This window comes from Streptococcus devriesei DSM 19639 (assembly GCF_000423725.1).
Lineage (GTDB): Bacteria > Bacillota > Bacilli > Lactobacillales > Streptococcaceae > Streptococcus > Streptococcus devriesei.
On sequence record NZ_AUIN01000004.1, the window covers coordinates 1 to 48506 of the forward strand.

General features: G+C 42.9%; 50 protein-coding genes, 1 tRNA gene and 3 pseudogenes. 45 read left to right on the forward strand and 9 right to left on the reverse strand.

Features of this window, described 5'->3' with window-relative positions; all coding sequences use genetic code 11:
• On the forward strand, positions 1 to 302 hold a 302-nt coding region (locus tag G573_RS0100885), incomplete at its 5' end, for a transposase (protein ID WP_027974965.1).
• A gap of 676 nt (positions 303 to 978) precedes the next feature.
• Here the strand turns inward: G573_RS0100885 and G573_RS0100890 are convergent.
• Entirely contained in the window at positions 979 to 1419 is a 441-nt protein-coding gene (locus G573_RS0100890; protein WP_027974966.1) for a MarR family winged helix-turn-helix transcriptional regulator, read from the reverse strand.
• Positions 1420 to 1537: 118 nt separating this feature from the next.
• On the opposite strand from G573_RS0100890, the pseudogene G573_RS11750 reads away from it, so the two are divergent.
• Positions 1538 to 1639 (forward strand): annotated as a pseudogene (locus tag G573_RS11750) (hypothetical protein); the annotation flags it as partial.
• A 133-nt stretch (positions 1640 to 1772) separates the two neighbouring features.
• Here the strand turns inward: G573_RS11750 and G573_RS0100895 are convergent.
• A complete protein-coding gene (locus G573_RS0100895; RefSeq protein ID WP_027974967.1) occupies positions 1773 to 4061 on the reverse strand; it encodes a Xaa-Pro dipeptidyl-peptidase in 2289 nt (762 codons plus the stop codon).
• A gap of 113 nt (positions 4062 to 4174) precedes the next feature.
• On the opposite strand from G573_RS0100895, the gene gla reads away from it, so the two are divergent.
• From gla to G573_RS11365, 4 genes are all read left to right on the forward strand, one after another.
• Entirely contained in the window at positions 4175 to 5044 is an 870-nt protein-coding gene (gla, locus tag G573_RS0100900) for an aquaglyceroporin Gla (RefSeq protein ID WP_027974968.1), read from the forward strand.
• Positions 5045 to 5341: 297 nt separating this feature from the next.
• On the forward strand, positions 5342 to 6100 hold the full coding sequence (locus G573_RS0100905; protein WP_027974969.1) for a CppA family protein: 759 nt from the start codon (positions 5342 to 5344) through the stop codon (positions 6098 to 6100).
• A complete protein-coding gene (locus G573_RS0100910) occupies positions 6097 to 7029 on the forward strand; it encodes a serine hydrolase domain-containing protein (protein ID WP_027974970.1) in 933 nt (310 codons plus the stop codon). The genes G573_RS0100905 and G573_RS0100910 overlap by 4 nt, the downstream gene beginning before the upstream one ends.
• Before the next feature lie 48 nt (positions 7030 to 7077).
• Positions 7078 to 7170: a DUF1697 domain-containing protein gene (locus G573_RS11365; RefSeq protein ID WP_156888779.1), complete on the forward strand. Its 93-nt coding sequence runs from the start codon at positions 7078 to 7080 to the stop codon at positions 7168 to 7170.
• A 113-nt stretch (positions 7171 to 7283) separates the two neighbouring features.
• On the opposite strand, the gene G573_RS0100920 is transcribed toward G573_RS11365, so the two are convergent.
• Positions 7284 to 7721 (reverse strand): GNAT family N-acetyltransferase, encoded by a 438-nt coding sequence (locus G573_RS0100920; RefSeq protein ID WP_027974971.1) that lies wholly within the window; start codon positions 7719 to 7721, stop codon positions 7284 to 7286.
• A 118-nt stretch (positions 7722 to 7839) separates the two neighbouring features.
• The gene (gene pflB, locus G573_RS0100925; protein WP_027974972.1) at positions 7840 to 10173 is read right to left on the reverse strand and encodes a formate C-acetyltransferase; all 2334 of its coding nucleotides are present in this window, start codon (positions 10171 to 10173) and stop codon (positions 7840 to 7842) included.
• 220 nt (positions 10174 to 10393) lie between these two features.
• Here pflB and G573_RS0100930 point away from each other — a divergent pair, with 220 nt between their 5' ends.
• Positions 10394 to 11053, forward strand: coding sequence for a hypothetical protein (locus tag G573_RS0100930; protein ID WP_027974973.1), 660 nt, complete (start codon positions 10394 to 10396; stop codon positions 11051 to 11053).
• Positions 11054 to 11073: 20 nt separating this feature from the next.
• Entirely contained in the window at positions 11074 to 12180 is a 1107-nt protein-coding gene (dinB, locus tag G573_RS0100935; RefSeq protein WP_027974974.1) for a DNA polymerase IV, read from the forward strand.
• Positions 12181 to 12352: 172 nt separating this feature from the next.
• Here dinB and G573_RS0100940 read toward each other — a convergent pair whose 3' ends face one another.
• Complete coding sequence (locus tag G573_RS0100940) at positions 12353 to 13165, reverse strand: Cof-type HAD-IIB family hydrolase (RefSeq protein ID WP_027974975.1); 813 nt, start codon at positions 13163 to 13165, stop codon at positions 12353 to 12355.
• A gap of 108 nt (positions 13166 to 13273) precedes the next feature.
• On the opposite strand from G573_RS0100940, the gene G573_RS0100945 reads away from it, so the two are divergent.
• From G573_RS0100945 to lytR, 5 genes are all read left to right on the forward strand, one after another.
• A complete protein-coding gene (locus G573_RS0100945) occupies positions 13274 to 13873 on the forward strand; it encodes a DUF1361 domain-containing protein (protein ID WP_027974976.1) in 600 nt (199 codons plus the stop codon).
• 72 nt (positions 13874 to 13945) lie between these two features.
• Entirely contained in the window at positions 13946 to 15376 is a 1431-nt protein-coding gene (locus tag G573_RS0100950; protein WP_027974977.1) for an NCS2 family permease, read from the forward strand.
• Between the two features lie 185 nt (positions 15377 to 15561).
• Positions 15562 to 16005, forward strand: a complete 444-nt coding sequence (gene tsaE, locus G573_RS0100955) for a tRNA (adenosine(37)-N6)-threonylcarbamoyltransferase complex ATPase subunit type 1 TsaE (RefSeq protein WP_027974978.1) — start codon at positions 15562 to 15564, stop codon at positions 16003 to 16005.
• A complete protein-coding gene (locus tag G573_RS0100960) occupies positions 15998 to 16519 on the forward strand; it encodes a GNAT family N-acetyltransferase (RefSeq protein ID WP_027974979.1) in 522 nt (173 codons plus the stop codon). Before tsaE ends, G573_RS0100960 begins: the two co-directional genes overlap by 8 nt.
• Positions 16520 to 16529: 10 nt before the next feature.
• Positions 16530 to 17786, forward strand: coding sequence for a glycopolymer--peptidoglycan transferase LytR (gene lytR, locus G573_RS0100965; RefSeq protein WP_027974980.1), 1257 nt, complete (start codon positions 16530 to 16532; stop codon positions 17784 to 17786).
• A gap of 63 nt (positions 17787 to 17849) precedes the next feature.
• On the opposite strand, the gene G573_RS0100970 is transcribed toward lytR, so the two are convergent.
• Both G573_RS0100970 and G573_RS0100975 read right to left on the reverse strand, forming a co-directional pair.
• Positions 17850 to 18143 (reverse strand): hypothetical protein, encoded by a 294-nt coding sequence (locus G573_RS0100970; protein WP_027974981.1) that lies wholly within the window; start codon positions 18141 to 18143, stop codon positions 17850 to 17852.
• Positions 18140 to 18559, reverse strand: a complete 420-nt coding sequence (locus tag G573_RS0100975; protein WP_027974982.1) for an HIT family protein — start codon at positions 18557 to 18559, stop codon at positions 18140 to 18142. The genes G573_RS0100970 and G573_RS0100975 overlap by 4 nt, the downstream gene beginning before the upstream one ends.
• Before the next feature lie 64 nt (positions 18560 to 18623).
• On the opposite strand from G573_RS0100975, the gene G573_RS0100980 reads away from it, so the two are divergent.
• The 16 genes from G573_RS0100980 (at position 18624) to G573_RS0101055 (ending at position 32494) form a co-directional block, all read left to right on the forward strand.
• Complete coding sequence (locus G573_RS0100980; RefSeq protein ID WP_027974983.1) at positions 18624 to 19349, forward strand: ABC transporter ATP-binding protein; 726 nt, start codon at positions 18624 to 18626, stop codon at positions 19347 to 19349.
• Positions 19350 to 19352: 3 nt separating this feature from the next.
• A complete protein-coding gene (locus G573_RS0100985; protein ID WP_027974984.1) occupies positions 19353 to 20387 on the forward strand; it encodes an ABC transporter permease in 1035 nt (344 codons plus the stop codon).
• A gap of 58 nt (positions 20388 to 20445) precedes the next feature.
• Positions 20446 to 21228 carry a cell cycle regulator CcrZ gene (gene ccrZ, locus G573_RS0100990; RefSeq protein WP_027974985.1) on the forward strand — a complete coding sequence of 261 codons (783 nt, stop codon included), beginning with the start codon at positions 20446 to 20448 and terminating at the stop codon, positions 21226 to 21228.
• Between the two features lie 9 nt (positions 21229 to 21237).
• Entirely contained in the window at positions 21238 to 21873 is a 636-nt protein-coding gene (trmB, locus tag G573_RS0100995; protein WP_027974986.1) for a tRNA (guanosine(46)-N7)-methyltransferase TrmB, read from the forward strand.
• A gap of 13 nt (positions 21874 to 21886) precedes the next feature.
• Positions 21887 to 21973 (forward strand) — tRNA-Ser (locus tag G573_RS0101000).
• Between the two features lie 172 nt (positions 21974 to 22145).
• Positions 22146 to 22637, forward strand: a complete 492-nt coding sequence (gene rimP, locus G573_RS0101005) for a ribosome maturation factor RimP (protein ID WP_027974987.1) — start codon at positions 22146 to 22148, stop codon at positions 22635 to 22637.
• Between the two features lie 34 nt (positions 22638 to 22671).
• Positions 22672 to 23874 carry a transcription termination factor NusA gene (nusA, locus tag G573_RS0101010; protein ID WP_027974988.1) on the forward strand — a complete coding sequence of 401 codons (1203 nt, stop codon included), beginning with the start codon at positions 22672 to 22674 and terminating at the stop codon, positions 23872 to 23874.
• 17 nt (positions 23875 to 23891) lie between these two features.
• On the forward strand, positions 23892 to 24188 hold the full coding sequence (rnpM, locus tag G573_RS0101015; RefSeq protein ID WP_027974989.1) for an RNase P modulator RnpM: 297 nt from the start codon (positions 23892 to 23894) through the stop codon (positions 24186 to 24188).
• On the forward strand, positions 24181 to 24483 hold the full coding sequence (locus G573_RS0101020; protein ID WP_027974990.1) for a YlxQ-related RNA-binding protein: 303 nt from the start codon (positions 24181 to 24183) through the stop codon (positions 24481 to 24483). The genes rnpM and G573_RS0101020 overlap by 8 nt, the downstream gene beginning before the upstream one ends.
• 19 nt (positions 24484 to 24502) lie before the next feature.
• Complete coding sequence (gene infB, locus G573_RS0101025; RefSeq protein WP_027974991.1) at positions 24503 to 27250, forward strand: translation initiation factor IF-2; 2748 nt, start codon at positions 24503 to 24505, stop codon at positions 27248 to 27250.
• A 252-nt stretch (positions 27251 to 27502) separates the two neighbouring features.
• On the forward strand, positions 27503 to 27853 hold the full coding sequence (rbfA, locus tag G573_RS0101030) for a 30S ribosome-binding factor RbfA (RefSeq protein WP_027974992.1): 351 nt from the start codon (positions 27503 to 27505) through the stop codon (positions 27851 to 27853).
• A gap of 72 nt (positions 27854 to 27925) precedes the next feature.
• The gene (locus G573_RS0101035) at positions 27926 to 28462 is read left to right on the forward strand and encodes an LOG family protein (protein WP_027974993.1); all 537 of its coding nucleotides are present in this window, start codon (positions 27926 to 27928) and stop codon (positions 28460 to 28462) included.
• A gap of 135 nt (positions 28463 to 28597) precedes the next feature.
• Positions 28598 to 29041 carry a CopY/TcrY family copper transport repressor gene (locus G573_RS0101040; protein ID WP_027974994.1) on the forward strand — a complete coding sequence of 148 codons (444 nt, stop codon included), beginning with the start codon at positions 28598 to 28600 and terminating at the stop codon, positions 29039 to 29041.
• Positions 29038 to 31266: a heavy metal translocating P-type ATPase gene (locus G573_RS0101045; protein WP_027974995.1), complete on the forward strand. Its 2229-nt coding sequence runs from the start codon at positions 29038 to 29040 to the stop codon at positions 31264 to 31266. The genes G573_RS0101040 and G573_RS0101045 overlap by 4 nt, the downstream gene beginning before the upstream one ends.
• Before the next feature lie 14 nt (positions 31267 to 31280).
• Complete coding sequence (gene copZ, locus G573_RS0101050; RefSeq protein ID WP_027974996.1) at positions 31281 to 31484, forward strand: copper chaperone CopZ; 204 nt, start codon at positions 31281 to 31283, stop codon at positions 31482 to 31484.
• A 182-nt stretch (positions 31485 to 31666) separates the two neighbouring features.
• On the forward strand, positions 31667 to 32494 hold the full coding sequence (locus tag G573_RS0101055) for a Cof-type HAD-IIB family hydrolase (RefSeq protein WP_037586657.1): 828 nt from the start codon (positions 31667 to 31669) through the stop codon (positions 32492 to 32494).
• A 228-nt stretch (positions 32495 to 32722) separates the two neighbouring features.
• Here G573_RS0101055 and G573_RS0101060 read toward each other — a convergent pair whose 3' ends face one another.
• Entirely contained in the window at positions 32723 to 33229 is a 507-nt protein-coding gene (locus G573_RS0101060; RefSeq protein ID WP_211218562.1) for a YgjV family protein, read from the reverse strand.
• A gap of 243 nt (positions 33230 to 33472) precedes the next feature.
• Here G573_RS0101060 and G573_RS0101065 point away from each other — a divergent pair, with 243 nt between their 5' ends.
• From G573_RS0101065 to G573_RS10785, 10 genes and pseudogenes are all read left to right on the forward strand, one after another.
• Positions 33473 to 34339, forward strand: a complete 867-nt coding sequence (locus G573_RS0101065; RefSeq protein WP_027974999.1) for an ABC transporter ATP-binding protein — start codon at positions 33473 to 33475, stop codon at positions 34337 to 34339.
• The gene (locus tag G573_RS0101070; protein ID WP_027975000.1) at positions 34340 to 35197 is read left to right on the forward strand and encodes an ABC transporter permease; all 858 of its coding nucleotides are present in this window, start codon (positions 34340 to 34342) and stop codon (positions 35195 to 35197) included.
• A gap of 13 nt (positions 35198 to 35210) precedes the next feature.
• Positions 35211 to 35669 carry a LytTR family DNA-binding domain-containing protein gene (locus G573_RS0101075; RefSeq protein WP_027975001.1) on the forward strand — a complete coding sequence of 153 codons (459 nt, stop codon included), beginning with the start codon at positions 35211 to 35213 and terminating at the stop codon, positions 35667 to 35669.
• 13 nt (positions 35670 to 35682) lie between these two features.
• Positions 35683 to 36090, forward strand: a complete 408-nt coding sequence (locus G573_RS0101080) for a DUF3021 domain-containing protein (RefSeq protein WP_027975002.1) — start codon at positions 35683 to 35685, stop codon at positions 36088 to 36090.
• A 69-nt stretch (positions 36091 to 36159) separates the two neighbouring features.
• Positions 36160 to 37320, forward strand: coding sequence for an N-acetylglucosamine-6-phosphate deacetylase (gene nagA / locus G573_RS0101085; protein WP_027975003.1), 1161 nt, complete (start codon positions 36160 to 36162; stop codon positions 37318 to 37320).
• A 314-nt stretch (positions 37321 to 37634) separates the two neighbouring features.
• Positions 37635 to 38474 (forward strand): aldo/keto reductase, encoded by an 840-nt coding sequence (locus G573_RS0101090; RefSeq protein ID WP_027975004.1) that lies wholly within the window; start codon positions 37635 to 37637, stop codon positions 38472 to 38474.
• Positions 38475 to 38617: 143 nt separating this feature from the next.
• On the forward strand, positions 38618 to 39736 hold the full coding sequence (locus G573_RS0101095) for an S-(hydroxymethyl)glutathione dehydrogenase/class III alcohol dehydrogenase (protein WP_027975005.1): 1119 nt from the start codon (positions 38618 to 38620) through the stop codon (positions 39734 to 39736).
• An 11-nt stretch (positions 39737 to 39747) separates the two neighbouring features.
• Positions 39748 to 40581: an S-formylglutathione hydrolase gene (gene fghA / locus G573_RS0101100; protein WP_027975006.1), complete on the forward strand. Its 834-nt coding sequence runs from the start codon at positions 39748 to 39750 to the stop codon at positions 40579 to 40581.
• A gap of 49 nt (positions 40582 to 40630) precedes the next feature.
• Positions 40631 to 41584 (forward strand): annotated as a pseudogene (locus G573_RS11575) (aldo/keto reductase).
• Positions 41585 to 41770: 186 nt separating this feature from the next.
• The gene (locus tag G573_RS10785) at positions 41771 to 42124 is read left to right on the forward strand and encodes a MerR family DNA-binding protein (RefSeq protein ID WP_245543122.1); all 354 of its coding nucleotides are present in this window, start codon (positions 41771 to 41773) and stop codon (positions 42122 to 42124) included.
• A 106-nt stretch (positions 42125 to 42230) separates the two neighbouring features.
• Here G573_RS10785 and G573_RS11370 read toward each other — a convergent pair whose 3' ends face one another.
• Positions 42231 to 42380, reverse strand: a complete 150-nt coding sequence (locus G573_RS11370; protein ID WP_156888781.1) for a hypothetical protein — start codon at positions 42378 to 42380, stop codon at positions 42231 to 42233.
• Positions 42381 to 42518: 138 nt separating this feature from the next.
• On the opposite strand from G573_RS11370, the pseudogene G573_RS10790 reads away from it, so the two are divergent.
• The 6 genes and pseudogenes from G573_RS10790 to glyS form a co-directional block, all read left to right on the forward strand.
• Positions 42519 to 42917: pseudogene (locus tag G573_RS10790) on the forward strand (transposase); the annotation flags it as partial.
• A gap of 201 nt (positions 42918 to 43118) precedes the next feature.
• Positions 43119 to 43553, forward strand: a complete 435-nt coding sequence (locus G573_RS0101125; protein WP_027975007.1) for a hypothetical protein — start codon at positions 43119 to 43121, stop codon at positions 43551 to 43553.
• Between the two features lie 2 nt (positions 43554 to 43555).
• Positions 43556 to 43840, forward strand: coding sequence for a hypothetical protein (locus G573_RS0101130; protein ID WP_027975008.1), 285 nt, complete (start codon positions 43556 to 43558; stop codon positions 43838 to 43840).
• Positions 43833 to 44381, forward strand: a complete 549-nt coding sequence (locus G573_RS0101135; RefSeq protein ID WP_027975009.1) for a DUF6036 family nucleotidyltransferase — start codon at positions 43833 to 43835, stop codon at positions 44379 to 44381. The genes G573_RS0101130 and G573_RS0101135 overlap by 8 nt, the downstream gene beginning before the upstream one ends.
• Positions 44382 to 45254: 873 nt before the next feature.
• Complete coding sequence (gene glyQ / locus G573_RS0101140) at positions 45255 to 46172, forward strand: glycine--tRNA ligase subunit alpha (RefSeq protein WP_027975010.1); 918 nt, start codon at positions 45255 to 45257, stop codon at positions 46170 to 46172.
• Positions 46172 to 48208 (forward strand): glycine--tRNA ligase subunit beta, encoded by a 2037-nt coding sequence (gene glyS, locus G573_RS0101145; RefSeq protein ID WP_027975011.1) that lies wholly within the window; start codon positions 46172 to 46174, stop codon positions 48206 to 48208. The genes glyQ and glyS overlap by 1 nt, the downstream gene beginning before the upstream one ends.
• The last annotated feature ends 298 nt before the right edge of the window (positions 48209 to 48506 follow it).

Consider the following 48506-nt stretch of genomic DNA (forward strand, 5'->3'; position numbering starts at 1 on the left):
TGCTCTACCATTTCCAGAAAAAGAATAGCCAACACTTTTTCGAGTTGATTCACGACTGCAAAGAGACGGTCAACACCCTATTTTTCACTGTTTTTAAGACCTTTGAAAAATACAGACCCTATATTACGAACGCACTCGAGCTAGATGACTCAAACGCCAAGCTCGAGGCAACTAACAAGCTTATCAAAGATATCAAGCGTCAAGGGTTTGGTTATCGTAATTTCCCTAACTTCAAGAAACGGATTTATCTTATCTTGAACAGCAAAAAAGAGAGAACCAACTGGGTTCTCTCCAGAACTTAGCTTTTCATCACCCACTATAGTTGACAAAGAGCCCTTTTAGATTCCTCTAATTATAGAAAAAAATTCGCTATTTCTATTAATTAAAGGAATGAGAATATTCAATTTGTACTCCAAAATGCTAGTAAGTGAGTGACCAAAAAGTGACCACTTTTAAAATTTTTAGTGCATTTTGTAAAATTGTGAGAATCTAAAACCTTTTTAAATCAATGTTTCCGACGATTACAAGACTTACAGAACTGAACTAGGGGTCTTGCATATTCATCATAAGATTTTCTAGATTCCTTTCGTATCAAGGGGTTAGACCCTGTTTGTAAATTTTCGTTGCCTTATTTTGCCTTATTGTTAAAAATTTTCAAAGGCAGAGGCGACTTCTTTTTGTTGTGCTGGAAATAAATGTGAGTAAACATTTATTGTGGTGTTGATGGAGCTATGCTTCAGCGTATTAATTAGCATTAATATGATAATTAGTAAGCACATAAGCATACAATCGCGTTCTGCCTTGTAAAAAGCTATTTTAAAGTACATTAGCCATTATATCATTTTTGAACAGTAACTTAAATCCCTAAATTTTCTTAGCTGTCTTTTTTGAAAAACGTCTATCATTTATGCTCCTTGTAATTCTCGAATGACTATGATTGCTGAGTTTAGGAAAGTCTCTGCTTATTAATGCTTAGTTTTACATCAGTTTCTTTAAAGCAGCACTTAAAAGGTTATTATCGTCAATCATTTGCTGAGCTTTATCAAGTGACATTGGTGCCAGGTTCCCCAAGCAATCCTTGAGCACTTTTTCGACATCGCTCTGAAGAGATCTGCCGTTTTCAGTTAGTTGAATGAGCAGCCGGCAACGCTCTTTTTTAGGACGCATGCGCATCAAATACCCCTTGTCTTCTAAACGTTTCAGCAAGGGAGTTAGGGTATTGCTGGTCAGGCCAAACTGCTGTCCAAGTTCCTGTAAGGACTGTCCGTCTTGTTCCCAAAGTGACAAAAGAACCAAATACTGTGTGTAAGTCAGATCGAAGGATTTGAGGCTTTTTTTGTAAAATTGATTGAAAAGGCGGTTGCTGTTATAAATCGAAAAGCAAAGCTGATTGGCTAAATGCGTCTTTTTTTCTTGCATAATGGTTTCTTTCCTTGCGTATAATTGGAAACATCATAGCATAAAGTCAAATATTTGACAAGCTTGTGAAAAAGCAGCAGACTGACAATAAATCGCGTACGATTGAAACGATTACGGCCGCCAGTATCGAACAGGTATCTACTATGTGACTGAGGACGATAAAGAAACAGCTAAGCAAGTCATGGAACAAATCAGCAGTCAGATTCAAACCGAAAGTTGATTTGCCGTTTTTTTGCTATTTAAAATCTGAGGATTTTTACACTCAAAGAAAATCAAAAATAGACAAAGCACAGACAATACGTAAGTACAGCAAGCTGAAGACAATGATGGATTATTTTGATTTTCAAAGAGTGTTATTCTGAAAAGGTTGTATACGGAATATCAAGCGATGAATTGGCCAAGTCGACTGTCAGCGCATAGTTGCTGTTATCGCGTATGGTATGCTCAAAATCGGTGGTATAAAGAATCACTCTGAGAGTGTCTCCTTTTTTGAGTTGGTAAATACTTGCTTGCAGCTTAAACTGCACAGTCATCCATTCTTTGTGAACGACCTCTTCAATTTTTAGCAGGTCTGTTCGGTTTTGTAAATTGAGTACGGCCTTGCTAATTACCCGATAAGGTGTTTGTTTGTAAGGCAGTTCACGAAGAGCTTCGCAGGAGAAGTTCTGGCCGTTGTCAATACTGTTAAACTCAAGAATTTCCGGACGGTCAGCAAAACGTTTTTTCTGGCCGAAATCTAGCACTTGTGCTGAGAGAATCCCCTTGTTGCTGCTGGATTTGAGTCTGATGTTTAAAGTCATTTGGCCGTTAATGAGCAGATCTTCCTGAATGGGCAGATCAACAGTGATTTCATTTGCTTTTTTTCTGAAGAGATCTGCCTTGAAACTGTGGTAGTCCTTGCTATAGCCTTTAAAATCAGCAGAAGGATAATGATTGTCAATCATCTGCTGATCTTCTCCAAGAGGCAAATGTATGGTTTGCCTGCTGCCAAAATGCTGTAAATTTTTCCAGGTATAATCCTGTGAATTGTCCTGCCAGATAACAGTCGGCAGCTGAAAATGATTGGAGCGGCCCAAAAGTTCCTTGGTTAGGAGAGCATTCATGCTTTCGCGAAAATCAATAGACTGCCAGTTGTGCATATAAATATGCTCGCCATGGTGCAAAAAGGCATGTTTTTCGACATGGGAAGGAAGGGCATTTAAAATATCATAGACATGACTAGGTTTGACATTCCAGTCTTGCAGACCGTGTGTGTAAACCACATGGGCTTTGATGCTGTGCGCATAGGGCAGGTAGTTGCGATTCTGCCAGAACTGATTGTAGTCTCCGCTGACACGGTCTATTTCTTTTGACTGCTCATCCAGCATTTCCTGATAGCGGGAATGATTTCTCAAATAATCACCGGCTGTCAGATTGCGCGAATAAGTCAGCTCGGTGAGAACGTCCAAATCCTCGCCGGGATAGCCGCCGGGGCTGCAGACCAGTCCGTTTTCCCGGTAATAACCGTACCAAGAAGAAATAGCCGATTCTGCAATAATAACCTTGAGCTCTTCAACACCTGTTGTCGCCAGTCCGGTTGACATGGTTCCAAGATAGGATTTTCCGGTAGTTGTGACCAGTCCGTTTGTCCAGTCAGCCATAACGAGCTTGTCACGCTTGTGACTGGTGTAGGCGGCTGCTCTGCCATTTAACCAATCAATGACAGCTTTAAAGGATTCAATCTGGGCATAGTCACCGCTGGTCATGAACCCGTCGGAATCTTTAGTGCCAACACCGGACACGTAAATATTGGCAAAGCCGCGGGCCAAAAGATAGTCATTGAGAGTATAGCTGCTGATATGAGCAAAGCTCTCCTGAGCAGGACTTACTGGTAAGTCAGGAATGCTTGTTTCAAGCGGCTGAAAATCGTGTTCAGCGACCTTGATATGGCCGGCCTGTTTGACAGTCAGTTCAGCTTCCATCTGATGCAGTTTTTGATCTGATTTTTTCTCATTGACACCTTGATGGTAGGGGCTGGCTGTCATGATAACAGGAAGCAGTTCCTTAGTTTTAGGACGAATAATATTAACCTTAATAAGATCTAGCTTTCCGTCCTTATCGGTATCAACAGGAGCTTCAACATAGACGATTTCACGGATGACATCATTGGTATCAAAGGTTGCTAAGCTTTTGCCATTAAAATAATGATAGGTATTATCCGCAGCAAGAAAGCCCTGACTGACCAGCCGATCGATAAGCGTCATGCCGTTTTTAGTGCGGGTTGCCAGCAGCTGATAGAGATTGAGCAGAAACTGGTTGGCGTCAAAAGTTATCGGGAAATTGATTTCTTTCACAAAGGATTTGCTGTCTGTGAAATCGACATAAGCAGTGAACTCTAAAAGCTGCAGGGCAACCTGATAGAACACCTCATCTGTCAGCTCCTGGGAAGACTGGAAAAAAGCAGCCAAATCAGTCTCACTGTCAGCAATCAGGCTTTTAAAGACATAGTCCTTATCAGGATTTTGAAAATAAATCTGACTGATGAACTCAGCCAAGTTTTCCTTATTTGTCTGTTGAGTGCTTAGGTGAAATCCGAGTTTTTGCAGTTCTTTTTCTGCCTGAGCTTTTGATGTTTGAATGTAACTGTATTGATTGTATTTCATATGAACCTTTCAAAGTAAACGTTTTTAATTTTCTAAGAGGCTTTACATTATCTATTATACTTGATAAAATGGTACATGTCTAAAAAATTTGAACTCGGAGGATTAAAAGACAAATGGATGTTACATGGACTGTGAAGTATATCACAGAATTTATTGGTACAGCTCTGCTTATTATTTTGGGGAATGGTGCCGTTGCAAATGTTGAATTAAAAGGAACAAAAGGTCATAAAAGCGGCTGGGTTATCATCACTTTAGGATATGGTTTTGGTGTTATGCTGCCCGCTTTGATGTTTGGTAATGTATCTGGTAACCATATTAACCCGGCTTTCACGCTCGGTCTTGCTGTCTCAGAACTTTTCCCATGGAAACAAGTCCTTCCTTATCTTTTGGCTCAGCTTTTGGGAGCTATTTTCGGTCAATTGGTTGTTGTGGCAACTCATGCGCCATACTACAGACAAACTGAAGATGCCAATGCTATTTTAGGAACTTTCTCAACGACATCAGCTGTTGATGATGATACGGATGCGACTAAGAAAGCATCATTGATTAATGGCTTCCTCAATGAGTTTGCCGGTTCATTTGTCCTTTTCTTCGGAGCGATGGCTCTTACTAAAAACTATTTCGGCGGTGAAATTGTTCAGCAATTAAATTCGATGGGAACAGACGTAGCTTCATCATCATTTAAATTTTCTCAAGTCGGTCTGACAGTTGGTGCTAACATCAATTCTGGTTTGGCAGTTGCTCACTTAGGTTTAGGCTTCCTTGTTATGGCTCTTGTTGCAGCTTTAGGAGGACCTACAGGTCCTGCCCTTAACCCGGCTCGTGACTTAGGTCCGCGTCTTTTGCACCACTTCTTGCCGGAATCAGTTCTGGGCAAATCTAAAGGTGATTCAAAATGGTGGTATGCATGGGTACCGGTTTGTGCACCAATTCTTGCTGCTATCGCAGGCGTTGCCTTATTTAAATACTTATACTTGAAATAATACCTAAAGGCCGGGATATTTAATAGAAATTCCCAGCTTTTTCTTTTTGACAGATAAAGAATTTATAAAAGAAGATACTCTTGCGGCTGAATCACATGCAGCAAGAATTTGGTATCACTAAATGTTAGTCAGTAATTACTGAAAAGAGCAGTAATCTGGACTGACTGCCACTATAAATGATGGGCAGGAATAAATTTTGACTGCTTTTTTGCTGGGAAAATGCCTGATGGAGCACATAATTTCTTGTCAAAATGTCATATTTTGTCTAAAATGGAAATGTTAAGGGAGGACAGGACAATGAGCTTATTTGGACAAATGGATTTTCATTCGCCGGTTTTACGGGTTAATGACCGCGATAAAAATATTGATTTTTATCAAAAGACTTTAGGATTTAAGCTTTTTTCTGAAGAAAATGCGTTGGCTATCTTTACAGATTGGTCTCATGCAGGCAGCCGTTTTGTTATTGAGGAATCGCCTGCTGTGAGAACAAGAATGGTTAAGGGTTTAAAAAAGCTTCAAAAAATGGTTATCAAGGCTGCCAATGCAGATGACATTGCGGCTTTGCTGGCAAACGGGGCTGAGACAACTAAAATTCTAAAAGGAGCAAACGGCTATGCTTTTGAAGCATTATCACCTGAAAATGATCTTTTTTTACTCCATGCTGAAGACGATCTGACTACCCTCAAAGAAGTAGAGGAGGCAGATGTCCGGCCGCAGGAAAGTTTTGAAGGACTGTCTGCCTATAAGGTGGAAAAACTTATCTTAAATGTTCCGGATAAAAGTAAATCGCAGGATTTCTATCAAGGACTGTTTCAAAATCAATTTCCGCTGTCTGTAGATTTTGTTGAAGGGCAGGGAGATGATTTGGAAACTGCTCCGCATATTGCCTGGGATCTGGAAATCTTAGAAGTTCGGGTAGCACCAGACTATGATTTGGCAGCTTTGAAAACTTATCTGGAAGAGCAAGGACAGGAAGTTTATCTGGATAAAAAAGAAAAAGTTTTGGTCTTGTCGGACCCCAGCCGTATAGAAATTTGGTTCCGTAAACTATCATGAGCCATCAAAAGATATTAAGCAAGATTCATGAGCAAATCAGTCAGCATATTTATTTAGGGGCTAGTCTCGCGCTCTATGAAAAAGACGGCTGGCAGGAGTTTTATTTGGGAGAGACAGCGTCTGAAGAAAAAAACAAACCTGCTCTTGTCTATGATTTGGCCAGTGTTTCTAAAGTTGTCGGTGTTGGGACCGTTTGTATTTTCATGATAAATAAAGGTCTTTTGGATCTTGATCGGCCTCTGCAATTTTACTACCCTGCTTTTCATGATCCATCAGTCACCCTGCGTCAGCTGCTGACTCACACGAGCGGCATTGATCCTTATATCCCCAATCGTAACAGTTTGTCAGCTGGTCAGCTGAAAGATGCCATTAATCATATCAAGGTAACAGCGGATAAATCGTTTAAATATACCGATATCAATTTTATTTTACTTGGTTTCATGCTGGAAGAGCTGACTGGTCAATCCCTAGACTGGCTTTTTGACAAGGAAATTTTTACACCTTGGCACATGCGCCAAACAGCATTTGGCCCTGTTTCTTCAGCTGTACCGACAGTTAAAGGAGTTCCCTCGGGAACCGTTCATGATCCCAAGGCTCAGGTTTTAGGTGTTCATACCGGTTCGGCTGGCTTATTTTCGACACTGAAAGATTTGGAAATTTTTGTCAATCACTATCTGACTGATCATTTTGCAAAAAAACTGACCCAAAATTATTCCCTTGCCCTTAAAGAGCGCAGCTTAGCCTGGGACTTAGACGGAGAGTGGCTTTTGCATACCGGCTATACGGGAACTTTTGTTCTTATTAATATTCCCAAACAGCGCGCAGCTATTTTTCTTAGCAATCGAACCTATGAAAAAGATGAACGTGCTCAGTGGATATTGGATCGCAATGAATTGATAGACTTGATTGAGCAGGAATTAGCTCCTTAAGAGCAGTCCAAGAATGTCTGTGCCAAGGCTGCTTGAGTGGGAGAAGAAATGAAGTATCCTTTGCTTTTGCGCGAAATGAATGTGGACGGTAAAAATACAATCAGTATGGCAGATTTGCGGGCAGCATTGTTAGATCACTAAAAATATTATGCAGACTTCAAGGCTGAAACCTTTGAGTTAAACCAATAAAAAAGCGGAACTAAACCGGTATTTCTCAGGAATCCATTTAGCTTCGCTTTTTTGTTTTACTTTTCTTATAACGTTTTTTCAACAGTGATATGTTCAATACCAGCCTCTAAAAACCGCTCTCCTACCGGTAGATATCCGTTTTTCGCATAGAAGTCATAAGCAGTCATCTGGGCATGAAGAGTAATTTTTTTAAATCTCTGCTCTTTGGCAAATGTTTCTGCTGCTTGCAGAAGTCTGCGGCCCAAGCCGAGTCCTTGATGGGTATCAAGGACAGCCATGCGCTGCAAGGTCACAAAACCTTTTTGCTCATCGGGCAAAAGCCTGCAGGTAGCAAGAGGTTTGTCATTATCATCGTAAAGAACGAAATGAATACAGTAGGCTTCGTTTTTATCAATTTCAATAGACAAAGGAACGCCCTGCCCTTGAACGAAGATAAGATTTCTGATTTTAACGGCATCAAGATAGGTAGTTGATAAGGTATCGCGTGTTTGTTTGATTTTCATACGTTTGTTGGTATTTTTTCTTAAGATAGTTAGAAATAAAATATGATTTTTAAATCATAATCACAAAAAACGAGCTTGAGATTATTTTATCTCAAACTCGTTTGCTAGCTTCAAAAGATTAAGCTTTTTGACCTGTAAGAGCTTCAGCAGCATCGTCCATTGAAAGAACTTCGTGGAAGACACGTTGTGTCAATTCAGTCTTTTGTTCTGGTGTAAGGTATTTAGTATTTACACAGTAACCAGAGATACGAACGATAACATCTTCACCACTCATAATCTTGTCATAAACATCTTTGAGGCTCATAACATTCAAGTTAACGTGTTGACCGCCATTTTCGAAGTAACCGTCAAGAATAGTTACCAAGTTATCAACTTGTTCGTCAAATGTTTTACCAAGTGCTTTAGGTGAAACTTGCGTTGTCAGTGAAATACCATCAGCTGCATAGGCAAAGTCAAGACTTGCAAGAGAGTTGAGGTTTTGCAGCCAGCCGCCGCGAGCTTTGTTAGATGGGTTTGCACCTGGTGAGAAGAATTCAAGTTTAGACAAGTTTACGCTGCCGTCTTCGTTGAGGTAAACACCCTTGTGAACTGGTGAGTTACCAGTTTGTTTAGAGTAAGCAACGTTTGAAGTGATGGTAAGAAGTGATACAGTAGCTTCAGCGTTCTTGTAAAGTTTGTGGCTGCGAAGACGAGTTGTGTAAGCTTCAATCAACCATTCTGCCAATTCGTTTGAACGAGGATCATCTTCACCCCAACGTGGGTATTCGCCAGTTGTTTCGTAGTCGTAGATGTAGCCATCTTCGTCGCGGATTGGTTTAACAGTAGCGTACTTGATAGCTGACAATGTATCAACAGTATTTGCGAAACCACAGATACCAAATCCCATGTTTGCACGTTGTTTAGTTGGCAGGAAGGCCATTTGAACAGCTTCGTAGTTGTACTTATCAGTCATGTAGTGGATGATGTTCAAAGCATCTACGTAAGTTGAAGTCAGCCAGTCAAGTGATTTTTCAAAGTTAGCTTTAACAGTGTCAAAGTCAAGAACATCATCACGGACAGGGTCGATATCGAATACCTTGTAGTCTTTGTGAACATCGTCGTAACCGCCGTTGAGACCTGTAAGAAGAGCTTTAAGGACGTTTACACGAGCACCGAAGTATTGGATGTTGTGACGTTGTTCTTCATTTTCTGGGTCAAGCGGTGATACACAGCATGAGATACATGACATTTCGCCATAACCATCTTTAGCCATTGTTGTCACACCTTCATATTGAATAGAAGAGTGTTTGTGGCTCATTACCATACAGTAGCGGCGGAATGAGTAAGGCAGTTTGTCAGTCCAAAGAACTGTCAAGTTTGGTTCTGGAGCATTACCGATATTATCAAGAGTGTTCAAGAAACGGTAGTCCATCTTAGTAACACGGTGACGTCCGTCAGCACCCATACCAGCCATAGAAGTTGTGATGAATGTTGGGTCACCTGAGTAAAGTTCGTCATAAGCTTTAGTACGAGCAAATTTCACTGTACGAAGTTTCATAACGAAGTCATCTACAAATTCTTGAATTTCACTTTCGGTGAATGTTCCGCGAGCAAGGTCACGTTCTGCAAAGATGTCAAGAACGATTGGAACACGTCCAAGAGATGTAGCAGCACCGTTGATGACACGGCAGACAGCCATAAATGCAATGTTAACCCATTGGATAGCTTCTTTAACGTTCATGGCAGGTTTGCGAACATCAACGCCGTAAAGGTCACCCAATTTAACAACTTCACCAAGTGCTTGGTATTGAAGGTTAACTTCTTCACGAAGACGGATAGATTCTTCATCAATTTCAGTGATAGCATTCCAGTCGTTTACTTTTTCCTGCATCAGGTAATCAGCACCGTAGAGAGCAAGACGTGCATAAACACCGATAATACGTCCGCGTGAATAAGCATCTGGAAGACCAGTTACTGTGTGAGCGTGACGTGCACGGCGAATGTTAGAAGTGTAAGCGCGGAAAATACCATCGTTAACGGTTGTAACATACTTAGTGAAGATTTCATGAACAGCCGGATCTGGTTCATAGCCATGTTCTTTCAAGGCAGTTTCAGCCATGCGGATTCCGCCTTTTGGCATGAAGTTCAATTTGAAAAGTTCATCGTTTTGGATACCGTAAATCAACTCATCTTCTTTTGAGATGTAGCCGGCAGGAATGTCAGCAATTGATGTTGGGCGAGTGTCCATTGGGAAACGGCCGGCTTCTTCGTATTGAGCCTTAGTTTCGTCTACAATCTTTTTGATTTTCAAAGAACGTTCAGTTGGTCCTGCTAAGAAGCTTTCATCACCGTCATAAGGTGTGTAGTTAGCTTGTACAAAGCGGGCAATGCTGGCTTTTTCTTTCCAGTCAGTTCCCTTAAAGCCTTCCCAAGCTTTTTCGAAAACATCAGTGTTAGTTTTAACAGTTGCCATAATGCAATATCCTCTTTTTCTAGTAACAGTGCATCTGTTACATTTTTCAGTTACATTCTATCATACAGTAACCGTTTTCACAACTAAAAAGCTTTAGAAATAAACAGTTTCTTTTATAATACAGTTTATTAAAAGAAGCTTAACTGTATTATAAATGGAAAAAAACAATCAAAAAGAGTATAATGAAGATAGACTTATAAAAGGATTAAGGAGACCTGCCATGAAAGACAGCAGACGTGTTACAGGTTTTAATTTTCTATGGCTGGCTTTGTATGCAGCAGCTGCTTTCTTATTTGAAGTTCTGCTAGCATTGATTGAAGAGCTTTTGGGTATATCACTCAGTCAGGCAAGCCCCTTTCAAATGATTGTTCACTGGATTATCACCAGTTTGGGCTGGCTGATTTTAGGGTTTGCTATCATTGCTTTGGGCAGAAAGCAGACTGGTTTTGAACTCTTAAAAAGCAGTGCCAAGAAGGTCTCTGCTTGGCAGTGGCTGGCAGTTGCCCTGAGCTTTGTTTTGATCACACTTGTTCAATATTGGGACTGGAAAGGCTTTAAAATCTTCATCGAATTTCAGCATCTGGGCTGGCTGAAATTTGTATTTCAGTACCTGTATTATGCTGCTGAGAGCTTTTTGATTTCTCTGGTGCTGGTTTTTGGGCAGAAGGCTTTTGAAACCTGGTTTAAAAATGACAAAATTCCCTATGGAGGCATTTTGCTGGGTTTGACCTGGGGCTTAATGCATATTTTTTCGAAAGGCAGTGTTTTGACAGGGATTTTAACCTGTCTGGCCGGTTTTTTATTCGGCAGTGTCTATCTTTTGGTTAATAAAGACTATAAGAAAACCTTGATTATAGTAACTTGTTTGTTTATGCTTTAGGATAACTGACAGGAGGTCTGATGTTAATTTTCCCTCTGATTAACGACACATCGCGAAAAATCATTCATATTGATATGGATGCTTTTTTTGCTGCGGTGGAAGAGCGGGATAACCCCAAACTGCGGGGTAAGCCGTTAGTTATCGGTGCCGATCCTCGTCAGACAGGCGGCCGCGGTGTGGTTTCGACCTGCAATTATGAAGCGCGAAAATTCGGTATACACTCAGCCATGTCTTCTAAAGAAGCCTATGAACGCTGTCCACAGGCTGTTTTTATTAGGGGGAATCATGCCAAATACCGTGAAATCGGCATGCAGATTCGGGAAATTTTCAAACGTTATACAGACTTGGTAGAACCGATGAGTATTGATGAGGCCTATTTGGACGTCACAGAAAATAAACTGCACTTGAAATCAGCTGTTAAAATTGCCAAATTAATCCAGCATGATATCTGGAAGGAGTTGCATCTGACCTGTTCAGCCGGTGTTTCTTACAATAAATTTCTGGCTAAACTGGCCAGTGATTATGACAAGCCTCGTGGTTTAACAGTCATCTTGCCTGAGGAGGCGGAGGCCTTTTTAGCCGACCTGCCTATTGAGAAATTTTACGGTGTGGGCAAAAAATCGGTTGAGAAACTTCATGAGCTCAAGGTCTTTACCGGCAAAGACCTGCAGCAAATACCAGAAATGACCCTGATTGATCTTTTTGGCCGTTTTGGCTTTGATCTCTATCGGAAAGCACGCGGCATCAGCAATTCACCAGTTAAAAATAACCGTATCCGAAAGTCTATCGGCAGTGAAAGAACTTACGGCAAGCTGCTTTACAGTGACGAGGATATCAAAGCAGAACTTTCAAAAAATGCACGGCGGGTGGCTGACAGCTTAATAAAAAATGAGCGAAAAGGCAAGATTATTGTCATCAAAGTTCGCTATTCGGATTTTTCGACACTTACGAGGCGCAAAACATTGGATTTTCCAACACAGGATTTTGACGCGATTGAGCATCAGGCTCATCAAATTTTTGACAGTCTGGCTGAGAATAATTCCGGTGTCCGCTTGCTGGGTGTCACAGTAGCAGCCCTAGAAGACAGCCGTCAGGAAGAGCTTTCTCTGACCGCAGATGATTTTTAAAAGCTGCCCATTTTAAAACTAAGTGCAATGATTTCGGCATTACTAAGAATCAAAGGTCTGTCAGTGAAAATGGATTGCAGCCCGGTTTTTACATTTATCAATCTTTTTTTAAAATGTTTGGAAAATCAGACAAAAAGACCTGAGAAACAATTCTTCTCAGCTTCTTTTAGTTTTACAGCAAGAGTTTTTCCAGTTCTTTAGCAACACCATCATGATCATTGTCAAACTGTGTCATCTTATCGGCATAAGGCAGCAGGATTTGATTGGCATTCTTCATGGCGTAGCCAACCGACGCGAATTCCAGCATCTGAGTGTCATTGTGTTCATCACCAAAAGCAATTAGATCTTCTTTGGAGAGGCTGAGTGTTTTTAGCAGGTGCTTAAGGGCATAAGCTTTGTTGACACCTTTGGGCGAGAACTCCAGAATATTCATAGGGCCGCCCCAGCTGCTGATTTCCATTTCATGGTTAAAATGCTTAAGCATGTCATCGGCTAAGGCATACTTATCAGCTGCCCTTGTCTGCATGAGCAGGGCGTGGGGGTCGCGGGTAATTTTTTCCGGTTTCAGCTGCATCTTATCTGTCAGCTTTTTAACCCCAAATATTTCTGGTTTGATGGCCTGGCGGTGATTGAAGGTCAGGTAAAATTTTTTGCGGTATTCACTGGCAATAAAATCAGCTTCAAACGCTTTTTCGTTTTTTAAAACATCAAAGAGATATTTGCGTTCAATCTTAACCCGGTGCTCACCGGCCCATTTCTGCTCAGGAATATGTGTGAGGGAACCGTTGAAATTAATCATCGGTGTTTTTAAACCAAGAATTTTGTAATATTCCAAGGCCATGCGGTAAGGACGGCCGGTTGAGATAATCACCAGATGTCCTTGTTCCTGAATTTTTTTAATAACAGCAACCGTATAGTTTGAAATGGTTCCGTCACTTTTAAGAAGTGTCCCGTCTAAATCAATAGCGATCATTTTTTTAGTCATAGAGCAATTATAGCAGAAAATAAGCAGGATAAGCAAGCAAAGGTCTGTATGGTTTTCACGGAAAATAAGAATATGATATAATTTACTTTTAACATGAGGAGAATAAATATGAAACATAAGCTGCTGATCAGCCATCTTTTCTTTTTTATTATTTCTTTGGCTATTGTCTATTTTAAAATAGAAGAAAAGTATCTGATTTGGAATATGATTTTGGCACTGCTGGCCTTGGATTTTAGCTTTTGCCTGAATCGTTTTAAAAATCTTTTTTTGATCCTGATTTTTGGATTGCTCTGGTTTTTCTTTTACCCCAATACTTTTTATATGCTGACAGATGTGGTTCATATGGATTTTGTGACCAGTATTTTCAGCGATTCAAGAAGCCTGATTCTTTATTTCCTTTTTTTGGCAAGTATTTTATTTGGCCTCTTGTGCGGTGCTGAAAGTATCAATCAGGTTTTCAAACGTTTTGCCATCAAGGATTTTTACGTCAAATCAGCTTTTATGCTGCTGCTTTCATTGGTATCCAGTTTAGCGATTCATCTGGGCCGTTATGCCAGACTTAATTCATGGGATATCGTTTTGCGGCCCATGCTTGTCATTGATGAGCTGACCAAGCTCTTCTCACCGGATGCTCTGCCTTTTATTCTGGGATTTACCTTTTTGCAAATGATGGTTCTGCTTTTTCTCAATCAGGACAATATCAAATAAAGGTCTTGAAGAGAGCTAAATCTTTAGCTATAATAGACCTATCGTTCATAAAAAGGAGAAGCTGATTTTAAAATGGAAAAGTTTTTTAAACTGAAAGAAAACAAGACAACCGTCCGGACCGAAGTGCTGGCTGGTTTCACGACTTTTTTTGCCATGAGTTACATCTTATTTGTTAACCCATCTATTTTGAGCCAGACCGGCATGCCTTCGCAGGGTGTTTTTCTGGCTACCATTATCGGATCCATTGCCGGAACCCTGATGATGGGGCTTTATGCCAATATTCCTTACGCTATGGCGCCGGGTATGGGGCTCAATGCCTTCTTTACTTATACGGTTGTTTTCTCGCTGGGTTATACTTGGCAGGAAGCCTTAGCCATGGTCTTTATCTGCGGTATCATCTCTATTATTATTACACTGACTAGGGTTCGCCGGATGATTATTGATGAGATTCCTGACAGTCTGAAAAAAGCGATCAGTGCAGGTATTGGTGTTTTCTTAACTTATATCGGTTTAAAAAATGCTGGTTTATTAAGCTTTGCCATCGATCCCGGAACCTATACGGTCTCCGGTAAGGGCGCTGCAAAGGGTCTGGCTTCAATTACAGCCAATTCTTCAGCGACACCATCGCTGGTCAACTTTAACAATCCTGCGGTTGTTGTTGCTGTCATCGGGATTATTATCACTGCCTTTTTCATTATTAAAAATATCAAGGGTGGTGTCATTTTATCTATTATTCTGACGACTGTCATTGCTATTTTGGCTGGTATTGTTGATCTGTCAGCTATTGATTTTTCGGCAAATAACCCGGCAGCAGCCGTCAAGGATTTGGGAACTATTTTTGGGGCAGCTCTTGGAAGTAAGGGCTTAGGAGCTCTGTTTTCTGATGCCGGACGCATTCCTGAAGTGCTGATGACGGTCTTAGCTTTTGCTTTAACTGATATCTTTGATAATGTCGGTACTTTGATTGGTACAGGTGCTAAAGCAGGAATTTTTGATGTGACAGACGAGTCCCAGTCAAATGGTCTGAAAAACAAAATGGATAAGGCCCTGTTTTCAGATATGGTGGGAACCACTGTCGGTGCTGTTGCCGGAACATCAAATGTTACAACCTTTGTTGAATCTGCAGCGGGTATTGGTGCCGGAGGCCGAACAGGTCTGACAGCAGTTGTCATAGCAGCTCTCTTTGCTGTTTCAAGTTTCTTCAGCCCTTTGCTTGCTATTGTTCCGACACAGGCAACAGCAGCGGTGCTCTTAATCGTGGGAATTATGATGCTGTCAAGTCTTAAAGACATCGAATGGTCTGATATGAGTGAGGCCGTTCCAGCCTTTTTCGCGACCATTTTCATGGGGCTTGCTTACAGTATTACACAGGGGATTGCAACCGGTTTTCTCTTCTACACATTTTCAAAAGTTATTAAAAAGGAAGCGAAAGATATTCATCCGATCATTTGGGTTCTTGATTTTCTTTTCATTTTGAATTTTATCAGTCTGGCAATCTTATAATTAATTTGATGCTGGCAGTCAGTCGGCTTTAGCATTTTTTATAAGTAATAGAAGAGCAAGACTCAGGCAAGTAGTTTGTCAGGGTCTTGTTCTTTTTTGGGACTGATGCTTGAGTCAGCGGCAAAATCTGTTTTCTTTTGCGGAAAATAGTTGGAAGAGATAAAACATTTTGATATAATATGTCTATGTTTTATAGCCAAAATGAAAATCAGCTGCTGGCTTTTGGCAAAAAAATCGGTCAAAAGCTTAAGGCTCAGGATGTCCTTGTTTTAACAGGAGATTTGGGAGCCGGGAAAACAACTCTTACAAAAGGAATTGCTAAAGGTTTAGGAATTAAACAGATGGTTAAGAGTCCTACCTATACAATTGTTCGCGAGTATGAAGGCCGGCTGCCGCTTTATCATCTGGATGTCTATCGTATCGGTGATGACCCCGACTCCATTGATTTGGACGATTTTCTTTTTGGTGATGGCGTGACGGTTATCGAATGGGGAGAGCTTTTGGATGCCGATTTTTTTGATGACTACTTGACCATCCGCTTAGATAAATTGGATGAAGGCCGGCAGCTGACATTTGTTCCGCACGGGTCACGCAGCCAAGAGTTAGCAAAGGAACTTGATCATGATTGAGCAAGAAGTTATTGTTCGTGAGGTGCTGCCTGAAGATGCAGCAAGTTTAGCAGCTACTCTAAAACAGCTGACAAAAGAAACAGATTTTATTACGCGGGATGAGGACAGTCCTCATATGAGTGCTCAGGAAATGTCTATTTTTATTGAACAAAAAGCACAGTCATTCAATGAAATTTGTCTGGTTGCTAAAATTGCAGACAAGGTAGTAGGCGTCCTGATGATTTCTGCCCACAGTCACAACCGCATCAAACATATTGGCGATACATTTCTGGCAGTTTTGAAAGATTATTGGGGTTATGGGATAGGCCAGCTCTTAATGGAAGCTGCGCTTGACTGGGCAGAACACAGTGCTGTCATTCGCAAGCTGGAATTAACTGTTCAGCAGCGCAATGCCAAGGCTGTCCACATTTATGAAAAGTTTGGTTTTGAAATTGAAGGCATCAAGAAACGTGGTGCAAAAACAAAGGATGGAGAATTTCTTGATGTTTACCTGATGGGAAAACTGATAGATTAATAAAAAACAGATGAAAATTGGTAAAAAAATTCTAATCATGCTTGTCACCATAGTTCTTACAAGCTTTCTTGCCTTGGGAGTTTATGCGACAAGTATCTATAATTTTTCTTTGGGTGAATTTTCAAAGACTTTTAAAGACTATGGAACAGGATCAGGAAAAGATGTTATTGCTGATGAAAAGCCGTTTAGCATCCTCCTGATGGGAGTGGATACCGGTTCAGCAGAAAGAACGTCCAAATGGGAAGGCAACAGCGATTCCATGATTCTGGTAACGATTAATCCAAAGACGAAAAAAACAACCATGACCAGCTTGGAACGCGATATTTTGATTAAATTGTCCGGACCCAAAAAGAATGAACAGGCAGGTTATGATGCTAAGCTGAACGCAGCCTATGCAGCCGGAGGGGCAAAAATGGCCATCATGACTGTTCAGGACATGCTTGATATTACGATTGATAAGTATGTTCAAATTAATATGAAAGGACTGGTACAGCTGGTAGACGCTGTCGGCGGCATTACCGTGACCAATCACTTTGATTTTCCTATCTCTATAGAAGATCATGAACCTGAGTTTACGGCGTCTGTAGAGCCCGGCCGCCATAAGATTAACGGGGAGCAGGCTCTTGTCTATTCCCGTATGCGCTACGATGATCCGGATGGAGATTACGGCCGGCAAAAGCGGCAGCGTGAAGTTATCAGCAAGGTTTTGAAAAAGATTTTAGCTCTGGACAGTGTCAGCAAATACCGTAAAATTCTGTCTGCTGTCAGCAAAAATATGCAGACTAATATTAAAATTTCCAGTTCCACTATTCCTGATCTTCTGGGCTACAGCGATGCCCTTAAAAATGTCGAAACCTATCAGCTGAAAGGTGAAGCAGCCACTATTGACGGAGGTTCTTATCAGCTGGTGACAGCCAAGGAAATGCTCAAAGTACAAAATCGTATCAAGAAGCAGCTGGGACGGAAAAAATCCACTGCGGAAAACTTGAAAACAACAGCCAGTCTCTATGAAAATCTGTATGGCGATACCAGTGTCTATGACAGCGAATCAAGTACTTCGGATGCCGGCAGCAGTGATTATTCTGGCTCAAACGGATATTCTGACTACGGATCCGGCTCGTCTTATGGTTACAGTTCAGACTCAAGTTCCAGTGCTGACTATGGCTCGAGCGGTTCATCCAATTCGGGCAGTTATTCTAATCAGGGCGGTTACTATAATCAAGGCAATTACCAGCAGCCTGCAGCCGGCTCTGGCAGCGGTTATTAGCTAATAGAAAAGAGAGGACAGCGCATAGGTGCTTTCCTCTCTTGTTTTATGTTATGAACGTGTTTAATCTTTGGATTCGTACTTTTGAGCTGTTTTTTTAATTTCTGCTAAATGAGACTGGCTTTCTTCCTGAAAAACCCGGAATTTGTAAGCTAAGTCCTGACTAATGGCAGCCAGATTTTCCTTTTGCTGGCTGATTGTGAGCAAATTGTCTTTGATATTGTCAAGGTCAGCCTTCGCCTGATCAAAATGCTGTTTGGATTCTGTCAGCGAATTTTTGAGAGAATCACGTTTTTGATAAAGCCGATAAAGGCCGGCTCCAAGAATACTTGAGATGATGAAGGTTTTTGTTTTCATGCCTCAATCTCCTTATGAATTTTCTCTGCTAACTGGGCAAGAGCCGGAAAGTCAGGTTCGTGCTCGACAAAGTGGATGGCAAATTCGTCTGAGTCAGCAAAACGAGGGACCAAGTGTACATGAGCATGGAAAACAGTTTGTCCGGCTGCTTCTTCATTGTTATTAACGATATTCAGCCCATCGGCCTTAGTCGCTTTTTTCAGAGCACGGGCAATTTTTGGAATCTTAGCAAACAGTTTGGCTGCACTCTTTTCATCCATAGCAAGAGCATTACGCACATGCTCTTTGGGAACAACCAGCGTATGGCCTGTAGTGGCCTGAGAAATATCAAGAAAGGCTAAAACATCTTCATCCTCGTAGATTTTTGATGAAGGAATGTCGCCCGCTATAATCTTGCAAAAAATACAATTGTCCATTAAAAATCACCTTCTTAGCTTGTTTTTGTTATAATATAGTATATCAAAGTTAGAAAGAAACGTCATGTTAAAAATAGAAAATCTGACAGGCGGTTATGTCAATATCCCTGTCCTAAAAAATATTAGTTTCCAAGTAGACGACGGCGAGTTGGTGGGTCTTATCGGGCTAAATGGGGCTGGTAAGTCAACTACTATAAATGAGATTATCGGCCTTCTGACGCCTTATGAAGGGAAGATCAGTATTGATGGGCTGACCCTGTCTGATCAAGAAGAGGCTTATCGCAAAAAAATCGGCTTTATTCCTGAAACGCCCAGTCTTTATGAGGAGCTGACCCTGAAAGAGCACCTTGAGACGATAGCCATGGCCTACGATATTGAACAGGAAGAAGCTCTGAGCCGTGCCCAAGAGCTCTTGGAATTGTTCAGACTGGAAGATAAACTCGATTGGTTTCCCAGTCATTTTTCTAAGGGCATGAAGCAAAAAGTGATGATTATCTGTGCTTTTATTGTTGATCCCAGTCTTTTCATTGTTGATGAGCCTTTTTTAGGATTGGATCCTGTAGCTATCTCAGATTTGACAGAGCTCTTAGCGGCTGAAAAAGCAAAAGGAAAATCAATTCTTATGTCAACGCATGTTCTTGATTCGGCAGAAAAAATGTGCGATCGTTTCGTCATTTTGCATGCCGGACAGATAAGAGCTCAAGGCAGTCTGGATGAGCTGCGGTCAGACTTCGGCAATCCCCAAGCCAGTCTTAACGACATTTATATGGCTTTGACTAAAGAGGCTTGATCTATGAAAGCAATATTTAGCAAAAGACGGTTCGCTTTTCTCACTCAAAGCAGCAAATATCTGCGCTATGTGTTTAATGACCATTTTGTTTTAGTGCTGATTTTTCTGCTGGGTTTTCTCATGGTGCAGTATAGTCAGCTGTTAAAGCATTTTCCGGCCAATCATCTGCCTATTATCATCATTTTGTCTTTGGTGGTTGCAGCTTTACTGTTTTGGGGGAATACAGCCACTTATTTGGAAGCAGCTGATCAATACTTTTTAATAACGAAGGAAAAAGAAGTTGTTTCTTTAATCAAACAGGCTCAAAAGCGTGCCTTCTTCTTTTGGGGAAGCCTGCAGCTTATGTTGCTTTTGATCTTAGCCCCCTTATTTTTGCGTTTGGGAATGTCTTTTGTCTCTTTCGCACTCTTTTTGCTTGTTTTTCTTGCCTTAAAATGGCTGATTATCACCAAAAAAGGGCAGACCTTTTTGCATGAGGGAAAATTAGACTGGACCAAGGCTATCAGCCAAGAAAGAAAACGCCAGCAGGCTATTTTGAAATTTTTCTCTCTGTTCACTAATGTCAAGGGCATCTCTGCCAGCGTCAAGCGCCGCCCTTATCTGGATTTTGTGACCGGATTTTTATCGCAAAAGCACAGCAATACGTGGACCCATCTCTATTTACGTGCTTTTTTAAGGAGCGGTGATTATCTGGGACTTGCTGTTCGTTTGGGAATTTTAAGTTTGCTGAGTCTTATCTTTATTGCTCAGCCTTTGACTTCAGCTGGGCTGGCAGTTCTGTTTAATTATCTGCTGCTCTTTCAGCTGCTGGCTTTGTATAAGCACTATGATTATCAGTATCTGACAGGCCTTTTTCCGCTTGCCCCAAAAACTAAAAAAGCTAGTCTCAAGCAATTTCTAAGAGCTGTCTTATATCTTTTGACAGCGGTTGAGATGTGCGTCAGCCTTTCTTGGCAGAAGGCGCTTTTTCTGGCGGCAGCGATGATTATTTTAAATGAATTTTATCTGGTTTACAAAATAAAGAAGATAATTGACTAAGCCGTTTAAAACAAGTAAAATAGGACTAGTGATTCGAGAAGAAAAGGAGGGGAAGAGTGTGATCCAATCAGATAAAGATTTAACCTTAACACCCTTAAAAGGGAAAAGCGGTCAAGCCTATATTGGCACTTATCCCAACGGTGATAAAATTTTTGTGAAAATCAACACGACACCGATTCTGGCAGCTTTAGCCAAAGAACAGATTGCACCGCAGCTTTTGTGGGCCAAGCGTCTGGGCAACGGTGATATGATGAGCGCTCAGGAATGGCTGGACGGCAGGCTCTTAACCAGAGCTGATATGAACAGCAAGCAAATCATTCAGATTTTGCTGCAGATGCACAAATCAAAGCCCTTGGTCAATCAGCTGCTGCAATTAAACTATAAAGTCGAAGGACCTCTTGATTTATTGCTGTCTTGGGAACGCAGTGCTCCTTATCAAATTGCAGAAAATGCCTACCTGCAGTCTGTGGTTGCAGAGATGAAGCGAAATCTGCCCGATTTTAAAAAAGAGTATGCAACGATTGTTCACGGAGATGTCAGACACAGCAATTGGGTCGTAACCACGAGCGGTCTGATTTACTTAGTGGACTGGGATTCTGTGCGCGTGACAGACCGCATGTATGATGTGGCACATATTTTAAGCCACTATATTCCGCATACGCGCTGGGCGGAGTGGCTGACATACTATGGTTACAAGAAAAACAACAAGGTTTACCAAAAAATTAAGTGGTATGGTCAGCTTTCTTATCTGTCGCAGATTTTAAAATATTATGAAAACCGCGATATGGAAAATGTCAATCAGGAAATCTATGAACTGCGCAAGTTCAGGGACTCCTTTTAGAAAGAAAGCATGAGAGTCAGAAAACGAAAAGGTGCAAAGGAGCATCTGGAGAATAATCCTCAGTATGTTATTTTAAAGCCGGAAGAAGCAAAAGGAAACTGGCAGGCTGTCTTTGGCAACAGCAATCCCATTCACATTGAGATAGGAAGCGGCAAGGGCCGCTTTATTACAGGGATGGCTGCGCAAAATCCCCAGATTAATTATATTGGGATCGATCTTCAGGTCTCTGTCCTCAGCCACGCTTTGGACAAGGTATTGGAAAATCAGCTTCCCAATGTTCGGCTGCTTTTAGCCAACGGTTCCAGTCTAAGCAATTATTTTGCGGATCATGAGGTTGGTTTGATTTATTTAAACTTTAGTGATCCTTGGCCTAAAAAACGTCATGAGAAGCGGCGCCTGACCTATAAAAACTTTTTAGAGGTCTATCAAAAGATTCTGCCGGAAAAAGGTGAAGTCCATTTTAAGACAGATAATCGCCAACTTTTCGAATATAGCTTGGCAAGTTTCTCACAATATGGTATGATTTTAGAGCAGGTATGGTTAGATTTACATGCCAGTGATTATGAAAATAATGTGCTGACTGAGTATGAGGAGAAATTTTCTCAGAAAGGTCAGCCCATCTATCGTGTTGAGGCGAGATTTTAGTCTCGCTCTTTACGGAGAGGTCGCATAGTGGCCGAGTGCGCACGCTTGGAAAGCGTGTAGTCCTTAACGGGGCTCGGGGGTTCGAATCCCCTCCTCTCCTTTCGAGATTCAGGATAATTATCTATTGGAAACATTTAGAGGTTTCAGATATTGAAGGCTAAAAAGTGGATGGACTGGTAAAAATACCGCATTAAACTTGCATTATCCTCAATTTATGCTATAATAGTAGGAAATAATACAGAAAGGAGCGAAGTTGTGACTTCGCTCCTTGTGTGTGTAAGGAGGGAAATGCAATCGCAACGATTATTGATATAGTAAGGCAGACAGTGGCACCCGCTGTTGCTGAGCCCTTTGAGCTGGTGGATATTGTTTATGAAAAAATGGGCGGTGACTATGTTCTCAGTATTTTGGTAGATAAACCAGGAGGGATTACCGTCGAAGATACGGCAGAGCTGACAGATATTATCAGCCCGCTGCTCGATACAATTCAGCCGGATCCTTTTCCGGATCAGTACATGCTGGAGGTATCCAGTCCCGGCCTTGAACGTCCGCTAAAAACTGCTGAAAGTCTGGCTAATGCTGTCGGCCAATATGTCAATGTCAGCCTTTATCAGGCTATTGACAAGACAAAGGTTTTTGAAGGTGATTTGCTTGCTTTTGATGGTGAAACACTGACAATCGCCTATATGGATAAAACACGTCAAAAAACGGTTGCTATTCCCTATAAGATGGTTGCCAAAGCCCGTCTTGCTGTAAAATTTTAGAAAGGAAGATCCTTGTTGGGCAAGGATGGAAACTATGAGCAAAGAAATGCTAGATGCCTTCCGTATTTTGGAAGAAGAAAAACACATTAACAAAGATGATATTATTGATGCGGTTAAAGAATCACTAAAGTCAGCCTACAAACGGCGCTATGGTCAGTCTGAGAGTGCTGAAATTGAATTTAATGAAAAGACAGGGGACTTTAAGGTCTATACAGTCCGTGAGGTGGTTGAGGAAGTCTTTGACAGCCGCCTTGAAATCAGTTTAAAAGATGCTCTTGCCATCAGCACGGCTTATGAACTCGGAGATAAGATTCGCTTTGAAGAAAGTCCCAAAGAATTCGGCCGTGTGGCTGCTCAGTCTGCTAAACAGACTATCATGGAAAAGATGCGCCGCCAAATGCGTGAAGTAACTTTCAATGAATACAAGGAGCATGAGAGAGAAATCATGACAGGCACGGTAGAGCGTTTTGATGATCGCTTTATCTATGTTAACTTAGGAACTATTGAAGCGCAGCTGTCCCGCCAGGATCAAATTCCCGGAGAGACCTTTGCTTCGCACGACCGTATTGAAGTTTATGTTTATAAGGTCGAAAACAATCCTAAGGGGGTCAATGTTTTTGTCAGCCGCAGCCATCCGGAATTTATCAAGCGTATTATGGAACAGGAAATTCCGGAAGTCTTTGACGGAACGGTTGAAATCATGAGCGTGGCACGTGAAGCCGGTGATCGGACTAAGGTCGCTGTGCGCAGCCACAATCCTAATGTTGATGCTATCGGAACAATCGTCGGCCGCAAGGGTGCCAACATTAAAAAAGTGACCAGCAAATTTCATCCCAAGCGCCTGGATCAAAGAACCGGACTTTGGGTGCCTGTTGAAGAAAACATTGATGTTATTGAATGGGTTGATGATCCGGCTGAATTTATTTACAATGCGATTGCACCTGCTGAGGTCGATCAGGTTCTCTTTGATGAAGAAGATGAAAAGCATGCGACAGTTGTTGTTCCGGATAATAAGCTGTCTCTTGCAATCGGCCGCCGCGGGCAGAATGTCCGCTTGGCAGCTCATCTGACAGGCTACCGCATTGATATTAAATCGGCCAGTGAATTTGAAGAAATGGAAGTTGAATGGGCACAGGAAGATGAGGCGGCATACGAGCCGTCTGATCAGGAAGCAGCTTCTGCAGAAACTGCTGAGACTGATTTTACTCAGGAACTTGTGTCAGACGACATTGAGTAGAAAGTCGGAGGTGTTTGATGGCAAAAACAAGAAAGATACCGTTAAGAAAGTCTCTTGTTTCGGGTGAAATCATTGATAAGCGTGATTTGCTCCGCATTGTCAAAACCAAGGAAGGCCAAATTTCTATTGACCCTACCGGCAAGAAAAACGGCCGGGGCGCCTACATCAAGATTGACAACGAAGAAGCTTTGAAAGCTAAGGAAAGAAGAGTTTTTAACCGCAGCTTTTCCATGGAAGTTCCTGAGAGCTTCTATGACGAATTGATCGCTTTCGTTGATCACAAGGTGAAAAGAAGAGAGTTAGGTCTTGAATAATTTAGAAAAACTGTCACATTTATTGGGTCTGGCTCAGCGGGCAGGGCGTCTTATTTCCGGTGAAGAACAGGTTATTAAAGCCATTCAGACGGGGAAAGCTCAGCTTGTCTTTCTGGCTAATGATGCCGGGACCAATCTAACCAAACAAGTGACTGATAAAAGCAACTATTATGATATAGAAGTCTCCACAGTGTTTTCAACACTGGAATTAAGTGCTGCTGTCGGCAGGAAGAGAAAAGTACTTGCCGTCACAGATACTGGATTTTCAAAGAAAATGAGGACTCTTATGGACTAGAAGAATAGGAGGACAAGATTTGTCTAAGAAAAGATTATACGAAATTGCCAAGGAAATTGGCAAAGGAAGTAAAGAAGTTGTCGAAAAGGCAAAATCGTTGGGCCTAGAAGTAAAAAGCCACGCTTCGAGCGTGGATGAGCAGGATGCTAAACGCATTGCAGAAAGTTTTACAGCACCGCAAAAGCCAAAAGCTGCAGAAGCTCCAAAAGAAGCGGAAAAACCGCAGGATAAGCAACCGGCTGCAGATGTTAAAACAGAAGCTAAGCCGGCCCGCCCAAGACCGCAAAACCGGAATTTCAAGGCAGAACGTGAGGCGCGTGCTAAGGCAGAGGCAGAACGCCGTGCCAGCGGCAATCGCAATGAAGGGCGAAATGGCCGCGGGAATGACCGACGAAATGACAATCGTCATCAAAACCGTCAGGATAATCGCCGAGGTGACAGCCGCAACCGCGGCCGTCAAAATGACAATCGCCGCGATAACCGCAATCAAGCTGCTAATCGCCAGGCTGCTTCAAGAGGAAATCAGACAGAAGCGCGTGTGGACTTTAAGGCGCGGGCAGCTGCTTTAAAAGCAGAGCAGAATGCTGAATATTCCCGTCAAAGTGAAGTGCGTTTCCATGAAGCGCAGGAAGCTAAGCGTCGTCAAGCGGCAGAGGCTCAGGAAAAGGCCAGAAAGGCTAAAGAGGAAGAGCTGAGCACTGCAGCAGCGCTTGCTCAGGCGGCACCTGCGGTACCGCTGCAAAGTCAGCCGGCAGCACCGGCTCCAAGTCCGGCTGCAGCAGATAAGCGTCGGAAAAAACAGGTTCGTTCGGATAAATCACGTGATTTTGCACGTGAGAATGAGGATGGACCAAAACAAAACAAAAATAAGAAAAATCGGAATAAGCAAAACCAAGTGAGAAACCAAAGAAATAGTAATTGGAATAAGAAAAACAAAAAAGGCAGAAATAATCGCAATCATGACAGCAGTCCAAAACCTGTGACTGAGCGCAAGTTCCATGAATTACCTAAGGAATTTGAATATACAGAAGGTATGACGGTTGCTGAGATTGCAAAACGTATCAAGCGTGAGCCTGCAGAAATTGTTAAGAAACTCTTCATGATGGGCGTTATGGCGACGCAGAACCAATCTTTGGACGGAGATACTATTGAACTTTTGATGGTGGATTATGGTATTGAAGCGCATAAGAAAGTTGAGGTTGATGCAGCCGATATTGAGCGCTTCTTTGTTGAAGATGATTATCTCAATCCGGAAAATATGGTTGAGCGTGCGCCCGTCGTGACGATTATGGGACACGTTGACCATGGTAAAACAACGCTCCTTGATACGCTTCGCAATTCACGTGTTGCTACAGGTGAAGCGGGCGGTATCACTCAGCATATCGGAGCCTATCAGATTGAAGAAGCCGGCAAGAAAATTACTTTCTTAGATACACCGGGACACGCTGCCTTTACCAGCATGCGTGCCCGCGGAGCCTCTGTCACCGACATCACTATTTTGATTGTTGCGGCTGATGATGGGGTTATGCCTCAGACCATAGAAGCGATTAACCACTCAAAGGCAGCCAATGTACCGATTATTGTTGCGATTAACAAGATTGATAAGCCCGGAGCTAACCCAGAGCGTGTCATTGGAGAATTGGCAGAGCATGGCGTTATCTCAACCGCTTGGGGCGGTGACTCTGAATTTGTCGAAATCTCAGCAAAATTCGGCCAAAACATCGAAGAACTGCTGGAAACTGTTCTCCTTGTTGCGGAAATCCAAGAGCTCAAGGCAGACCCAACAGTTCGTGCGATCGGTACTGTCATTGAAGCCCGTCTGGATAAAGGTAAGGGAGCAGTGGCTACGCTTTTAGTTCAGCAGGGAACACTGCATGTTCAAGACCCTATCGTTGCCGGGAACACTTTCGGCCGTGTCCGTGCTATGACTAATGATCTGGGCCGCCGTGTTAAAACTGCTTTGCCATCAACACCGGTATCAATTACTGGTTTGAATGAAGCGCCTATGGCGGGAGACCATTTTGCGGTTTATGAAGATGAAAAAGCTGCTCGTGCCGCCGGTGAAGAACGTGCTAAGCGTGCGCTGATGAAACAGCGTCAGTTGACTCACCGCGTCAGCCTTGACAATCTCTTTGATACCCTTAAGGCCGGTGAAGTGAAATCGGTTAATGTTATCATCAAGGCAGATGTTCAAGGTTCGGTTGAAGCCCTAGCATCATCTCTTCTTAAGATTGATGTTGAAGGTGTCAAGGTAAATGTTGTCCATTCAGCCGTTGGTGCTATCAATGAATCAGATGTGACCTTGGCTGAGGCTTCTAACGCTGTCATTATCGGCTTCAATGTCCGTCCGACACCGCAGGCTCGCCAGCAAGCAGAAGCTGATGATGTTGAAATCCGTCTGCATTCAATCATTTATAAGGTCATTGAAGAAGTGGAAGATGCCATGAAAGGTATGCTGGATCCGGAATTTGAAGAAAAAATTATCGGTGAAGCTCTTATCCGTGAAACCTTCAAGGTTTCTAAAGTTGGCACAATCGGCGGCTTTATGGTAACCAGCGGCAAAGTGACGCGTGATTCCAGCGTTCGCGTTATCCGTGATGGTGTCGTTGTTTTTGATGGTAAACTGGGCAGCCTTAAACATTACAAAGATGATGTCAAAGAAATTTCTAACGGTCAAGAAGGCGGACTGATGATTGAAAACTACAATGACATTCAAGTTGATGATGCCATTGAAGCTTATGTCATGGAAGAAATCAAGCGCAAATAAGCTTCTTGAATTAAAATTTCGGACTTGCTGGAGGAGCGGCTTTCTTCCGGCAGGGGAATCGGCAAGGTTTCTTTGCCGTCTACAGTCTTAATTCGTGAATTTCTCGCTAAAAAGAGAAGTGTCGAAAATTTATTGAAAGGAATTGAACCCGAAGGGAGAGTTTGCCATTTAGTTAAGCTGCCTAAGAAATTAAAATTTCTGCTCGGTTTTCTAATATGTAGCTGCTCTTCGTTCGCTTTTGGTATCATAATTATGACTAACCACCGTGTTGACCGTGTCGGTATGGAGATTAAGCGTGAAGTCAACGAGATTTTGCAAAAGAAGGTCCGTGATCCCCGCGTTCAGGGAGTAACGATAACGGATGTGCAAATGCTGGGCGACTTGTCCTTAGCTAAGGTCTATTATACTGTTATGAGTGATTTGGCTTCTGAAGGGCAAAAGGCTCAGACTGGTCTTGAAAAAGCGACCGGAACTATTAAGCGTGAGTTAGGGAAGAACCTGACCATGTATAAGATTCCGGATCTTCAGTTTATCAAGGACGAATCCATTGCTTACGGCAATAAAATTGACCAAATGCTGCGTGATCTCGAAGCTAAGAAATAAGGTGAAAGAGGCTGTTTGTCCCAGCCTCTTTTGTGCTATAATGAAAGGCAGAATGGAGATGTAAAACAAGTCATGAATATCACAGTTTACTTGGGTGCCAGCGTAGGTAAAGACCACATTTACAAGGAAAAAACGATTGAACTGGCAGAATGGATTGCAGCTAACAGCCATATTTTGATTTACGGCGGCAGCAATGTCGGACTGATGGGAGTTTTGGCAGACAAGGTACTGGAAAGAGGGGCAAAGGCTTACGGTATTATTCCTGACTTTTTACAAAAACGGGAGATTGCTCACGAGAACCTGACAGGGTTACAGGTGGTTGAGGATATGGATGAGCGCAAGGCTCTCATGATGGAAGAAGGAGATGCTCTTATTGCTCTGCCCGGCGGTCCGGGAACGCTTGAAGAAATCAGCGAAGCCATTTCTTGGGCGCGTGTTGGGAAAAATCCCAAGCCCTGCATACTTTTCAATATTGATGGCTACTATGATTTTTTGCGGGCCCAGTTTGATCATATGGTAAGCCAAGGTTTTCTGACGCAGACCGATCGTGAAAAAATTTTATTCTCAGATAATTTGGAAGAAATTGCGCGTTTTATTGCGCATTATTAGCCATCAAGAGTGCAGAAGCTTAGAATATTGAAAGACAGTTTTAGGGCTGTCTTTTTTAAAAGCTCATTGTTGACAAATGTAGACAAGTAGTTTAAAATAAATCTACAAACGTCAACGAAAGGAATGCAAAAGGTCATGGGAAACATTTCAAATGCAGAATGGGAAGTCATGCGGGTTGTTTGGGCCAAGCAGCCGACAACCAGCAGGGCTATTATTCAAGTCTTGGGCGAGGCCTATGATTGGTCCGCTTCGACTGTTAAGACACTGATTACACGCTTAGCTGACAAAGGCTTTTTAAGCAGTCAGCGACAGGGAAAAAAGTATATTTATTCTAGTCTTATCTCAGAACAAGAGGCTTTAAAACAGCAGGTGTCAGACACTTTTTCGCGTATCTGTGTCACCAAACATCAGGCCTTGATTAAAGAGCTGATTGAGGAGACCCCGATGACTCTGTCTGATATTAAAGACTTGGAAAATTTGTTATTAACGAAGAAAAAAGCAGCAGTTGCAGAGGTTAAATGCAACTGTACACCGGGACAGTGTACATGCCATAAAGATTTGGAGGTGATGTCCCAATGAGTGAAGAAGTATTTTTGATAGACGGGATGACTTGTGCTTCCTGTGCGCTCACTGTTGAAAATGCGGTCAAAAAACTAGATGGTATTAACAGCGCAGTAGTTAATCTGACTACTGAAAAAATGACAATAGACTATGATGCCGGCAAGGTCGATGAAGCAGCTGTTTCCAAGGCTGTTGCGGATGCGGGCTATGGTGCTAAAGTTTACAACCCAAAAACTGCAGAAAGTCAGGAAGATCGTGAAGAACACAAGCTGACAGCTATTAAAAAGCGTCTTTTCTGGGCTTCTGTCTTTACCATACCGCTCTTTTACATTTCCATGGGAAGTATGATAGGGCTGCCGCTGCCTGGTTTTTTGGCCCCTGAGGCGGCACCGCTCACTTATGCTGGTATTTTGCTGCTTTTGACTATTCCTGTTGTCCTATTGAGCCGGAATTTCTATGATAATGGCTTTCGCTCACTTTTCAAAGGCCACCCCAATATGGATTCCCTCGTTGCTTTGGCGACCACAGCGGCCTTTCTTTACAGTCTTTACGGAACTTATCATGTTTATCTGGGACATGTTCATCATGCCCACCATCTCTACTATGAATCGGTAGCTGTCATTTTGACCTTGATTACCTTGGGAAAATATTTTGAAACCTTATCTAAAGGCCGAACATCAGATGCCATCAAAAAGCTCATGCACTTATCGGCAAAAGAAGCTGTCATCCTGCGCGATGATAAAGAAGTTCGCATTCCTATTGAAGACGTAGCGATTGGTGATCATATCTTGGTAAAACCAGGTGAGAAAATTCCGGTGGACGGCCGTGTGCTTTCCGGACATTCGGCTATTGATGAGTCCATGCTGACCGGGGAGTCCATTCCTATTGAAAAAACAGCAGACAGCCCGGTTTACGGCGGTTCGATCAATGGTCAGGGCAGTCTGGTGTTTGAAGCAGAGAAAGTTGGCAGCGACACTCTTTTGTCACAGATTATTAAACTGGTTGAAGATGCTCAGCAGACCAAGGCTCCTATTGCTAAAATCGCTGATAAGGTATCCGGTGTTTTTGTCCCTGTTATCATTGTTATTGCCTTGTTGACAGGACTGTTCTGGTATTTTGTGATAGGACAGGATTTTACCTTTTCAATGACAGTTAGCGTAGCTGTCCTTGTTATTGCCTGCCCTTGTGCATTGGGCTTGGCAACGCCGACCGCTATTATGGTAGGAACGGGCCGGGCTGCTGAAAATGGTATCCTTTACAAACGCGGCGATGTGCTGGAATTAGCTCATCAAATGGATACAATTGTTTTTGACAAGACAGGCACCATCACTCAGGGCAAGCCGGAAGTTGTTAACAGCTTTTCCTACCGTTCTGATGTCTCTGTGCTGCAATTAACAGCATCTTTAGAAGCTCTGTCTGAGCACCCTTTAAGTCAGGCGGTTGTGGACTATGCCCAAAAAGAAGGACATACCCTGCTTGAAGCTAAGGACTTCACGTCGCTAACAGGTTTTGGGCTCAAAGGCCGTGTCGCTGGTATCGAGCTTTTGGTGGGCAATGAAAAACTCATGCTGCAAAATCATATTTCTCTTGAGAAGGCTGAAAGTGATTTCAAACAAGCGACCGCTAAGGGGCAAACTCCGATTTTTGTAGCGGGAGGCGGTCAGCTTTTGGGCCTGATGACGATTGCTGATAAGGTCAAGCCTGACAGTAAAGCAACCGTTAAAGCTTTGCAGGATATGGGTATTGAAGCGGTCATGCTGACCGGTGACAATGAAGAGACAGCCAAGGCTATTGCTAAAGAAGTCGGCATTACGGCAGTAATCAGTCAGGTTCTGCCCCAGGAAAAAACACAGGCCATTCTTGATTTGCAGGCCAAAGGCAAGAAGGTTGCCATGGTTGGAGATGGGATCAATGACGCTCCGGCGCTTGCAACGGCAGATATTGGTATTTCCATGGGTTCAGGAACAGATATTGCCATGGAGTCTGCAGATATTGTCCTCATGAAACCGGCCATGCTTGATATTATCAAGGCTCTCAAAATCAGCCGGGCTACCATTATCAATGTCAAGGAAAATCTATTTTGGGCTTTTATTTACAACATCTTATCTATCCCTATCGCAATGGGTGTTCTTCATCTCTTTGGCGGACCGCTGCTTGACCCGATGATTGCCGGTCTGGCTATGAGTTTTAGTTCCGTTTCTGTTGTTTTAAATGCCCTGCGGCTTAAAATCGTAAAATTATAAAAGGAGAAATTATCATGGAAAAAACATATCGTATTAACGGTTTAAAATGCCAAGGCTGTGTTGACAACGTCACCAAACGTTTTTCAGAATTAAAAAAAGTGGACAGCGTCACAGTTGATCTTGACAAAAAAGAAGTCACTGTGACAGGAAATCCCAGCAAATGGTCTTTAAAACGTGCTCTAAAAGGGACAAAGTATGAACTGGGAGCAGAAGTTTAGTCATTTTCGACGGTGTTAACATAAGAAGCAGGAGAATCTCAGCCTTTATGTTTAGAGGCTCTCCTGCTTTTATTTTTGATTTTTAGGCCGACTATCAAAAGCTGACAGTTTCACGGGGTGTGATATCCCCGTAAATATGGTAAACTAGTTAATAGATTGATTTAGAAAAGGTCGTAATTATTTTGCTTAAGTTAATTGCTATTGATATGGACGGAACACTCTTAGACAGTCAAAAAGAGCTTCCGCAAAGAAATATTGATGTCATTCAGGAAGCAGCTCAGCAAGGACATAAAATCGTGATTTGCACCGGCCGCATTCAAAAGGGTGTAGAGCCCTATTTTGACAGGCTGGGCTTAGCGGCGAAAGAAGAGTATGCCATTTTGAATAACGGCTGTTCTCTTCACACCATCAGTGAAGACTGGCAGCTGCTAAGTTATCATAATCTGGACTTTCACGATGTCCGCTATCTTTACAGCCTTTTAGATAATTATCCCGAGGTTTATTTGACCTTGATTGCTGATGTGGATTATTTGGTGCTGGCTGATGAGGTGCCGGACTTGGTGGCCTATGATGCCAGCCTAGTTTTCACAGAGCCTCAGCCGGTTTCTCTGGCAGATGTGAAAGCCCAAACCAAACCGGTTTTTCAGGCTATGTACATGGGGGAGCCTGATGTTTTAGACGCTTTTCAGGCTGACTTTGAAGCAGAATTGTCTGAGAAATTTAGCATGGTCAGAAGCCAGTCCTACCTTTTTGAAGCCATGCCTAAGGGCATTACCAAGGCAAGCGGTTTAAGAGAGTTAGCTCAAAAATTAGACGTAGATACAAAAGATATTGTGGCCTTGGGTGATGCGGCCAACGATCTTGAAATGATGAAGGCGGCCGGATTCAGTGTGGCCATGGGCAATGCTGCTAAAGAGGTTAAAAAAATTGCAGATGCCGTCACCAGCTCAAACGATGAAGCCGGCGTAGCTGAGGCTATTCAAAAATATGTCTTAGAAGCTAAAGAGTAACAGTGTGACTGCTGTAATGAGTATAAAAGCGAGACAATAAGAGAGTGGGACAAAAATCTCAAACTCTTTTAATTTATGAAACATCACATATTTAACGCAGTGGTTTATTGGAAGTCCTTATCCCTTGCTGCGCAAGTGATAGCGGCCATCCTAATAAACTATGCGGGGGTGGGAATACGAACCAAAATTTTCAATTTTTAGGTTCTTTCCCACTCCCTGTTTTTGTATTTACAGTTTTTGGCGGTTGATATGATGTTTGTAAATAGCCAGCAGTGTTGATAAGCTGATGAAAATATCCATACAAACAGCGGGATAGGCTTTAATGGTGATGTCATAGATGAGCCACAGCAGCATGTTTTCGATGATGAGCCAGCGCAGGATCTGCATTTTAGAGGTTAGAAAGGTTGTCAGGGTGTAAGACACCGAAGAGATGATTGGCAGAAAGCCGATGACTCCTAAATTATTGACATAGCTGCCCAGGCTGATCTGGATTAAGACCAGACAAAGGGTGATCCATTTGGTATTTTTTTGCTTGATAATCAGTGTATTTCTGATGATGGAGACACTGATAGTCAGAGCACCTGTATAGCCGCCTAAGAGGAGGTTGGCTATCATGGTGAAAATATAATCGCTGATTTGCCAGATTAGCATCTGCTGTTTATTTTTGGTAAAGGAAGAATAGGTCAGGCAAAAAGCGCCCAGACCGGAAAAAATCATTGCTATAGGAAGTTTCATTAGTCATCACCCTGTTTTGTTAGGAACACAGAAAAAGAACACCTGGTGTGTCGCTACTCTTTATTATAAGCAAAAGAATTCAAAAAGCCAATCCCCATTTCACGTGACAGTCTTGAGGAAGCAAGATTTCATTTTCCTTATTCAGCGTCTTATCCCTGCATTTTGACCTCTTATCCAAAAAGCCGAGATTTTTTAGTGGGCTTTTGTTAGACTACAGTCAGATAGATAAGAAAGGAGTTCATTATGCTAGTCAAAACGCAAGGTCTCGTTAAAACTTACGGCAAACATATCGCGGTCAATAACCTAAATGTAAGCATTGAAAAGGGGAGCTTTACCGCTATTTTAGGCCCTAACGGTGCCGGTAAATCTTCTACCATCCAAATGCTCATCGGCCTCTCCCAGCCTGATGCCGGCAAAGTCATCTACACGCAGGAGGCAAAAATCGGAGTGGTTTTTCAAAACAGTGTCTTAGATGATATGCTGAGCGTTAAGGAAAACTTACAAATTCGGGCACGCCAGTACAAGAAGGTTGCCCCTCAAAAGATAGAGGAGCTCGTTGACAAGCTGGGGCTGACGCATTTTATCAATCAAGCCTATGGAAGCCTGTCAGGAGGGCAAAAAAGACGTGTTGATATCGCCCGTGCGCTGCTTAACAGTCCTGATATTCTCTTTTTGGATGAGCCGACAACAGGTCTTGATATTCAAACCCGGCAGGCCATCTGGGATTTGCTGAATCAGCTTCAGCAAAAAGATCAGCTGACCATTGTTTTAACAACTCATTATCTGGATGAGGCAGACAGTGCTGATATGGTCTATATTGTTGACCATGGACAAGTCATTGCTCAGGGCACAGCCAGCCTCATCAAGGAAAAATATGCCAAGAATATCCTTAAACTGCAGAGTAATCAGATAAACAGCCTTCTGGATTGTTTGAGAGATGCCAGTCTGATTGAGCAAGTCAGAGGAAATGAAGTCATCTTAAGGCCTGAAACGGCTGAACTGGCTATGGATATTCTTAGCCACTGCCGAGACTTTATTCATAATTTTGAATTTCGTCCCGGCACCATGGACGATGCTTTTATGACCTTAACCGGACGGGAGGTACGTTAGATGTTTGCTTTGATTAAACGTAATTGCATGCTTTATTTCCGTAACCGCAGCGGTGTGATTTTCTCGCTGATGGGGGCACTTATTTCTTTCATTCTTTATCTTGTTTTTCTCAAGGATAATATTGAGTCTTCTTGGTCACGTATTGACGATACCAATCAGCTTTTAGACACATGGCTGATAGGAGGGACGCTGGCTATCACAGGCATTACCACCACCTTATCCAGCCTGTCTCAATGGACAAAGGACAAAGAAAGTCATGTCCGTCAGGACCTCCTGATTACAGATCTTGGCTACTGGCCTTTGTCTTTCAGTTATATTATCAGTGCTGCTCTTGTTGGTTTTGCCATGCAGCTGATTATGCTTGCTATCATGGGAAGCTACTTTTACATCGTTGATCAGGTCAGCTTTTCTTGGTCAGTGTGGCCTCAGCTCATTGCTATCATGCTTTTAAATACCCTGATATCAACCCTGCTTAATGCGCTTTTGGTCAGCCGCATCAGCTCAGTGGACAATCTTGGCAAATTGGCAACTATTTTTGGAGCCGCCTCAGGTTTTCTTGTAGGAACCTATGTTCCTATCGGTGCACTTCCGGACTTCGCCCAAACCCTGATGAAATGCACGCCGGGAGCCTACATTGCTTCCTTGTTCAGACAGGTACTTATGTCAGATGCCCTCAAAGATAATTTCCGTCAGGACAGTGCCAGAGAACACTTTGAGAAACTGATGGGAATACGACTGGATTGGCAGGATTTGTTGACAAATGTTCAGACATACTATATAGTGATAGGTATCTTAGCGATTGGGCTTGTTCTTTTCAGTTTGCAAACTGCACTGTTACAGCGCCGAGCCCTTGTTTAGAGAGGTAGATTAGGTGGTAAAAAGTCAATTTGAACTGGATTCACAAATTCCAGTCCATACGCCCCTTGTTTTGGTCAGGGCAGCAGAAAAAACGGATGATATTCAGCGCTTGCTTGATTATATTGATAACTATCAGCTGCCTGCAAGCAGCGCCATTCCCATCAAGAGTATGGATAAGATCATCATGCTCAAACTCAGTGAGATTATCTTGGCTGATGTCAGTCAGACGACCCTGAAAATTTATACCTTAAAGGGTGTCTATACGACAACAGAAACACTGGTTCATTTTTTAAACCGCCTGAATAAATCCAGCTTTATCCAAATTTCAAAGCATGCCCTGATTAATCTTGATCATCTGGAATCACTGTCTGACAGTTTTTCGGGCAATATGATGGCCAAGTTAAGCAACAATATTAAGTCCAGCGTGAGCCGTAAGTATGTTAAACTCCTGATGGCTCAGCTGGGGCTTTAGAAAGGAAGCCGGAATGAAAAAAGTATTCAGTGCTATGCTGTCGGGGCTTCGTACGGGCAGTCTGACCTACCTCTTAGTTCTTCTCTTTGACATTCAGAAATCACCGGTCAGCAAAAGCAATATTATCAGTATTTTAGTCATGAGTGCTGCCATCGGACTGGTCAGTCTTATATTTGAAAGTGAGCGTTTTTCATTTCTGCTGCTTTTGATTGTCCATTGTTCGGTCACTTTGGGACTGGTTTCAGCCATGATGGTTTACAACGGCTGGCAGGATGTTTTGCTTCATTCGCGTTTCTGGCTTGAGTATTTTCTGATTTATGTTATTATCTGGTGCTTTGTGCGTTTGGATATTTATCTCAAAACCCAAAAAATCAATCAAGCCTTGTCAAAGCGCCAGCACTCTAAAAATCAAGAGCAGTAAACTCTTGGTTTTTTATTTATAAAGCAGAAAATTTACTGTATAATATAAAAGAAATGGAGGCATCTTTCAATGACAAAATATATTAAGGCTGATCACTTTTTCTATCCCTATAATGTTAAGGGAAAGGGTTTTTTAGAAATTACGGATGGCCGTTTCGGACAATGGCAGAGCGAAGTGCCGCAGGGAGCTGATATTATTGACTGTACAGGGTATTCAGTAGCGCCGGGCTTGGTTGACACTCATATTCATGGGTATGCCGGTGCTGATACGATGGATAATAGCGGAGCTTCGCTGGAGAAAATGAGTCAAGCCTTGCTGGCGGCAGGGGTGACAAGTTTCTTACCGACAGCTTTGACAGCGTCGTTTGAAGAATTGAAGGCCATTTGTGAGACCGCCGCAGATTTTGCAGGTCAGGAAACCGGGGCTAGGATTCAAGGTCTTTATTTTGAAGGACCCTACTTTACGGAGACCTATAAAGGAGCGCAAAATACGTCGTACATGCGCAATCCCAGCTGTCAGGAACTGGATGCCTGGCTATCAGCCAGTCAGGGACTTTTAAAGAAAATAGCTATCGCACCGGAGCGTGAGGGCAGTGAAGCCTTTATCCGCTATGCCAGAGAAAAAGGAGTAACAGTCGCTCTGGGACATTCCAATGCGACCTACCAGCAGGCTGTTGAAGCCGTTGAAGCCGGGGCCAGCGTCTGGGTGCATGCTTACAATGGGATGCGCGGACTCAGCCACCGTGAACCGGGCATGGTAGGAGCAGTCTATAATCTCCCTAACACCTATGCAGAGCTTATCTGTGACGGACATCATGTCACACCGGTAGCTTGCGATATTTTGATGAAGCAAAAGGGACACCAGCAAGTAGCTCTCATTACTGACTGTATGAGTGCAGGAGGCTTAGCAGACGGAGATTATATGCTGGGAGAATTTCCGGTGATTGTGGCCAATGGCACAGCACGGCTCAAAGACGGCGGCAATCTTGCAGGATCTGTTTTGGAGCTCAAAGACGGTCTCAAAAATGTCGTTGATTGGGGAATTGCCAGCAAAGCTGAAGCTGTCCGCATGGCCAGTCTCATTCCGGCTCTCTCTTTAGGACTTGATCAAGTCTGCGGTCAGATTAAGGCCGGACATAAAGCGGATTTTATTGTTTTGGATCGTGATTTCGAGCTGCAGGCTACTTATATCGCCGGAGAAAAGAAATACGAGAGTTCCAATAAGTCCTAAAAGATTTTTGACTAAAGGCACTGGGAACACCTGATAAAATGAAGCATTGGGAGACTTTCAGCCATCTTTTCGCTATGAAGGAAAAACTTGACTTAGTCCTGCTCTAAGGTGTTAAGATAAAAAGTGAAGATGCAAGGTTTTCACTGCCCAAAAGCTAAAACTGTTTTTGGTTCCTGCCGAATCTGATTTGGGTTTTTCCTGAGCCTTGCCTGCAGGAGGCGGGATTGTTTTAATTTGGTTTATTTTTGCTTCCTTGCATTTTTGAATTTATGTGGTACTTATTATCACAGGACAGTACATAAGGAGGATATCTAATGGTTAGTGTTTACACAATGAATGATGGTTTGACCATTCCAAAAGTTGGTTTTGGGACTTTTAAGGCGGCTGACGGTGAAGAAGCTTATCAATCAACTTTAGAAGCTATTAAAGCTGGCTACCGTCATATTGATACAGCAGCCTATTACCGCAATGAAGAAAGCGTGGGTCGGGCTATAAAAGACAGCGGTATTGCGCGTGACGAGCTTTTTGTGACGACAAAACTGTGGAATGACGCTCACAGCTATGAAGGTGCAAAAGCAGCGCTGGCGGCTTCCTTAGAAAGACTGCAGTTGGATTATGTCGATCTTTATTTGATTCACTGGCCTAATCCTAAGGCTATTCGCGATCATTGGCAGGAAGGCAATGCTGAGGCTTGGCGCTATATGGAAGAAGCTCAGAAAGCAGGCCTCATCCGCTCAATTGGCGTCAGCAATTTCTTGGTGCATCATCTGGAAGCTCTGGCCAAAACCGCTAAAGTGACGCCTGCCGTCAATCAAATCCGCTTGGCACCGGGCTGCTATCAGGAAGAAGTGGTGGATTATTGCCGCAAGCACGACATTGTCATTGAAGCTTGGGGACCGCTTGGTCAGGGAGAAATTTTCAGCAATGCGGATATGAAAGCCTTGGCTGAAAAATACGATAAAACAGTTGCTCAGGTGGCACTTGCCTGGTCCTTGTATGAAGGCTTTTTGCCGCTGCCAAAATCAGTTCATAAAGATCGTATCAAGGAAAATCTGGATTTTACAGATATTCAGCTGAGTGCTGAAGATGCTGATGCGATAAGGCATCTGGCAGGTGCAACACCGGCACCTGATCCAGACACTAAGGATTTTTAAGGGCTAAATATAAGTCTGAGGCGGGACTGCCTCAGACTTGTCTTTATTTATTCTATATGACAGGCTTATGAAGTAAAAGCAGCACCCAGCAGCCTGCTTGGGACTGCTGTTTATTTTTAGCTAAACTACTAAAGGAGACAGTTATGGATTATATTAAAACACGTGCCGCAGTTGCCTGGGCACCAAATGAACCGCTGAAAATCGAAGAATTAGATCTCATGCCGCCGCAGGCAGGCGAGGTTATGGTTCGCATCACAGCAACAGGGGTCTGCCATACAGATGCCTACACCCTTTCAGGCAAAGACGCAGAAGGTGTTTTTCCCTGTGTGCTCGGCCATGAAGGAGCAGGGATTGTTGAGGCTGTTGGCGAAGGTGTCACAGAGTTTCAGGTAGGCGACCACGTTATTCCCCTTTACACAGCTGAGTGCGGCAAATGTGAGTTTTGCCTGTCAGGTAAAACAAATTTGTGCTCGGCTGTCCGTGAAACACAGGGTAAGGGACTGATGCCCGACGGCACCGTGCGCTTTTTCAAAGACGGTCAGCCCATCTATCATTATATGGGAACATCAACTTTTTCAGAACACACGGTAGTGTCTCAATATTCTTTGGTCAAGATTCAAGAAGAAGCACCGCTGGAAGAAGTCTGTCTGCTGGGCTGCGGCGTAACAACCGGTATGGGAGCTGTTCTCAATACGGCTAAGGTTGAAGAAGGAGCAACTGTCGCAATCTTTGGACTTGGCGGTATCGGTCTGGCTGCCATTATTGGCGCTCGTATGGCTAAGGCCTCTCGCATCATTGCCATTGATGTCAATCCGGATAAATTTGAAAAAGCGAAGGAGCTGGGAGCTACTGATTTTGTCAACCCCAATGATTACGATCAGCCAATTCAGGAAGTCATTATTGATATGACTGGCGGCGGTGTGGATTATTCCTTTGAATGTATCGGAAATGTTGAGGTTATGCGGTCTGCCTTGGAATGCTGCCACAAGGGTTGGGGTGAGAGTATCATTATCGGTGTGGCACCTGCCGGTGCAGAAATCCATACCCGTCCCTTCCAATTGGTAACCGGCCGTGTTTGGCGCGGGTCTGCTTTTGGCGGTGTTAAAGGGAAAACGCAGCTTCCGGGTATTGTGGCTCAGTATATGGACGGTGAATTTGCTCTCAGTGATTTCATTACGCATACCATGCCTTTGGAACAAATCAACGATGCCTTTGACTTGATGCATGACGGCAAGTCAATCCGCACGGTTATTCATTACTAAGGAGGCTGTCTATGAAACAACTGTCTAGAACAAAGAGCTTCGGCGGCTGGCATGAGCGCTACAGCCACCAGTCACAAACGACCAAGACAGAAATGACCTTTGCGGTTTATCTGCCGCCTCAAGCAGGCTATCAAAAGGTTCCTGTCTTATATTTCCTGTCAGGCTTGACCTGTACAGATGAAAATTTTTCAACCAAGGCCGGTGCCCAGCAATATGCAGCTAAGTATGGTCTTGCTCTTGTAATACCGGATACCTCGCCGCGAGGAGAAGGTGTGCCTGATGATGAGGCTTATGACTTAGGTCAGGGAGCCGGCTTTTACCTCAATGCGACCCAAAGCCCGTGGGATAAGAACTACCGCATGTATGACTATGTTGTTGACGAGCTGCCGGCGCTGATTGAAGCCAATTTTCCGGTAACAGATAAACGCTCTGTTTTTGGCCACAGTATGGGCGGCCACGGTGCTTTGCAAATCGCTTTGAAAAATCCTGATCGCTATGCATCGGTCTCAGCTTTTGCACCGATTGTCAATCCGAGTGCAGTTCCTTGGGGGCAAAAAGCTTTTAGAGCTTACCTCGGTGAAGATCAGACCGCTTGGGCAGCTTACGACAGTACAAAACTCTTGTCACAGGCAGAAAAAGCTGTTCCGATTTTGATCGACCAAGGTTTGGCTGATACCTTTTATTCCGAGCAGCTGCAGCCAGAGATTTTTGCTGCGACTGCCAAAGCCAATGGGATTGATGTGACCTTGGATTTGCATGATGGCTACGACCACAGTTATTATTTTATTGCCAGCTTTGTCGAAAAGCACATTGCTTTTCATGCTCAGCATCTGGGCTTACTCTAAAATATGGAGGAGGAATCTTGTGGAATACAGACAATTAGGAACAACAGACATGTCCATCAGTGCAGTTAGTTTTGGCACATGGGCGCTGGGGCGGCGACTGGGGCATGTCAGTAAAGAGTCTGCTCTGACTGCGCTCAATCACGCTATTGACTGCGGGGTCAACTTTTTTGATACGGCAGATGTCTATGGAAACGGACGCAGTGAAGCCCTTATCGGTGAGGTTTTGAAAGAGCGTTCTGAGCGTGTTTATGTGGCGACTAAATTCGGCCGCCGTGATGATTTCACAAACCCTGAAAACTACACTTATGATAAAGTGCGCAGCTATTGCGAAGACAGTCTGCGCAATCTGCAGATGGAAGCTCTTGACCTCTAACAGATTCACTGTCCGACGACGGAAATTCTGACACAGTCAGATGTCTTTGCCGTCTTGGAAGATTTGAAAAAAGAAGGGAAAATCCGCTATTACGGTGTCAGTGTGGAAACAGACGATCAGGGCAAATTTGTCCTTGAAAATACCAAGGCCAGCAGCCTTCAGGTCATTGTCAATGTTTTGCGGCAAAAGCCTGTTAAAGAAATGATTGCTCTGGCCAAGGAAAAAAATGTCGGAATTCTGGCACGAGTACCGTTAGCTAGCGGTCTTTTGACAGGCAAGTATACCAAAGACAGTGTTTTTCCCGAAAATGACCACCGCAACTTCAACCGCGACGGAGCAGCTTTTAATGTTGGCGAAACTTTTGGAGGGCTCCCTTTTGATAAAGCTATTGAGCTGGTTGAAAAAATCAAGTGGATCGGTGATGAACACGGCGGTTTAGCCAGTGCTTCGCTGAAATGGCTGCTCCAGCAAGATGGAATTACAGCCGTGATTCCGGGATTTAAATCCATTCAGCAGGCAGACAGCAACTTAGCGAGCCTAACAGCCAAACCGTTCCGCCCGGAAGAGCTTGAACGTATTTCGGATTTTTACTGGCAGGAAGTGCATGATTACATCCGTGGAGCCTATTAGTGAACCAAAAAATCGCCTTTATAATGACGGCGATTTTTAACTGTTCAAGCTGCGATGATAGCTTGACTTAGACCCGCTCTAAGGTGTTAAGATAAAGAAAAGGAGGCTGATTATGACAACAATCAGGCAAGTTTCCAACGATTTAGGGCTGTCTGCCATGCTATCCGCTATTATGAAAAAGAAGGAATGGTTGCTATCCCGCGCAATGAACGTGGGATTCGTGATTTTGATGAGCAAAGCATAGACCGCCTAAAAGCCATTGCCCACTACCGCCGAGTAGGAATGAGTTTACAGGATATACGAAGAGTTTTGGCAGAATTTCACAATCATGCCCTGTCGACGGAATTGTTAGAGAAGACCAAGCAGGATTTAGAAGAGCAGATTCGGCATTTGCAGGAGACCCATACCTATCTTGTCGAAAAAATCAAAATTCACCGCCATCTGGCAGAGCTCGAAGCCAAAGGCCTGAGCGATGCGGAGCGGACAGATGCTTATTACGATATCAGAAGGCAAAAAAATGCAGGCAAGGAAAAAGACTAAGGAACCGGAATTTTTGGTCAGTAAAAATGGGGAACTGTATGCCAGCTGGCATCAACAATAAGATATAGACAAAGACGACTTTTGGTTTAAGTCGTCTTTTTAGTACTTAGAATAGATTTAGTTTGATATTTCCGCCAAATTGCGGTTTATTTAAAACAACTTCTGCCAGTTGATTGATTGTTTGATTTCTGTCCTCTTCGGTATAGAATTTTAGCCCTTTTATGACAACGCCATCAACCTCATCTTCAAATTTCAAATCTTCTTGATGGTCATTGATATCTTATATATTTTATATATCAAACTTTTTTGCTTTTTTCATAGTAGAACTTTACACTTTTTGTTTATCTTTGTTCTAAATAATGCTATAATAGACTTAACATAAAGAGGTACCGTTATGACAGTTGAATTTGAGTCTTTATTGGAGTTACAGTCTGCTTTCCCGACAGAACAGTCTTGTATAGAGTATTTGGAAAATATGATTTGGGGTGATATTATCGTCAGCCCTTTTGATGCTTCATCAAAAATCTATAAATGCAAAGGCAATAAATACCGTTGCAAAAATACAGGAAAATACTTCAATGTCAAAACGGGTACACTCTTTGACAATACAAAGGTTGAACTGCGCAAATGGTTTATGGCCATTTGGCTTGTGACCTCGCACAAGGAAAGTATTTCTTCTGTTCAGCTTTCCAAAGATATTGGCGTCACACAAAAGACAGCCTGGTTTATGCTGCAGCGCATTCGTAAGTGTTTTGGTCCTGAAAATAACAACATTCTTGATAAGGCTGTGGAGATGGTATAACGACAAGGAGCTGTCAATGCTCATCCTATAAAGAGATCCGGCACATATTTAACGAAGGAGATTACTAAGGATGTTAGGAGCATTGCCCAGCTTTACACAGATGAATAGCTAGGTTATAATAAAGTGACTGAGAGGTATTAACACGATTGCTTTTAAACGCCTGCGTTCGTTCCAAATACAAGGAGGTGCTCTATGGCTGCTAAACCCCAAACCGATTTGCATTTTGAATTAGAGAGGTCTATTTCCCGCAGAGTTGACAGCAAGTTAATCCCTTACCAAGTTAGCATTTCTGATGATTTTTATGATAGATATACGAACCTGTGGAATGAGAAATTCTCAAAAGACTTTGTCGTAAAACACCGCTCGTTCTATGCTCAATTATCCAAACATTGTATTTATGAGAACCTAGAAATGATGGATAAGAAAGCTGTCGCAAAACGCTTGGCAGAACTGGAAGCCTTGGCTGATATATCAGAGACAAAGGAAGAGTTCAATACTTTCTTTAAGAAAAAGTACAACAAAGAACTGCCTGATTTAACTGAATGGCTGTACCCCAAAAAGCAAGAGCTGTCTGATTTTGATAAAAAGCTGTGGACAGCCATGCACTATAATCCAAGAGGAGACTGACTATGAATTGGTATGAATACATGGTACGGGCCAGCGAACACGCCCAACATGACGGCGATTTATGGTTTCGCTATCTTTATAAGGTTATCCGAGATGATGACACTAAATTAACCTCAGAAGATGTCGAAAGACTGCTTAAAAATCCTACCTTAACACCTTTTCAGAAAATAACCTTGCAGGATGCTCTGACAGAGGGCACGCATACACGAGAACACGTGTTGCAGGCTAATCGAAAGAGCAAGCCTAAAGATATTTTAAAACGGATTAGAGAGGGCGACTATGGATAAGAAAATCCTATTTGAAGCGCTCAATACGGAGTTGGCAAAAGACAGTATCACATTAGAAATTATCTGTGTAGGTGGGTTCGTTCTTGAATATTATAACCTTCGTGGGACACACGATGTTGATGCTTTTTACAATGAAGATGCTAAAGTCAGAAATATTATTAAGGCGGTTGGGGATAGGTTTGGTGTTAATGAACCAGATGAATTATGGCTAAATAATTCCGTTTCCAATCTCAACAGAATACCCTCTAAAACCGTTTGTGAGACAGTTTATAGTTTTTCTCATCTCACAGTTTTAGTTCCAGAACTGCTATATCTTCTTGGTATGAAACTAGAAAGCGGGCGAGATAGGGATAGACAGGATGCTGGCGATATTATCAAATTGATTAAAGTTCTTTCTCCAAAAGAACTTATCAATAAGCTTCAAGACTATGGCTTTCAACCTGATATTTCAATGATTTTAGAAGTTTTTGAAATAGCATACGGAATGGAATGGTTGGCAGAATATATAACTGAAAATCTAGAAGAGTTTACAGATTACTAAAAAACAACTTTCGAAAAGAGTTGTTTTTTCTATATTTTATGGTTGGTAGACAGCTCCCCCAAATTTTTTAGCAATTAACTGTTCCTGCTTGCTTTCATTTTTGAACTGCGCTGCCACAAAATAAGTGAATAGGCTTTGGTATCACTGCGTGATTTCTAAAAAGATTAGACAAGCGGGCTGTTTTCTGCTATAATAGCTGTCGTGAAAGAGTATCATTTCAGAATCTTTTTCAAGCGAGTCCGGGGCGGTGAAAGCCGGATATGAGATTGGAATGGTTGGAGCTTTCTTTGACTATCATCAATAATAAATGAAGTAAAAAATCAGGGTGGAACCGCGTTTCTTAACGCCCCTATGTCGTATGGCATATTGGGAGCTGAGACACGGTTTTTTGTATTCCCAAGCCAGCTGTTTATCAAAAAAGAGCAGTAGCTATGGCGATTTGCCTAGTCCGCTTACATAAAAAATACCGTTTTATGCAAGTGATTATGCAATAGTAATAAAAGAATGGAGAACTATATGTCAAACAAGAGATTGACTTTTCACAGTGTTAGTAGCAGAATTCTCCTTTCACTCGAACTGCTACACGCCCATCGCTGTGGCGAATGAGCTAAACACTGTACTAATTCGTTTTTGCTAGCAATATCGGCTATCAAAAACTCATGTCGCAAGAAATTTTATAATATGGAGGACAGCAATGTCAAAAAAACTAACCTTCCACCCCGTCAAAGGTGCTAGTGCTCCTAAAGGAGCAAGCACCTAACGGCAATCCCTATGAGGATTGCCTAGACGAAGCACTAGCTTTCGTCGCTAAAAATAATCGTTTTAGCAACGAAAGCGTCGCAAGATACACTTATTAAGAAAGAGAGCTAAATTATGTCTAAAAAAATGACATTTCAGGAAATTATCTTGACTTTACAACAATACTGGAATGATCAAGGCTGTATGCTCATGCAGGCCTATGACAATGAAAAGGGTGCAGGAACGATGAGTCCTTATACCTTCCTGCGTGCGATCGGGCCTGAACCTTGGAATGCAGCCTATGTAGAGCCTTCGCGCCGTCCGGCTGACGGCCGTTACGGGGAAAACCCCAACCGTCTTTACCAGCACCATCAGTTTCAAGTGGTTATGAAACCAAGCCCGTCAAACATTCAGGAACTCTATCTGAAATCACTTGAGGTGCTTGGCATCAACCCGCTTGAACATGACATCCGCTTTGTTGAAGATAACTGGGAAAATCCCTCAACCGGTTCAGCGGGTCTCGGTTGGGAAGTCTGGCTTGATGGGATGGAAATCACACAATTCACCTATTTTCAGCAGGTCGGAGGTTTAGCGACCCAGCCTGTGACCGCTGAAGTGACCTATGGTTTAGAGCGTCTGGCCTCATATATTCAAGAAGTTGACTCGGTCTATGAGATTGAATGGGCACCGGGGGTTAAGTATGGAGAAATCTTTACCCAGCCTGAGTATGAACACTCAAAATATAGTTTTGAAATCAGTGACCAGGACATGCTGCTGGAAAATTTTGAAAAGTTTGAAGCAGAAGCCAAACGCTGCCTCGACGAACATCTGGTACACCCGGCCTATGATTATGTGCTCAAATGTTCGCACACCTTCAATTTGCTGGATGCCAGAGGCGCCGTCTCGGTTACTGAACGTGCCGGCTACATTGCCCGCATTCGCAATCTTGCCCGTATTGTGGCTAAGACTTTCGTAGCAGAGCGCAAGCGCTTAGGCTATCCTTTATTGGATGATGAAACTCGGGCACAGCTCTTGAAGGAGGATGCAGAATAATGACAAGGAATTTATTAGTAGAGCTTGGACTTGAAGAGATGCCTGCTTATGTTGTCAAACCAAGCATGAAGCAGCTGCGGCAAAAAATGGGGCAATTTTTAGAAGAAAACCGCCTGTCGTTTGAGAAAATTGAAATGTTTTCCACTCCGCGCCGTCTGGCTGTCCGTGTGGTTAATTTGGCAGATCAGCAAAGTGACTATTCGGAAGATTTTAAGGGACCGTCTAAAAAAATTGCTCTGGATGCCCAAGGGAATTTTACCAAAGCAGCCCAAGGTTTTGTACGCGGCAAGGGCCTGACTACAGATGATATTGAATTTCGTACGGTTAATGGCGAAGACTATGCTTATGTGACTAAAAATGAAGCGGGCAAGCCCGTCAAGGAAGTTCTCTCAGGCGTTATTGATGTTTTAAAATCACTGACCTTCCCTGTCAACATGCACTGGGCTAACCATACCTTTGAATATATCCGTCCGGTTCATACCCTTGTTGTGCTTCTGGATGATGAGGAAATTGATCTTGACTTTCTTGATATCAGTTCCGGCCGCACCAGCAGAGGCCACCGCTTTTTGGGCAAGGAAACCAGAATTGCGTCGGCAGACTCTTATGAAGCCGATCTCGAAGCAGAGTTTGTGATTGCCAGTGCTGCCAAGCGTGAGGATATGATTATTGAGCAAATCAGGGATATTGAAAAAACCTACAATGTCAGTGTTGAAATTGATGAGGAGCTGCTTAATGAGGTGCTCAATCTCGTTGAATACCCGACAGCTTTCATGGGCAGTTTTGATCAAAAGTATCTTGAATTGCCCGAAGAAGTCTTGGTAACCTCAATGAAAACCCATCAGCGCTACTTTGTTGTCCGTGACCAAGCGGGCAAGCTTCTGCCGAATTTCATTTCTGTTCGCAACGGCAACAGCCAGTTTATTGATAATGTTATCAAGGGGAATGAAAAAGTTCTTTTGGCGCGGCTGGAAGATGGTGAATTTTTCTGGCGTGAAGATCAAAAACTGGAGATTGCTGATCTGGTTGAAAAATTAAAACTGGTCACCTTCCATGAAAAAATCGGTTCTTTGCATGAGCACATGATGCGGACCAAGACCATTGCAGCTTATCTGTCAGACTTAGCAGATTTGACAGAAGACGAAAAGGCACAGGTCGAGCGTGCAGCCAGCATCTATAAGTTTGACCTGCTGACAGGCATGGTCGGTGAGTTTGATGAACTGCAGGGTATTATGGGTGAAAAGTACGCTGTCTTAGCCGGAGAAAACCGGGCTGTTGCAGCTGCTGTTCGTGAGCACTATCTGCCTACCAGCAGTGAAGGAGAGCTTCCTGATACTAAGGTAGGGGCAGTTCTTGCCATTGCTGATAAGTTAGATACCCTTTTGTCCTTCTTTTCAGTCGGACTTATTCCAAGCGGTTCTAACGATCCCTATGCCCTTCGCCGGGCCACTCAGGGGATTGTCCGCATCCTTGATAAATTTGGCTGGGAAATTCCGCTGGACGACTTGATTGCCAATTTGTATGAGCTCAAATTCGACAGTCTTGTTTATCAAAATCAGTCCGATGTCATGGACTTTATCCGCGGCCGTGTGGAGAAAATGATCGATGCTTCTGTACCGAAAGACATTCGAGACGCCGTCCTTGACAGTTCAACTCATATCGTTCGTCTGGAAGTTGAGGCAGCAGCAACTCTGACAGAAAAAACCAAGGATCCTAATTTTAAGGCTTCTGTGGAAAGTCTCTCGCGTGTCTTCAATCTGGCAGAGAAAGCAGTCAGTCAGTCAGTTGATACCAGTATTTTTGAAAATGAGCATGAGCAAGAGCTCTACGATGCTGTCACAGAACTTCATTTTACAGAGGACATGACAGAAAATGTGGACAGACTTTTTGCTCTAAGTCCGATTATCGATGCCTTTTTCGACCATACCATGGTCATGGCAGAAGATGAAGCTGTCAGAAACAACCGTTTGGCACTTCTTGCTGCTTTAGGAGAAAAAGCTAAGACCATTGCAGCTTTTAATGAGATTAATACAAAATAATTAAAGACGGCTGCGACACTGTGCAAAAAGACAGCTTCTGCTAGCGTCCTGTGACGCTTGGTTTTTCGTCGTAGACGTCTGAACTCTCTGCGCCTTTCAGGCATTGAGAGTTCTAGTCGTCCTGAGAGGATGCGTCAATGAAATCTCAGATTTCTGACTTACCGCTTATTTTGCTGTGTGTCGCTTACGCCTTTGTATCTTGTTAATTGAACACGGGCTAAAAGCGTCGAGAAAAAGATAGTCTGCCTTATGCGCAAAGCGCATGGCGTCAGCCTCCTATTTTCTTCTCGCTTTCTTA

Excerpts from the sequence above, each read along its gene's own strand:
- G573_RS0100890 (WP_027974966.1), bottom strand. The coding sequence starts at position 1,419 with ATGCAAGAAAAAAAGACGCATTTAGCCAATCAGCTTTGCTTTTCGATT.
- G573_RS0100895 (WP_027974967.1), bottom strand. The coding sequence starts at position 4,061 with ATGAAATACAATCAATACAGTTACATTCAAACATCAAAAGCTCAGGCA.
- gla (WP_027974968.1), top strand. The coding sequence starts at position 4,175 with ATGGATGTTACATGGACTGTGAAGTATATCACAGAATTTATTGGTACA.
- G573_RS0100905 (WP_027974969.1), top strand. The coding sequence starts at position 5,342 with ATGAGCTTATTTGGACAAATGGATTTTCATTCGCCGGTTTTACGGGTT.
- G573_RS0100910 (WP_027974970.1), top strand. The coding sequence starts at position 6,097 with ATGAGCCATCAAAAGATATTAAGCAAGATTCATGAGCAAATCAGTCAG.
- G573_RS11365 (WP_156888779.1), top strand. The coding sequence starts at position 7,078 with ATGAAGTATCCTTTGCTTTTGCGCGAAATGAATGTGGACGGTAAAAAT.
- G573_RS0100920 (WP_027974971.1), bottom strand. The coding sequence starts at position 7,721 with ATGAAAATCAAACAAACACGCGATACCTTATCAACTACCTATCTTGAT.
- pflB (WP_027974972.1), bottom strand. The coding sequence starts at position 10,173 with ATGGCAACTGTTAAAACTAACACTGATGTTTTCGAAAAAGCTTGGGAA.
- G573_RS0100930 (WP_027974973.1), top strand. The coding sequence starts at position 10,394 with ATGAAAGACAGCAGACGTGTTACAGGTTTTAATTTTCTATGGCTGGCT.
- dinB (WP_027974974.1), top strand. The coding sequence starts at position 11,074 with ATGTTAATTTTCCCTCTGATTAACGACACATCGCGAAAAATCATTCAT.
- G573_RS0100940 (WP_027974975.1), bottom strand. The coding sequence starts at position 13,165 with ATGACTAAAAAAATGATCGCTATTGATTTAGACGGGACACTTCTTAAA.
- G573_RS0100945 (WP_027974976.1), top strand. The coding sequence starts at position 13,274 with ATGAAACATAAGCTGCTGATCAGCCATCTTTTCTTTTTTATTATTTCT.
- G573_RS0100950 (WP_027974977.1), top strand. The coding sequence starts at position 13,946 with ATGGAAAAGTTTTTTAAACTGAAAGAAAACAAGACAACCGTCCGGACC.
- tsaE (WP_027974978.1), top strand. The coding sequence starts at position 15,562 with ATGTTTTATAGCCAAAATGAAAATCAGCTGCTGGCTTTTGGCAAAAAA.
- G573_RS0100960 (WP_027974979.1), top strand. The coding sequence starts at position 15,998 with ATGATTGAGCAAGAAGTTATTGTTCGTGAGGTGCTGCCTGAAGATGCA.
- lytR (WP_027974980.1), top strand. The coding sequence starts at position 16,530 with ATGAAAATTGGTAAAAAAATTCTAATCATGCTTGTCACCATAGTTCTT.
- G573_RS0100970 (WP_027974981.1), bottom strand. The coding sequence starts at position 18,143 with ATGAAAACAAAAACCTTCATCATCTCAAGTATTCTTGGAGCCGGCCTT.
- G573_RS0100975 (WP_027974982.1), bottom strand. The coding sequence starts at position 18,559 with ATGGACAATTGTATTTTTTGCAAGATTATAGCGGGCGACATTCCTTCA.
- G573_RS0100980 (WP_027974983.1), top strand. The coding sequence starts at position 18,624 with ATGTTAAAAATAGAAAATCTGACAGGCGGTTATGTCAATATCCCTGTC.
- G573_RS0100985 (WP_027974984.1), top strand. The coding sequence starts at position 19,353 with ATGAAAGCAATATTTAGCAAAAGACGGTTCGCTTTTCTCACTCAAAGC.
- trmB (WP_027974986.1), top strand. The coding sequence starts at position 21,238 with ATGAGAGTCAGAAAACGAAAAGGTGCAAAGGAGCATCTGGAGAATAAT.
- nusA (WP_027974988.1), top strand. The coding sequence starts at position 22,672 with ATGAGCAAAGAAATGCTAGATGCCTTCCGTATTTTGGAAGAAGAAAAA.
- rnpM (WP_027974989.1), top strand. The coding sequence starts at position 23,892 with ATGGCAAAAACAAGAAAGATACCGTTAAGAAAGTCTCTTGTTTCGGGT.
- rbfA (WP_027974992.1), top strand. The coding sequence starts at position 27,503 with ATGACTAACCACCGTGTTGACCGTGTCGGTATGGAGATTAAGCGTGAA.
- G573_RS0101035 (WP_027974993.1), top strand. The coding sequence starts at position 27,926 with ATGAATATCACAGTTTACTTGGGTGCCAGCGTAGGTAAAGACCACATT.
- G573_RS0101040 (WP_027974994.1), top strand. The coding sequence starts at position 28,598 with ATGGGAAACATTTCAAATGCAGAATGGGAAGTCATGCGGGTTGTTTGG.
- G573_RS0101045 (WP_027974995.1), top strand. The coding sequence starts at position 29,038 with ATGAGTGAAGAAGTATTTTTGATAGACGGGATGACTTGTGCTTCCTGT.
- copZ (WP_027974996.1), top strand. The coding sequence starts at position 31,281 with ATGGAAAAAACATATCGTATTAACGGTTTAAAATGCCAAGGCTGTGTT.
- G573_RS0101060 (WP_211218562.1), bottom strand. The coding sequence starts at position 33,229 with ATGAAACTTCCTATAGCAATGATTTTTTCCGGTCTGGGCGCTTTTTGC.
- G573_RS0101065 (WP_027974999.1), top strand. The coding sequence starts at position 33,473 with ATGCTAGTCAAAACGCAAGGTCTCGTTAAAACTTACGGCAAACATATC.
- G573_RS0101070 (WP_027975000.1), top strand. The coding sequence starts at position 34,340 with ATGTTTGCTTTGATTAAACGTAATTGCATGCTTTATTTCCGTAACCGC.
- G573_RS0101080 (WP_027975002.1), top strand. The coding sequence starts at position 35,683 with ATGAAAAAAGTATTCAGTGCTATGCTGTCGGGGCTTCGTACGGGCAGT.
- nagA (WP_027975003.1), top strand. The coding sequence starts at position 36,160 with ATGACAAAATATATTAAGGCTGATCACTTTTTCTATCCCTATAATGTT.
- G573_RS0101090 (WP_027975004.1), top strand. The coding sequence starts at position 37,635 with ATGGTTAGTGTTTACACAATGAATGATGGTTTGACCATTCCAAAAGTT.
- G573_RS0101095 (WP_027975005.1), top strand. The coding sequence starts at position 38,618 with ATGGATTATATTAAAACACGTGCCGCAGTTGCCTGGGCACCAAATGAA.
- fghA (WP_027975006.1), top strand. The coding sequence starts at position 39,748 with ATGAAACAACTGTCTAGAACAAAGAGCTTCGGCGGCTGGCATGAGCGC.
- G573_RS10785 (WP_245543122.1), top strand. The coding sequence starts at position 41,771 with ATGGTTGCTATCCCGCGCAATGAACGTGGGATTCGTGATTTTGATGAG.
- G573_RS0101125 (WP_027975007.1), top strand. The coding sequence starts at position 43,119 with ATGGCTGCTAAACCCCAAACCGATTTGCATTTTGAATTAGAGAGGTCT.
- G573_RS0101130 (WP_027975008.1), top strand. The coding sequence starts at position 43,556 with ATGAATTGGTATGAATACATGGTACGGGCCAGCGAACACGCCCAACAT.
- G573_RS0101135 (WP_027975009.1), top strand. The coding sequence starts at position 43,833 with ATGGATAAGAAAATCCTATTTGAAGCGCTCAATACGGAGTTGGCAAAA.
- glyQ (WP_027975010.1), top strand. The coding sequence starts at position 45,255 with ATGTCTAAAAAAATGACATTTCAGGAAATTATCTTGACTTTACAACAA.
- glyS (WP_027975011.1), top strand. The coding sequence starts at position 46,172 with ATGACAAGGAATTTATTAGTAGAGCTTGGACTTGAAGAGATGCCTGCT.